Here is a 55,692-nt window from a genome sequence, read left to right on the forward strand (position 1 = left end):
ATGAAACTAATTAAATATACTTGCATACAATATTGTGAAATAAATAACATAAATGATTTATATAAATGTAAACGTTATCAAAGAGAGAGGTGGAGACAATGAGTAAATTTTTCTTCAATCATAATCCAGCAACATTAGAGGATGGAAGGCTTGTTAAGTATGCTGAAATTATTTATGGAGAAGGTGGCCGTTCTGTATTAGAAAATTTAATGGTGAAGGCATCTATCAGATTACGTGATCGTTATCCGAATAAATCTGACGAACAGATCTCGAACCTCGTAAATCAAGGCATCCATGATATGTTTCAAAAATATGTGAATGAGTAAGAGTAGCTAATGGCTGCTCTTATTTTTTTGTATAAGGATTGTATCTCTAGCTGAAAATAAACGTGTATTCTGAAAGATGTAAAAAGGAGGGGAAAAGATGAGCAATGGAATTGGTCGTTCAAAAGAAAATCTTCCAACTGATGCAAATCATGTGAGCGCAAAGGATCGTGCACATCAGAAACGTATGGCACAGAAAAATCAGCAAGAGCGTAGTGGCGATAGAGAGTAGGATAGGAAATGACTAAAAAGAAAGCTCCTTCTAACACGGAAGGAGCTTCTTTAAGATAAAAAATGATTGGCGGTAACATAAAAGAGGCCACCGTTAATAATTTGAACTGTAATGCGTGGTTCATACTGTTCTTGCAGGGCTTGTTTTTCAATTTCATAGCTTTCAGGAAGTTCATCACTATCTTCGTAAAAACGATTTAAAAGATCTAAATCGTGATTCCAGCGTACTCTCGCTTCTTTCGCCCACGTATGGTCATCTTCTGCAATTATATTTTTTAAAGCGTCCTCTATACGTTGTAAGCCACTTTGAGGCTTAATGATAGGAGAGAGAGTAAAACAAAAGTCAGGTATTTTCGGTGTGAGTTTAATGTTTGTTAATGTTTCATGAAAGTTCGCAATCATTGTTCCAGAGATGAGATGAATACCAATGGAGTGAAGAATGTCTTTTTTTCGATCACATTGGTAGGACACTTTTACATTTACCCCGAGCCAAGGATGGAGGGGGGTATGTGTTGCTCCGTTATGTTTTACTTCCTCATATAAGCGTATGTAAGAGCCTAGTTCTTTTGTCGTCTGGAAAATTTGATGTAGTCGTGGTGAACCGTAGTGAATAAGCTCACCATCATTTTCTTCAGTTTCGGGATTTGTAATAAGGGTGAGGCGCATCGGATTCGGTACGCCTCCTGTTTTTTCAAGATAGTGCCAATAAAAAGGGCGATTCATTAATAATTTATCCATTTCAATTGTTAATTGCACGTCTAGTAGATGAGGAGAACGTCCTAAAATTTCACAGTTATTCGCCTCAAAGAAATTGTATAAGTAATTATGAATTTCATGTTGCTGCATAGCCTTGCACCTCAGCTTCGTTTCGTTTCGCAAAGTCGATAATAGATGTTAAGTTTTCCATCTTAATTCGAATTTCACCTTCGCTTTTTGATTGTGCGAAAATTTCTTGAATATGCGCATCGATGTTTTTCATATTTATTCTTGTCAAAATTTCATCGAGTTCACCGATAACGCGCTCAAATAAGTTGATTTTTTCATATAACAGTTTCAAAATGTGTTCTTCAACAGTATGCTTTGTAGCTAAGTTATAAATATGGACATCATTTTTTTGACCAAGGCGGTGAATACGTCCAATTCTTTGCTCGAGTCTCATTGGATTCCATGGCAAGTCATAATTAATCATATGGCTACAAAACTGTAAGTTAATTCCTTCTCCACCAGCTTCTGTTGCAATTAATACTTGTGCATGGTTTTGGAAAAGTTCTTTCATCCAATCTTTTTTTCCGCGTTTAAATCCGCCGCGAAACGGAACGGAAGAAATGCCGTGCTGCTGTAAAAACCATTGTAAGTACATTTGCGATGCTCGATATTCTGTAAAAATGACGACTTTATCGTCAATTTCTTTTATAAGCTCAAGAGCTTTATTTGCTTTTGAGTTGAAAGGAATATGATTAATTTTGTCCATTAGCACATCAATATGTGGGTCTTTTATATAGTGCTCATTTTCTTTCTGTCGTTTTTCTACATGCTTTTTCAATGAATAGTACACAGCTTCACGGCTACTACATGCCTCGCGTTTTAAAGTTAATGATGAGAAAGCAGATGTGAAGGCATCTTGTCCTCGCCAATTTTCAATTCCATTATACAAAGCTTGCTCTTCCTCATTAAACTCAACAAAAATTGTACGTACATGCCTCTTCGGCCAATCAATTCCGGTATTATGGCGTCTATTTCGAACCATTACTTTGTTAATGAGAGCTTTTAAATCTTCATCGGATTCGGCTGAGCGATTTTTTGAAGCGTAGTATTCTTCAAAGTTGGATTGATTGCCTAAATGTCCTGGTTTTAATAAAGAAACAAGGTTGAAAATTTCATCAATCTTATTTTGAACAGGAGTTGCGGTTAGTAATAAACAAAACTTCTTTTTTAATCGCTGTGCAAATTCATAGTTTTTTGTTTTATTATTTTTAAGTTTATGTGCTTCATCGATAATAATAAGATCGTATTCTAAATTCAAAACGATATCGCGATGTGGTGAACGTTTCGCAGTATCAATTGATGAGACAATCACATCGGCTTGCTCCCACGAGTAGCTTTTCTTTTGGGCTACAGCGGGAATGAAAAACTTTGTATTCAGTTCGTATGCCCATTGTGAGACGAGAGAAGCAGGAACGAGTATGAGTACTTTTTTCACAAGGCCGCGCACCATATATTCTTTTAAAATAAGTCCAGCCTCAATCGTTTTTCCAAGCCCTACTTCATCTGCTAGTATCGCTTTACCATTCATTTGTTCAATAACATTTTGAGCGACCTCTAATTGATGAGGAAGCGGTGTGAAATGGGATAAATGTTTTGGTGCTTGTAGTCCATCGAAAGTAGGAACTAGTAACGATTTTTCTGTTTCATAAGCTAAATGATATAAATCCCAGTTTGTCCAAGGCCCATCTTCGTCAATTCTATTTAAAAAATTGTTTTGCCACGTCCGATCTACGGAAATATCGACATTCATTACGCTCTCCCACCCTTTATAAACTAAAATAATTATTTTTTAATGTATGATGATTTGCCCTGAAAGAAGGCATTATTATCGTTATGAAAGGCTACATGATAGACAATAATAAAGTAGTAAATCTTACAAGTTGTATTAATTAAGTTTTAACATAAAAAATTCTAAATTATTTTTTATGCTAGAATATTGATGAAATATAGCGAATAATGTTAGGATAATGGTGTGAAATGTGTGGAATCTTTCGTATTTTATCCAAGAAAGTGATTTTTTATTTACGCTTTCATAAAAAAATATAATGAGATTCCGTATATCCTATCTTTTCAGAATGAAAATGTTTAGATAAGGGAAACAACTTTTATTGATTTGTCAGAGCATAAGGGGGAGAGAGCATGATTACATTACAACGTACACCGTTATTTGATGTATACGCGAAGTATGGTGGGAAAACAATCGACTTCGGTGGTTGGGAATTACCAGTTCAATTTTCAAGCATTAAAGAAGAACATGAAGCTGTTCGTACAGCGGCAGGTTTGTTCGATGTGTCTCATATGGGAGAAGTTGAAGTAAAAGGTGTAGATAGTTTAGCATTTTTACAACGTGTTGTTACAAATGACGTATCTACCTTAAAGGTAGGAGGCGCACAATATACAGCTATGTGCTACGAAAATGGTGGCACAGTAGATGATTTATTAATCTACAAACGTGGTGAAGAAGACTATTTATTAGTAATCAATGCATCAAATATCGAGAAAGATTACGAATGGTTAGCAAGTCATGTAATTGGCGATGCGAAAGTAGTCAATGTTTCTAGTGAAGTTGCGCAGCTTGCAATTCAAGGACCAAAAGCAGAAGGCATTTTACAAAAAGTTGTGTCAGAAGATTTGAAAGAGATTAAGTTCTTTAAATTTAAAAACGATATTCTTGTAGATGGAATTCCAGCACTTGTATCTCGTACAGGTTACACAGGTGAAGATGGATTTGAAATTTACTGTAAGAGTGAAGATGCTGCAAAACTTTGGGAGAAACTTCTTGAAGTTGGAGCAGAAGAGGGCTTAAAGGCATGTGGTTTAGGTGCTCGTGATACACTTCGCTTTGAAGCAACACTTCCGTTATACGGACAAGAATTATCAAAAGATATTACACCGATTGAAGCAGGAATTGGCTTTGCGGTAAAACCAAACAAAGAAGCAGACTTCTTTGGAAAAGAAACGTTAAAAGAGCAAAAAGAAAACGGTGCATCTCGTAAATTAGTCGGCATCGAAGTAATCGAACGCGGTATTCCTCGTACGCATTATCCTGTATTTGTAGGAGAAGAAAAAATCGGGGAAGTAACGAGTGGTACACAATCTCCAACGTTAAAGAAAAGCATTGGTTTAGCACTAATTGATGTAAAATACGCAGCAGTTGATACAGAAGTAGAAATTGAAATTCGTAATAAACGCGTCAAAGCAGTAGTTGTTCCAACACCATTTTATAAACGTTCAAAGTAACGGGGAGAGGGGTAGATTTCATGTTGCATCGTTATCTTCCAATGACAGAAGAAGACAAAAAAGAAATGTTACAAACGATCGGCGTTCAAACGATCGACGAATTATTCGCTGATATTCCAGAGAGTGTTCGTTTTAAAGGGGATTTAAAAATTAAAGAAGCAAAATCTGAGCCAGAACTTTTAAAAGAGTTATCTCAAATGGCTAGCAAAAATGCGAACTTAAAAGAATACGCTTCTTTCTTAGGAGCTGGTGTATACGATCATTACGCTCCAGTAATTGTTGATCATGTTATTTCTCGTTCAGAATTCTATACAGCTTACACGCCATACCAACCAGAAATTTCACAAGGGGAATTACAAGCAATTTTTGAATTCCAAACGATGATTTGTGAATTAACAGGAATGGATGTAGCAAACTCTTCTATGTATGACGGAGGTACGGCTTTAGCTGAAGCGGCAATGCTAGCAGCTGGTCATACTCGCAAAAAGAAAATTCTTGTATCTAGTGCAGTGCACCCAGAATCAAGAGCAGTACTTGAAACATATGCAAAAGGTCAAAATCTAGAAGTTGTTGAAATTAATCATAAAGATGGTGTAACAGATTTAGATGTATTACAAAGTGAAGTAGACGATACAGTTGCTTGTGTAATCGTTCAATATCCAAACTTCTTCGGACAAGTTGAAAAGTTAGCTGATATCGAAAAAATCGTTCATCAACAAAAATCATTATTCATCGTTTCTTCAAATCCATTATCATTAGGCGCATTAACACCACCAGGGAAATTTGGTGCTGATATTGTAATCGGTGATGCACAACCATTCGGTATTCCAACGCAGTTTGGTGGACCACACTGTGGTTACTTTGCAACAACGAAAGCATTTATGCGTAAAATTCCAGGACGTCTTGTAGGACAAACTGTAGATTCAGAAGGTAAACGTGGGTTTGTATTAACGTTACAAGCACGTGAACAGCATATTCGTCGTGATAAAGCGACATCTAACATTTGTTCAAACCAAGCGTTAAACGCATTAGCAGCTTCTGTTGCAATGACGGCACTTGGAAAACAAGGTGTGAAAGAAATGGCACGTCAAAACATTTCTAAAGCACAATATGCAAAACGCCAATTCGAAGCGAAAGGCTTCGCTGTAACATTTGCTGGCCCATTCTTCAATGAGTTCGTTGTAGATTGCAAACGTCCAGTAAAAGAAGTAAATGATGCATTACTACAAAAGAATATTATCGGTGGTTATGACCTAGGCCGTGATTATAAAGAGCATGAAAATCATATGCTTGTAGCAGTAACTGAGCTTCGTACAAAAGAGGAAATTGACACACTTGTAAACGAAATGGGGGCTATCCAATGAAGAACCAAGACCAAGCACTTATCTTTGAAGTGAGTAAAGAAGGACGCGTAGGATATAGCTTACCCAAAATGGATGTAGAAGAAGTGAAACTAGAAGATGTGTTTGAGAGCGATTATATTCGAGTAGAAGATGCAGAGCTACCAGAAGTATCTGAACTTGACATTATGCGCCACTATACAGCACTTTCAAACCGTAACCACGGCGTAGATTCTGGTTTCTATCCACTTGGATCTTGTACGATGAAATATAATCCGAAAATTAATGAGAGTGTAGCTCGTTTCCCTGGATTTGCAAATATTCATCCCCTTCAAGATGAAAAGACAGTACAAGGTGCAATGGAATTAATGTACGACTTGCAAGAGCATCTAATTGAAATTACAGGTATGGATACTGTTACATTACAACCAGCAGCTGGTGCACACGGAGAATGGACAGGTTTAATGTTAATCCGTGCATACCATGAAGCAAATGGTGACTTTAACCGTACGAAAGTAATTGTTCCTGACTCTGCTCACGGAACGAATCCAGCGTCTGCAACAGTAGCTGGTTTTGAAACAATTACAGTAAAATCAAATGAACATGGCCTTGTTGATTTAGAAGACTTAAAACGTGTTGTAAACGAAGAAACAGCAGCACTTATGTTAACAAATCCGAATACGTTAGGCTTATTCGAAGAAAATATTTTAGAAATGGCAGAAATCGTCCATAATGCAGGCGGTAAATTATACTATGATGGTGCAAACTTAAATGCAGTATTAAGCCAAGCACGCCCAGGAGATATGGGATTTGACGTTGTGCATTTAAACCTTCATAAAACATTTACAGGTCCTCACGGTGGCGGTGGCCCAGGTTCTGGTCCAGTAGGTGTGAAAGCTGATTTAATTCCGTACTTACCAAAACCAATTTTAGAGAAAACGGAAAATGGCTATCACTTTAACTATGATCGTCCAGAAGCAATTGGGCGTGTGAAACCATTCTATGGTAACTTCGGAATTAACGTTCGTGCATACACATATATTCGTTCTATGGGTCCAGATGGACTACGTGCAGTAACTGAGTATGCTGTATTAAATGCGAACTACATGATGAGAAGATTAGCACCATTTTATGATCTTCCATTCGATAGACATTGTAAGCATGAATTTGTATTATCAGGTCGTCGTCAAAAGAAACTTGGTGTACGTACATTAGATATTGCAAAACGTCTGCTTGATTTCGGTTACCATCCACCAACAATTTACTTCCCATTAAATGTGGAAGAATGTATTATGATTGAGCCAACAGAAACAGAATCAAAAGAAACATTAGACGGTTTCATTGATAAGATGATTCAAATTGCTAAAGAAGTAGAAGAAAATCCAGAAGTTGTACAAGAAGCACCGCATACTACAGTCATTAAACGTTTAGACGAAACGCTGGCTGCACGTAAACCTGTTTTACGTTATGAAAAGCTAGCTCCTGTACAAGTTTGATTGGAATAAAAAAGAACTCGCTGTATGCGGGTTCTTTTTTTGTTTGGAGAATGTATGCAGAAATAGTGAAAAAAATGTTAAAAATTTATATTTTTTGTTTCATATTGCTGTAAAGAAGCAGTTTCATAGGTGATTTTGTTGAAAAAGTCGGTTTGATAAAAGTATTTATTTTTGTTAGAATTTTATTGAAATTAAGAAGATGTGATGAGGCGAAAATTACTCATTTTTATGTATATGTGAAAAAACGAACAAGTTTGGGGGGGTGAAAGTGTGGGATATCGGTGTTATAGAATGGTATACCATTTAGAAAATGGAGAAACAATTAAAGATATAAAAGAATTTTGTTATCGAGATCAAGGGAAAGTACTAGAAAGAGTAGCACATCGTGTAATGGATAATAGAGAAGTAACGGCGATTGATAAACAAGGAACAATCATTTCAATAGCATGTGAGGACATTGTAAAGGTGGAACTTGATTACATAACAGAAAGTTAACCTTGAGTCATATCCAATTATTCGATAAAATATACTGTTGAATGGTGAAGTGAGAAGAGAGGAGTTTATTATGGGTAGTACAAGACACTTTTATATGTTTATCTTAGCGTTTGTTCTTGTTGTAGCTTTAACGATTTATTTAATTGTCGATAGCAGCTGGTACAACACAGTTCATCCGGCATTCCTTCTGTTTATGTATATAGGAATTGCGGTAGTTAGTTTCGGAATGAGAGACGAGATGTTAGATCGCTTTGAAAAGTGATACATATACGAAAGACCAACAGGAAAATGTTGGTCTTTTTTTCTTGCCAAAAATAGGATGCTGTGTATATACTGTGTATATAAGGTATACACAGTATATACACACTGGAGGAGAACATGAATATTATTATTTCGAATTCTTCCCAAGACCCTATTTATGTGCAAATAAGGAAACAATTAAGCCAGCTTATTTTAAATGGTGGTTTAAAGGGTGGAGACCAATTACCGTCTATTCGTAGTTTAGCAAAGGAATTACAAATTAGTGTAATTACAACGAAGCGTGCGTACGAGGAGCTCGAAAAAGAAGGATATATAGAAACTGTCGCTGGGAAGGGGACTTATGTTTCACGTAAAAATAATGAACTATTAAAAGAACAGCGGCTACGTCTATTGGAAAGTAAAGCTGAAGAAATTGTAAATGAAAGTAAAGTATTACAGCTTTCACTTCAAGATTTACAGCAGATGATTGCGTGTTTATATAAGGGGGAATGAGAAAGGTGTTAGAGCTAAAAAATGTTTGTAAAAGTTATCAAGATTTCGCAGTGAAAAATGTAAGTTTTACTTTGCCACGCGGATATATTATGGGATTTATCGGACCGAATGGAGCAGGGAAAAGTACGACGATCAAAATGATTATGAATCTAATTAGAAAAGATAGCGGCGATATAAAAATTTTTGGCAAAGACAATAAGAAAGCCGAAAAGGAAATAAAACAAAACATCGGTTTTGTATATGATGAAAATCATTATTATGAAGATTTAACGTGTGAGCAAATGAAGCGTATTATTGCTCCGTTATATAAAAAGTGGGACGAAAATCAGTATCAATCGTATATGCAGAGATTGCAAGTTCCAAAGTATAAAAAAATTAAAGAGCTATCAAAAGGGATGAAAATGAAGTTTGCGATTGCCATCGCGCTCTCACATCATGCGGAATTTATTATTATGGATGAACCGACAGCAGGATTAGATCCAGTTGTACGGAGTGAATTGCTTGATATGTTGCAAGAAATTGTAATGGAAGATGAAGTATCTGTATTATTCTCAACGCACATTACAACAGATTTAGAACGTATTGCAGATTATATTACGTTCATCAATGATGGAGAAATTATATTTACTGGTGAAAAAGACGACTTAATGGAGGGCTACGTAATCGTAAAGGGAAGTAATGATTTATTAGATCGAGAAGGGAAAGAGCTATTTGTTGGATTACGAAAAAATAAGTTTGGTTTCGAAGGTTTAGCGAAGGATAAACAAGCAATTATAGATTGGTTTGGAAATGAGGTTGTATTAGAAAAACCTAAATTAGACGATATCATCGTATACACTGCGAAAGGGAGAGGTGCCTATGCGTCAGCTCATATATAAAGATTTATTCTTTTTTCGGGTAACTTGGTTAGTGAATCTTGTTATGCCCCTTTTGTTCTTTATGTTAGAGCCGAGTGGTGAATTGTTATTCCCGATGAGTTGTCTATTTATAACCCTTTCCTCGGTTATGGCGTTAATCGTAATGGATGAAAGGAATAAAAGTGACATTATTATAAATAGTTTACCGGTAAGCAAAAAGGATATCATTATTGCTAGATATATTTCCTGTGCAATATTCATAGTAGGTGGCTTACTCTCTACTATGCTAGTTGTTTTTCTTATAAGAGGCATCGCTGTTATTGGTGATATTGGTGCATACCATCCTAATTTGTATATTGAAATTTCATGGTATGAAGTAGTAAGTGGAGCTGTTTACGCCTTGTTTTTTGTTGTGACATTCTTTCCTAGTTATTATGGTACAAAATCAAAGGCAGTAAGAAGTATAGTATCAGCAGCATCAATGGGGATTGGTGTACTTCTTTGGATATTTATTAGTGGCGGTCTGAACGAAACAGCACCATCATTTATTAATTGGATTATGAATCCATTACATTTTGGTGTATTTATAGTTGGATTCATTACATTAGTTAGTATTTATATCGCTTCTATGCTTCTTACAATTAAAATTTATGGAGTGCGTGATTTGTAGGGGGGAATTGCATGCAACAGTTAATTTTGAAAGAGTTTTTCTTACAAAGAAAAATGTTCCTTATCTATTTGATCTTACCAATATACGGAGCATTCCAAAACTCTATAGAACCATTTCAAATGGCGTATGTTTGTTTTGCTATATGTCTTTTGATGATTTCAATCTCTTTATCAAATGAAGAGAAAAATAGTACGGAAAAAATATTAGTAAGTCTACCTTTTACTAGAAAAGATATTGTCGTTGCGAAATACATATCGACACTATGTTTTATGGTATTCAGCTTAATCATTACATTCGTTTTCTTTGTACTACCTGTATTTGTATTAAAAGAAAATATAAATATTCCTTGGTATGCAGCATTTATAGCTATTTTCTTTTCTGTTCTGTATGCTGTTATGATCCTTCCCATAAAATATAGTGAGGATAAGCGAACGGTTACTATGCTTGGATTAGTTATGCTTTTTCCTATAATAGGTTTGTTAGGATTTATGTGCAATATATTTACTGATGAAAGGCTTATGTTAATGTTTTTTCGATCTTCAGATGTGCTATTAGTTATAAGTATTTTAAGTATAGGCGCGTGTGTAAGTTATTTAGCTTCAATGTTTTTGGCGATTGTAAGTTTTAAAAAGAAAGAGCTTTAATGCTTGTGGCTTGTCTTATATAAAAACTAATAAGTGATGTTAAGGGATGAGTTTAGGGAGGTGTAACAAATGATCAAGCAACTAATTTTAAAAGATTTCATCGTTCAATGGAAATTTTTAATTTGGTACATACTGTATCCGGTTTTCTTTTATATGGCCTTAACAGATACGGAAAATTTATTCATAATTATGTCAGTAATTATTACAGTTGGGGCAACCGTAAAAACATTTGAAGCGGATAGTAAAAATGAGAGTGAAGTAATAGTTAATAGTTTGCCAATATTAAGAAAACAAATTGTGTTTGCGAAATATATAGTAGCAATTATTATTCTTTTCATAAGCGTAGCGATTGGTTGTTTCACGATGGGAATGAAGAATGGGGCGAATGTATTTGAATTTATTGAAACGACATTGATTGCTAGTATTAGCTTTATTTTATTATATTTAAGCCTTGTCTTACCGATATCGTTTTGGCTAGGGTATAAAAAATCGGTTTTTATTACGCTTTTTATACTAATAACACCGATTGCTATTGTAGAGACATTCTTTCAAATCAACATGGAACAGATTCAACTATATAACAGCTTGTTGTTTGTTAGTTCAATTTTCATGTTAATAGTATCTGTCTTCGTTTCAGTGAAATTGTATGAGAAGAGAGAATTTTAAAAGGTGCCCTATAAAAGGCACCTTCTTCAATAACGACAATATGAAAGTAAGAGTTTGTAAACAGAGAGGCTATTCGGTACATCTTTCGGAGTATGTAATATAAAGCTGAAAACGATAACGAGAATGAGAAAAAGGAAAAATAAAAATAGGATTTGCTTATGTATAGAATTTAGCATATTATTCACTCCTTTTTTAGGTAGTATGTCCAAAAGAAAGGAGCGTATGAAAAATTTTAGGAGGGAGAAGGATGAATAAAAGAAAATGGTTATATAGAATAGGGCTACTTTTATTTTCAGTCGGTCTCATAGTAGCAAATTTTTATTCGGGTATACCACCGCTATTTCCTAGTTTGCATAAAGGAATTGGAATGAGTGTAGTCGTAGTTGGCTTGTTTTTTCTTATCATATCAAATTTCTATAGAAAATCTAAATAGACGTAAAAAAGGACAGTTACTCTTTTTCAGAGTAACTGTCCTTTTTATATACTTTCTTCCATAGCTTGGCGATACTCCATATAATTACGATCATAATGGAAGCGATAATTGACCAAGCGATAGATGCAATTTCAAGTGCCATGTTAGGAAGGAACGTAAGAATGGATAATACCTTATGAAACAACCATTCTATTATATGAAAACTTACTTGCAATAGAATGACGATCCCGAGTATGATCCATGTTAAGATTTGTTTTCCTTTTTCTTTCCACATAGCATTCACCTCACGTTAGCTTAATAGTTTTAAGCCAACAGCGCCGCATAGAATACAGCTTAAGAAGGCAAGACGACGCCAATCCGCTGATTCACGGAAAATAAGAATGCCTAGAAGTGCACTTCCGGCAGTTCCGATCCCAGTCCAAATCGCGTAAGCAGTCCCCATTGGTAATGTGTTCATTGCAAGGGATAAGAAGAAGAAGCTTACGCCGAAGTTTGCGATTAAGATAACTTTTGGTGCCCAGCCTTTCTTTTCAGTGGCTACTTTCATAAAGAGTACACCAATAATTTCACAAATGCCAGCTAGAATTAAAAATACCCAAGCCATTTTATGCGGCCTCCTTCGCTTCTTTTTCTTCTGTTACACGCTTTAAACCAATTACGCCGAAGAAGATTAAACCGATTAATAAAATTTTTGCGATAGAGAAAGGTTCTCCGAAGATGAAAATCTCTGTAAGAACGATTCCGCCAGCGCCAATTCCTGTAAAGACTGCGTATACAGTACCGACAGGTAAATCTTTATAAGCTCTAAATAGTAATACGAAGCTAATTGCAATTAATAAAGCAACACCAGCCCACTCAAGTGGTGCCTCCGCATGTTTTAGTCCAATTACCCAAAAGATTTCAATAATACCAGCTAAGATTACATAAATCCATGCCATATGTCATTTCTCCTTCCTACCAGTCGTTAGGTAAAGGGCTTAAAAACGACGCATTGCAAAGGAGCAATCCGTCAGTTTGAAAGACCTCGCCAAAATACTTTCCAAGAAGCGTTTAAACGTGTCTCAAAACGATTTAAACCTGCGTATAGTAGTTCAACCATAAGACCATCTAGTAAGCATAGATAAGCTTCTAAGGCGTCTTTTACTTCAATGTTATGCAGTTCCCCTTGGTCATTTGCTCTTTTAAATACAGGGTATAAAAGTTTTCCAACGTTTTCGATGTGTGTATTCGCCTTATCAATAATTTGTTCGCGAAATGCATCAGGCGGAAAATACGAAGTTCGTAACCAAAACATGGATTCTTCACTTTCACCAAATCGTTTTGCATATCCTTGTAGCAGACTTACGAGAAGTTCTTCTGTAGATGACGTTGAAAACTTTTCAATATCGTCCGTGAAGCTCTGTACATCTTTTTGAAGAGCGGATTCCAAGCATATAAAATATAGCTCTTCTTTTCCTTTAAAGTGTGCGTAAATCGATGGTTTTTTAATACCGACTTCTTGAGCAATATTTGCTAATGAAGTTCCTTCGTAGCCGTAGCGTGCGAAATGAGAAAGTGCTACAGCTTTAATGCGGTTTGCTGTCATTTTCATCCCCTACCTACCGTTCGTTAGGTTTATTATATGAAATGAACAATACAAAGTCAATAGGTGAAGAGCTGAAAAAGAGCGCTATAGTGAACGCTCTTTTTAAATTGTTTTTCGCTCGATTAAATGGAATGGAAGTTCCTCTGAGTTCCCGGTTATTTGCTCGTCTTGCATCTGTTTATGAAATAAGGTAAAGGCACGTGATCCCATTGTGAGACCTGGATGCTCAATAGTTGAAATTTCTAATGCCTTTGAAATTTCATGGTTATCGAATCCTAAAATAGCGAGATCTTCAGGGACGCGAATGCCATGTTTTCGTGCTTCTGTTAATAAGCCAGCAGCTACTTGATCATTTGCTGTGAAAATAGCAGTTGGACGATTTTCCATATTTAAAATACGATGGAGTATTTGCGCCCCGTCCTGCATCGTATAGCATTGATGAAAAATCCAATCAGTGTTCACTATCTTTCCTTCGCTACAAAGCGTATCAGCGAAAGCTTTCTCACGCTCGATTGAATTTACACTTGTTTTTCTTGCTAAACAAATCCCGATTTTTTCATGACCTTTATTGAGTAAATATGAAATGCCTAGCCGGAATCCTTCGTAATGATCCACGTAGACAGACGATATGAGAGGATGATTCATTTTTTCACATGAAATAATGGGGGCAAATTTTGCGAACGGTTCAATTTGTTCCCAGGAACTCGTTCGAGAGCAAATAATCATCCCATCGAATTGTTTCATTTTCATCATTTCAAGAACACGAATTTCTTCAATGCTATCGTAATTTGTTTGACATAAATTAATGTGGTATCCAGCTGCTAACGCTTCGTTTCCGATTCCTTCAATAATGGTACTGAAGTAAGGAACATTAATGAAAGGGAGCATAACCCCGATTGTGTATGTTTTTCCTTTTATTAAATGGATAGCATTTATATTTTTTGCATAGCTCAGTTCTTCAACTGCATCTAAAACACGTTTCCGCTTTTCTTCTTTTACGTAAGGGTGATTATTAAGGACGCGAGAAACGGTTGATATAGATACACCAGCAGTTTTTGCAATTTGTTTTATGTTGGCCATATGTATCACCTCTTTCCTTTATTATAAGGGGAAAATAATAAGAAAGAAAAAATCTTGACCTGAAAAGCTTTTCACAATCTATGTTATAAATAAGGCTTCTTTTTATTCGCGTAACCTTTTTATTTGGGCGTTAGAATAGAGAGGTCTTTCTGTTATGTTTAAAAACAGTTTTGTCAAAATGTGTGAGAATAACGAGGAAAGTTTTCAAAGGTGGAATGTGACATTCAGGCGAATATGAACAACATATAAACGCTTCGTTCGTTAAGAGAGCGGTATGAAAGGGCGGAAACAAATTGAAAAAAAGCATCATTTGTTTCGTGTTTTCTAGTGTCTTACTTAGCTCGTGTTCATTTCAGCAAACGATGCAAGAAGAAAAAACATTTGTGGAAACAACAGGAGGAGCTAAGGATCGTGTTATGGATCCGATTCCGCTAAAGGAGCTTCCGAAATATTTTTCAGCGAAATTTAAAGTTCCAACGTTTTTACCTTATGACATTACAAATGATGTGAAAGGAGAGGTAAGAACAATCGGAAAGCAGAATGCTGTCGTAACGATTAAATATAAGCAACAAGAGAAAGGAAGGCACGATTATATAGAATTAACAGTGGCTAACTTTCCTTACAGTTTTCCATACCTCGTAGAAGAAAATCGATTTCAAGAACAAATGAAATTGAATAATGGAGCATCAGCTTATTTTAAAAATAAGGATGACTTCGAGCGAGGGGAGGAGTTTGCTACACTCCTATGGAAAGAGAAGGGGATTGAATATCAGCTATTGTATCGTAATGTAGAAGAGAATGATGAAGATGTGATTAAGCAAAATTTATTATACATTGCGAATAATATGGAATGAAAAAACTAGCTGTATTATGCAGCTAGTTTTTTGTATGTTATTTCTTTTTAATTTTGCCTGTCCAAGATTTAAATCCACCTTTTAATTGGTAGAAATCTTTGTAACCTTGTTTTTTTAAGTATTGAGCTGCACGACCTGTACGGAATCCGCTTTGGCAGTATAAGTAAACAGGTTGATCTTGGCGAAGTTCTTTATGACGAAGGCGAATTTGTGATAACGGAATGTTACGTGCACCTAAAATGTGCCCTGCGTTATATTCGTCTGCTTCGCGAATATCGATAAGCTGTGCTTTACGGTAGCCAGCGCGAAATTCTTCTTCTGTAAGAGTTCTAATTAATTTTTTCTGATAGAAATACATCCATACAGTGTAACCGATGAACGCTACGATTACGGCTAATAAAATAATCCAACTTGTTGACACGGTTCTATCGCTCCCTTTTTTCTTATCCTACTTTCAATATTATAATGCCCATATGTATTTATGCAACAGAATCATTTGTATATACGAAGAAATTTCGTATTCTTTCACAAATATTGTCGAATTTGGTAGACTAGAGAATGTGAAAAATAATTGGTTATATGAGGTGTAGGATGGGAAAAGAAAAATGGTGCTATATTAACTCTGGTCAATGTTCACCGGCATTTAATATGGCGTTAGATGAATGTTTATTAAATTGGCAAAGTGAAAAGAAAATGCCACCAACAATTCGTTTTTATGAATGGGAAGTACCAACATTAACAGTCGGGTATTTCCAGCGTGTTGAAAAAGATATAAATATGGATGTAGTTAACGAAAAGAAATATGGATTCGTTCGTCGTCAAACAGGCGGCAGGGGTGTACTACATGATAAAGAATTAACGTACAGTGTTATTGTGTCTGAAGATCATCCAAATATGCCAAAAACAGTTACAGAAGCGTATCGCGTTATTTCGCAAGGTTTATTAGATGGATTTAAGGCGTTAGGGTTAGAAGCATATTATGCAGTTCCGAAAACAGAAGCAGATCGTGAAAATTTAAAAAATCCACGTTCAGGCGTATGCTTTGATGCACCATCTTGGTATGAAATTGTAGTGGAAGGAAGAAAAATCGCAGGTAGTGCGCAAACACGTCAAAAAGGTGTTATTTTGCAGCATGGATCAATTCCATTGGAAATAGATTTAGATGAACTATACGATTTGTTTTTATTCCCAAATGAACGTGTGAAAGAGCGTATGAAGAGTATGTTCTCGTCTAAAGCGGTAGCAATTAATGAATTGACAGACCGTACATTTACGATCGAACAGCTAATTAAAGCGTTTGAAGTTGGTTTTGAAAAAGGATTGGATATAGAGCTTGTACCATATGAATTAACAGATGAACAGTTGCATGAAGTTCAAACGTTAGCGAAAGAAAAGTATGAAAGTAATGAATGGAACTATAAAAAATAAGAGGTGGCAATTGCCACCTCTTATTTTTTATAGTAAGTTAAGTACTTTTTCTACTTTGATTCCTTTATCTTGTAAAGAACGAAGGCGATTTACAACGTCCATAATTTCTTTGTCGAATGTAACGCTAATGCCTTGGCTTTGAAGTTCTTCTTTTAAGCCTTCAATAGAATCATCTATGTCGATGCCGAGCTCGTAATCTTGACAAACTTCAATTGTCTTTTTCACGAGTTTCACATAATTTTCTTGTAGTTTTGAATTTGTTTCATTCAAAGCAGGTTGCTTCGGTTTTACAGGAGTAACCGGTGCTGTCTCTTGCTTTGTAACAGGAGTCGGTACTTCTTTTTTTACAGGTGCTGGAGTAGTTAGTTCTACGGCCGCTTCTACACTTACTGGCTTCGGTGTCGGTACCGGAGTAGGCTTAGGTGTAGGAGCAGGTGTTTCCACGCGTGTAACAGGTTTTGGAGCAGGTGTAACCGCTTTTGGAGCTTCTACAACTACTTCTTTTTTTGGTGCAACTTCTACAGGTGTTTCTTCTTGCTCAGTCGCTTCTTTATTTTCTTTACTCCACATAACGCGTTCAATTTCTAGAGAAACATTATTTTTGTTCATTGCTGTTAATGTAACTTTACCAACTTCAGCGTTTCCAGTGAAATCAACAATTTTATAAATAACACTCTTGTTCCAATCCACGTTTCCGCTCAAAAATAATTCTTCGTTACATTTCGGCGTTAAGCCCTCGATTTTAATTTCTGCGTTTACACCGTTTTCACTATATACCATAATCAGCGAAGCATTTACATCTTCATCTGCTAACATTAGTTCACGTACCATTTTGCCGGTGCGTACTTGCGTTTTCTTCTTAACTGACATCTAATTTCTCCTCTCAAAAATTCAGTAATAATAAAAAAATCGTATAACGAAAAATAATTGCTCACGAAGATTTATGATACCGATAATAAAAGCATCACGTCAACAATTAACTTTAATTATTTTGCATTTTTCTTATTTTCTTTATGAAATTTTTCAATTTGTAAAATTAGACAGAAGAAAAACAGCCTTTTGAAAGGCTGTTAAAAATTTGATTTTTTGTATAGTAATTTATATAAAGCAAAAAATAGGACAGCAATTAAAGCGTTTTGCCAAAGGGTTAGATGATAAATGAGATAAGATTGCTTTTGGAAATAAATATTTAAGAATACAGCGGAACAAAATGGAGTAGCAAATGCGAATCCAAATAGAATTCTTCTTTTCCAATTTATCTTCTGATCAAAGGAGTAACGCTTTAATAAATATAAAATAAATAATATGCCAAGTATAATTATTGAAACAGACAAAGTAGTTCCAAGGATGCTAAAAGGCGGACTTGATAATGTATTGTTTTTTTCAAAGAGAAACATAAAAAATGAAATAATTGCATTTATGCCAAATTGTATAGCAAGAAGTAAGCTAATAGAAAATCCAATTAAAGAAGTTTTTTGTAACTTTGTTTGGGTTGGTAAAGCTGATATAAGTTCATCGCAATAAGACTGTAAATCATCTCCAAAGATGTCATAAGCATTTTTATTTTCTGCTTGTGCTTCGATAAGATGGTCTAATATTTCTAGTAAAAGCTCCTCCATTTGTTGCTCGGGTACGTTTGATATTCGAAGGTATACTAGCATATCGCCATAAGCAGCTTCGTTTTCGGAAGTTAGAAGCTCACGTTTTTTATTATTCAATTCAATCATGTCTTGTGCATTCATTCCTATCACTCCCCTTGTAATAAGTTGTTCACCGTTGTTGAAACCATTCCCCAGCTTTGTTTAAATTCTTCAAGCTGTTCTAATCCTTTATCAGTTACGTGATAATATTTTCTCTTTGGACCGAGTGAGGAGGCTTTTAATGTTCCTTCAATCAATTTTTCTTTTTGCATACGTAACAATAATGGATATATGCTTCCTTCGCTTACGAATGTAAATCCGTGTTTATTTAATTTTGTACTCAGTTCATATCCGTACACATCTTCTTGTGAAATGATGTATAGGATGCAACCTTCGAGTACACCTTTTAACATTTGGCTGTGCATGATTTCACCACCTTTTACTTAGGTAACTTGCGTTGCAAGGTAGCTGTTATCTAAATTATAACATTCAGTAACTTGCAAAACAAGTTACTGAAGTGGAAAACTTTAATGAGTGTTAATTTTTTTACGTTTCCCATACTAACGAGAGGAGGAAAGCATATGAAACCATTTATGCCAAAACTTGTTTACTTTGAACCGAAGGCACTCGAATATCCACTTGGAAAAGAGCTGTATGAGAAGTTTACGAAGATGGGATTAGAAATTCGTGAAACGACATCCCATAATCAAATTAGAAATTTACCAGGTGAAAATGATTTGCAAAAGTATCGTAATGCAAAGGCAACGCTTGTCGTTGGGGTGAGGAAGACATTAAAGTTCGATACGTCAAAACCGTCAGCTGAATATGCAATTCCACTCGCAACAGGGTGTATGGGACATTGTCATTATTGTTATTTGCAAACGACACTTGGGAGTAAACCTTACGTTCGCGTGTATGTGAATCTTGATGAAATATTTGAGAAGGCAAAGCAATATATGGATGAAAGAGCACCTGAAATAACAAGATTTGAAGCGGCTTGTACATCAGATATCGTTGGAATTGATCATTTAACACATGCATTAAAGCGGGCGATTGAATTCATTGGAGAAAGTGAGCATGGACGTTTACGTTTCGTTACGAAATATTCGCACGTTGATCATTTATTAGGTGCAAAACATAATGGGAAAACTCGTTTCCGATTTAGTATTAATTCACGGTATGTGATTAAAAATTTTGAGCCGGGGACATCACCGTTTGAAGAACGAATTGAAGCGGCTCGTAAAGTAGCAGGCGCGGGTTATCCACTTGGGTTTATAGTTGCGCCACTTTATATGCATGAAGGGTGGGAAGAAGGATACCGTGAACTATTTGAGCGACTGTACAATGCGCTAAAAGATTTGTCGATACCGAATTTAACATTTGAATTAATTCAACATCGCTTTACAAAACCGGCAAAAAAGGTCATTCAAGAGCGTTATCCGAATACGAAACTTGAAATGGATGAAGAGAAGCGTAAATATAAATGGGGACGATACGGCATCGGGAAATACGTATATAAGAAAGATGATGCGGAAGTATTGGAAGAAACGATTAGAGGATATATTCATCACTTTTTTCCGAACGCAGAAATTCAATATTTTACGTGAAAGGAACTTGTATTTGAAAGCAGGTTCTTTTCTCTTTTGCAGATTTAGGCTTGTTTCCAACTTGTCACGTTATTCTTTCTGGTGTATCATTTTATTGATTGCTTCGTACGGAATGAGCAAAATGAAATTGGATGGAGGAAACCGATGCCTACCCCTAGTATGGAAGATTATATTGAACAAATTTATTTGTTGATTGATGAAAAGGGTTATGCCCGCGTATCTGATATTGCTGAAGCGCTTAGTGTACATCCATCCTCTGTAACAAAAATGGTGCAAAAATTAGACAAAGATGAATATCTAATTTATGAAAAATATAGAGGGCTTGTATTAACATCAAAAGGTAAAAAAATCGGAGAACGTCTCGTATATCGTCATGAATTGTTAGAGCAATTTATGCGTATTATCGGTGTGGATGAAAGCAAGATTTACAATGATGTAGAAGGAATTGAACATCATTTAAGCTGGGAAGCAATTGACCGCATTGGTGATTTAGTGCAATACTTTGAACAAGATGAGGTTCGAGTGGAAACACTTCGTAGCGTTCAAAAAGCAAATGAAGAGAAAAGTAATTAAGGGGGAACGTATGTCGTTTCCTTTTTTATTTCAACCGAAAAGGATGGGAGAATTATGAAAGCAATTATTTTTGATTTTGATGGATTAATTGTGGACACAGAAACAATATGGTTTCACTCTTTCAGAGACGCCGTTCGTGAGTATGGTGGGGAGTTACCTTTAGAGGAATTTGCAAAATGTATTGGAACGACAGATGATGTACTATATGCATATTTAAATGAGCAATTAAAAGAGAAATTTAATAAGCATACATTAAAAGAAAAAGTGAAAACTTTACATAAAGAGAAAATGAAAATGCCAGAAGCTCGTGACGGGGTAAAAGAATATTTAGAGGAAGCGAAAGAAATGGGATTGAAAATCGCATTAGCCTCTAGTTCATCTAGAGAATGGATTATTCCTTTTTTGGAAGAGCTACAAATTCGAGATTATTTTGAAGTAATTAAAACGAGAGACGATGTTGAAAAGGTAAAACCGGATCCAGCACTTTATCGAATTGCGATAGAAGATTTGGGGATTGATCCGTCTGAAGCTGTTGTATTTGAAGACTCGTTAAACGGATTGAAAGCAGCGATTGCAGCAGGATTAAAGTGCGTTGTTGTACCTAATGATGTGACAAGAAATTTACAATTTGAAAATCATCACCTTCGAATCGAAAGTATGAAAGATAAAAGTTTGAAAGAAGTGCTTCAAAGTATAAAAAAAGACCGTATTTCCTAAAAGGAAGCACGGTCTTTCTTCTTGTTTTTCTTACCTTCAATGACAGTCAAATGAGATTGTTTTCTTTTTCGTTTCAAAGTCGAAGAATTCCCTTTTTTACTCTTGTCATTAGAAGTATTTGACTTAAAGAAAGAATTGCTTAGGGGTGCTACATTTTGTTTCCCATGCTTGCGGTTCGATTGTTTTGCAGCGCGCTTATATGAGCTTTGCGAATTTGCAGAACCGCTAGAATTTGTAAACATTTTGTAGAGTAAATAAAAGATACCAACGACAGCCAACATAATACCAATGTTTTTCAACACACCCATTGGATTTGTAATTACAGATGAAACAAGGCCGAGTATTGCTAATCCGATAATAAGCACAAATATAGCGAAAGTAAACGAACGACCGTTCATAAGGGACACCTCCTAAAAACATATATTAAAATTAGTATATTAACGATGAGGAAAGGAGTTGAACACCATTTTTAAATAATTATTGTTTGTTTTCTAAACGTAATAATTCTTCAAAAGATGCGATAGCTACTTCCACTTGATCATCTGTCGGTTCTTTCGTTGTTAATAGTTGCAGCCATAATCCAGGATATCCAAGTACGCGTAATACAGGAACATCTCGTAATCGATTCGTAAATTGTAATACTTCAAACGAAATGCCGAGAACGACTGGAATTAATAAAATTCGGTTTACTACCCTTGCCCAAAGTGGATCTGTAGGGACGAGGAAATAAACAAACATTCCAATAATGACTGTAAATATAATAAAGCTACTACCACATCTATAATGGAGGCGGGTTTGCTTTTGAACGTTTTCTACAGTCATAGGAAGATTATTCTCATAAGCATTGATTACTTTATGCTCCGCACCATGATACTGAAATACCCGTTTAATCAGTGGGGTTAAAGAAATAAAGTATATATAGCTCAATAATAACATGAGCTTAATGACACTTTCGACAATGATTTGCCCAGTGTGAGATGGGAAAATCGGTCTTGTTAATTCAGCTAATAGTGCAGGAACTGCTGTGAAAATGACTTTACCGAATATGAAAGATAAAACGCCAACTGCTGCAACTCCTAATACCATCGTTAATTTTGATTGTTCTTCTTTTTTATTTGCAATTTGTTCATCTTCTTCTGGGTGGACATCAAATCGTTCGGAAGCGAAGTTTAAATGCTTTGCTCCATTCGCACTTGCATCCACAATAGCGGCAATACCTCGTATAAATGGAATTTTTTTTAGGATAGATAATGCTTTATTACGAACGCGTGGTAATCGATAAAATTCAATCGATTTATCTTTACGACGAACCGCTGTAACAGTATATTCTCTACCGCCAAACATAACTCCTTCTATGACCGCTTGCCCGCCATATATTTGTTTTGACTCTTCTGCCATGTTAACACCAACCTGTATTTGTTTCTCTCTTATGTAGAAAAAGAGGCAATTGTCATACTGGGTTCTGCCGTTTTGAAATAAGACAATCACCGAGTTTCCTTTATTTTATCGACAAATACAAGTAGATGACAAGGGAAAATGTTACGAGAGTCGGACATTTCTTATTCTTTTTATAGACAAATTTCGCAGGATTTAAACATGCTTCAAAATAGTTTCGGGCATACTATGGAGCGGAGGTGTTGATGTGAGTCAAGAACAATTAGGAACAAGGAATTTTGTGCAAATCGGTTTGTTTGGCGGAATCTTTTGGGGAGGGATATGGTATTTCCTTCATATTTTTTCGTTCACGGAAGCGGGACCAAATTATTTGCTTTTACCATTTGCGTTTGGGAGTTGGAAAGAAGGGGTATGGGGCAATGTGTCAGGAATTGTTTGTATGGGACTTCTTTCAATTTTAATTGCCTTTTTATATAAAGCGTTTTTGGCGAAGTTTGAGGGGGTCATTCCAGGGGTTATTTATGGGCTATTTTGGTGGGCGTTACTGTTTTTCGGAATGGGTTTAATGGCACCTGTTATAAAAAGTGCGTTTCATTTGCCAAAAGAGACGGTTGTGACGACAATATGTATTTTTATATTGTACGGTGTGTTTATTGCATACTCCGTTTCCTACGCAGTAAATAGCAATAAAGACGAGCAAGAAGGGAAAGAGAAGACGAACTATTCAAATAAGTAGCTCCTATGTTAAAATATTGTATAGATATTTAATATTAAGGAGTTTTAAGAATATGAAAAAGTTACTCCTCGTAAACGGTCCTAACCTAAATCGCCTCGGTGTTCGTGAGGTAAATGTATATGGGAAGGGTACGTTAGCGACACTTGAAACAGATATGAAGCAAGAAGCAGAAAACATGGGAGTGGAGTTAGAATGTTTCCAATCGAATCATGAAGGTGCTATTATCGATCGTCTTCATGAGGCTGAAGATATATATGAAGGGATCATTCTAAATCCTGGAGCATTTACGCATTATAGCTATGCGATTCGAGATGCAATTGCGAGCATTTCGATTCCTGTTATTGAAGTACATATTTCTAACATTCATCAGCGTGAATCGTTCCGTCACGAATCTGTGACAGCGGCTGTTTGCGCAGGGCAAATTGTTGGATTTGGTTTTTATGGCTATAAGTTAGCGCTATTTGCATTAATGGAGAAATTGAGGGAGGCATAAAGTAATGGAGAAAATTGAAAGATTACGAAGTGCATTTGATGAGGCTGGTATTGATGGTATATTGTTAACAAATGAACATAGCCGTAGATATATGGCGAGTTTCACTGGAACAGCTGGTGTTGTACTAATTTCAAAAGAGCGTGCACTATTTATTACTGATTTCCGTTACGTAGAGCAAGCTAGTAAACAAGCGGTTGGATATGAAATCGTGCAGCATGCAGGGTTAATCCTTGATGAAATTGCAAAACAAGTAAAAGAACTTGGAATTCAAAAGTTAGGATTTGAGCAAGATACTCTTACATATAGCTCTTACGTAACGCATAATGAAGCGATTGAAGCTGAATTCATCCCAACTTCTGGGCTTGTAGAAAAGTTACGCTTGATAAAGACTGATTCAGAGATTAAGATATTAAAGGAAGCTGCACAGATTGCAGATGCTGCCTTTGAGCATATTCTATCATTCATTCGCCCGGGAGTATCTGAAATTGAAGTGTCAAATGAACTTGAATTTTTCATGAGAAAACAAGGAGCAACATCGTCTTCGTTTGATATTATCGTTGCGTCAGGTCTTCGTTCGGCATTACCGCACGGCGTGGCATCTGAAAAAGTGATAGAAACAGGAGATTTCGTTACATTAGACTTCGGCGCTTATTACAAAGGATATTGCTCTGATATTACTCGTACGATCGCAGTCGGTGAACCATCTGATAAATTGAAAGAAATTTATAATATCGTTTTAGAAGCACAATTACGTGGTGTAAACGGTATTAAAGCTGGTTTAACAGGTCGCGAGGCTGATGCGTTAACGCGTGATTACATAACGGAAAAAGGATATGGTGAGTACTTCGGACACTCTACTGGTCATGGAATCGGTCTTGAAATCCATGAAGCACCAGGTTTAGCGTTCCGTTCTGATACAGTACTTGAACCAGGTATGGCTGTAACAGTAGAACCAGGTATTTATATTCCGGGTATTGGCGGCGTACGTATTGAAGATGATATTATTGTAACGAGTGAAGGTAATGAAGTAATTACGAAATCACCAAAAGAACTTATTATTTTGTAATACACAGGAGGATTTTTTTACATGATTTCAGTAAACGATTTTCGTACAGGTTTAACAATTTCAGTGGATAATGCCCTTTGGCAAGTACTTGATTTCCAACACGTAAAGCCAGGTAAAGGTGCTGCTTTCGTTCGTTCGAAACTACGTAACATTCGCACAGGATCTGTTCAAGAGAAAACATTCCGTGCAGGTGAGAAAGTAGAAAAAGCACATATCGAAAACCGTCGTATGCAATACTTATACGCGAGCGGTGAGGCTCACGTATTTATGGATAACGGAACTTATGAGCAAATCGAACTTGGTGAAAACCAAATCGAGCGCGAGCTTAAATTCCTAAAAGAAAACATGGAAGTAGCAATTATGACATACCAAGACGAAGTACTTGGTGTTGAACTTCCGAACACAGTTGAATTAAAAGTGTCAGAAACAGAGCCTGGTATTAAAGGTGACACAGCTTCTAACGTAACAAAACCAGCTACATTAGAAACTGGTCTTGTTGTACAAGTACCAATCTTCATTAACGAAGGCGAAATGCTTATCATCAACACTGGTGAAGGTAAATACGTTTCTCGTGCATAGTAAAAAAGCACTCGTGATTATCACGAGTGCTTTTTTTATAGGAAATAGGGCAGATAATAAATAGCGGTGATAACAAAACTAACTAAAACAAGTGAAAGAGTACCCATAATATATGGAGTCAAAACAATTTGAAAGGGTTTTATTTCACCAGTCTCAACACCAGTTAATGTTTTACTTACTGCGTGATCCATAATGTTGTTTCTATGGTTACTCATAATAATTAACCATGTAATGGCAAATATGGCTAAACTGCCAAGGAAAAAGCTATCCATAAATGACCAACCGACCAATTTTGAAAAAAGATAAATAAGGGCTAATTCTACTAAAATTGTTAAACTAATTTTCAATACCTTCATATTTTTCCTCCTCACTTTGTAATTTCAACCAATTTAAAAATTTTTTACGTGATACGACATGCAGTGAGCAAGGGGACTTTACTTCTTTCTCTAGTGCAGCGTGTTCTTCTGGAAACTTGTTTTCCACATGCAATGAAATGTACGGTAGTTTTTCTTGTGCTTTTAACGAGCGAATATTATTCGTTTTAGCACCAGCGAATACGTATGTAAGTTGTAAGTCTAAAAAAGCGATTTTAAAAATTTCTTTTTTAGCAGCCTCGTTATAGCCTTTTCCCCAGTAAGGATGGCCAAGCCAACTGCCAATGTGAGATTGCTTTTTCTCGTAATTAATATGTTTAAGTGTGGTGAGGCCGATTATTTCATTTTCTTCATTTAGGACCACTCTGGATAAAGATTTCTTTTGGTGCTCTTCTTCTATCGCAAAAAGAAGAAACGCTTTCGTGTCTTCGATTTTTTCTACCTGTATTCCTAATGCATTTTTTACATGTGGATCACTTGATAGCTCGAAAATCACATTTGCATATCGTAAATCTAGTGGTAACAAACGAACGTGCTGCATCGTCAAAACCCCTTTCTCATTAAATGTACCATAAAATACCATAAAATAATACGAATATTCAGATTGAAGGAGGGTGATAGAGAAAAATTATGTTTTTACTTCTGAAATAGACAACCCCTGCATATGGTTGTACAAATATATTCTTTTTTAGAATACGAAATTAGTAACCGTTACGGGAGAAGGTGGGAGAATGAAACAGTGGCTAGCGGCAATGGAAACATCCGTGCTTGTAATGGGGTTACTTCGGTTGTTTTCAGGTAGCGCGGAAATATTCGCCGCTTTGCTTATGCTTTACGTGAATGATGCGAAGAAAGCATTGTTTATAAATGGTATGTTGGCGTTTGTTGGACCGACCGTATTAATTGTAACAATGACAATTGGCATAGCGAGTGTAGCAAGTGAGATTTCGTTCTTAAAACTCTTTTTTTTAGCACTTGGAATTAGCTGCATTTTTATCGCGTTGTTGAAATAGTAAGTCGAGTATAGTGGGGAGAAGCATATGAAAGAAGTATTAGAAGTTTTACCGAAAACGATGAAACGGTTAGTGGAAGGTTGTAAGCAATATGATACTTTAGAGGAAATTCGTGTTCGAATTGGAAGACCGCTAGAGTGTATTGCGCATGGAGAGGTATTTTTTTATGACTATATTGCTACAGCAGAAGATGCTATTTACTTATTGAATAAGTTAAGTCAATTCTCCATTTATACGATGGAAGAGGAATTAAAACGTGGGTATGTGACACTCCGAGGGGGACATAGAATTGGTCTAGCTGGAAAAGTCATTACAGAAAAAAGTGCAGTGAAAATGATCCGGGATGTCTCTTCATTTAATATTCGTATTGCCCGTCAAAAAATAGGAATTGCAGAGCCGCTTTTGCCATATTTGTATGAATCACGATGGTTAAACACGATGGTAATTGGACCACCACAAACAGGAAAAACAACACTTTTAAGAGATGTGGCACGCTGCATGAGTCAAGGTGTAAGTGCTTCACAAATTCCTTCTTGTAAGGTGGGGATTGTTGATGAACGTTCAGAAATTGCCGGTTGTGTGAAAGGAATCCCGCAATATGACTTTGGCACACGAGTAGATGTATTAGATGCTTGTCCAAAAGCTGAAGGCATGATGATGATGATTCGTTCTATGAGCCCTGATATTTTAATTGTTGATGAAATTGGCCGTAAAGAAGATAGTGAAGCAATTATGGAGGCGGTACATGCAGGGGTTCAGCTTTTCATAAGTGCACATGGATTTTCCTATGAAGATGTTGTGAAGCGGCCATCACTAAAAGCGGTGCTGGAACTTGGCGTGTTTGATAGGTTTGTGGAATTGTCAAAAGCGAGAGGTCCAGGAACGGTTATGCAAGTGAAAGATAGAGATGGAAAACCAGTACTACCTCATAAAAAGGCGCAAGGCGTATGGTGAAAATATTTGGTGCGGTATTAATAGTTGCAGTTAGCACCTTTTTCGGATTTTCATACGCTAAAAGGTATAGTGAGAGACCGCGGCAACTTAGGTTATTAAAGGCGGCATTGCAATCATTAGAAGCAGAAATTATGTATGGACACACACCTTTATCTGAAGCTGCTGAGCGATTAGTGAAACAAATGCCGAAGCCGCTAAATTGGATATTTCAAAGTTTCGCCAGAAGACTACAAAGCGGGGAACAAACAGTAAGAGAAGCGTGGATAGATAGCTTGAAAGAGAACTGGAAGTTAACAGCATTTCAACAAACTGAGTATGAAATCTTGCAGCAATTTGGTGAAACGCTCGGACAACATGATCGCGACTCTCAACAAAAGCATATTCGCTTATGTATCACACATTTGGAGAGAGAAGAAGGAGAAGCGAAAGCATTACAACTGCAATATGAAAAAATGATTAAGAGTTTAGGGGTACTAGCAGGGCTACTTATCGTAATTTTACTGCTATAGGAGGGAGAAAGGCGATGTCCATTGATGTTGGATTAATATTTCAAATCGCCGGAATCGGCATTGTTTTAGCTTTTATTCATACCGTACTAAAAGAATTAAAGCGTGAGGATATTGCAAATTGGGTTATCCTTGTCGGTTTTGTCGTTATTTTATTTCATGTTGCATTTCTAATTAATACGCTGTTCGACAAGATTAAAAGTGTCTTTCTCTTCCAGTAAAGGAGGCGGTTCGAATCGAAATTATACAAATTGTCGGATTAGGCCTCGTTGCTACATTTTTAGCAGCAGTTTTAAATCAGCATAAATCTAGTATTACATCGCTATTTATTGTGTTCGTAGGTAGTGTGATGTTTCTTCTTTTAATCGATCAAATTCATTCTATTTTACAAATGATTGAGAGAGTAGCAAGTGAAGCGAAAGTTAGCAATGTATATGTAGAAACGTTGCTGAAAATTATAGGAATTGCTTATATCGCTGAATTTGGAGCACAAATTACAAAAGATGCTGGTCAAGGTGCCATTGCTTCGAAGATTGAATTAGCTGGGAAAATATTAATTCTCGTTATGGCAATTCCTATTTTGACGGTTGTAATTGAAACTATTCTCGGATTTTTACCGACAGGATAAGGGGGAGTATATGTTGAGGAAGTTTGGAGCTAAGCTGTTATTCGCTTGCTTCCTTTTCTTTTCTTTACCGGTTGTTGTACAAGCTTCTCCTGTAGAAACAAACGTCGTTGATCAACAATTGGATAAGCTCGGAATTGAAGATGTGCAGCAATTTTGGGACGGGCTTGTTACAAAATATGGAGGCTATTTGCCAGAGAGTCAAAAAGGAAGCTTTATGGAGTTTGTAAAGGGAGAAAAAGAATTTTCCATAAAAGAGTGGATGATAGGGTTATTAAAATATTTATTTCACGAGCTTGTTGCAAATGGAAAGTTACTTGGCACGCTCATTATGCTCACAATATTTAGTGCATTGTTGCAATCACTGCAATCTGCCTTTTCAAAAAGTAGCGTAAGTAAAATTGCTGATGCAGTTGTATATATGGTACTTATTATTTTCGCTTTAAATAGCTTTTATGTCGTTATGACATATGCAAGAGAAACGATACAAACAATGGTAGATTTCATATTAGCACTATTACCAATTTTACTTGCACTCATAGCAACTGGAGGCGGTGTTGTATCTGTATCGTTTTTTCATCCGATTATTATTTTCTTAATGAATACGAGTGGGCTTCTTATGAATTATATTGTTCTGCCACTTCTATTACTTGCAACGATCTTAAGTATTGTAAGTACGATGAGTGATCAATATAAAGTTACGAAATTGTCCAAGCTCTTGCAGAACGTAAGCGTTGGGATTATCGGTATCTTCCTAACGATTTTTTTAGGGGTATTATCTGTACAGGGGACAGCGACAGCCGTTGCCGACGGTATAGCTGTGAAAACTGCTAAATTTGTAACAGGGAACTTTATTCCTGTAGTGGGAAGGATGTTTACAGAGGCGGCGGATACTGTTATTAGTGCATCCGGATTATTAAAAAACACAGTCGGAATTATTGGGCTCGTCATTTTATGTTTAATTGTCGCGTTTCCAGCGATTCAAATTTTTTGTATCGCATTTATTTATAAATTCGCAGCAGCAGTATTGCAACCAGTGGGCAGCGGAGCAATTATTCAATGTCTAGATATCATTGGACGAAGCATTATTTACGTATTTGCTTGCTTAGCTATCGTATCATTTATGTTCTTTTTAAGTATCACAATTATTATTGCTGCCGGAAATATTACACTTATGATGCGGTAGGAGGTGAAGAGTATGCAATTTGTTACAGAGTGGGTTCGAAATATTATTGTTTTTTTACTCTTAGCGACAATGCTTCATCTTATTCTTCCCAATTCGAATTTGCAAAAATACGTTAAATTCGTTGTAAGTCTATTATTAGTTGTATTAATTTTGACCCCTCTTTTTAAACTATTGCAAACAGATGTAAATGAAGTAATTGCAAATCTTAATGATGAAAAGTACGTAGCAGGAGGATCTGTAAAAAATTCAATAGATTCGAAGAAAAAAGAAATACAAGCTCTAACACGTGCATATAGTTTAGAAGAGATGGCTACCAAAATGAAAAAAGAAGTAGGAAAAGAGTTCGAGAAAAAATATGGTATGACAGTCTCTGAAATACAAATAGTCGCAGCGGAAAGTGCAGAAGAAGTAAAGTCAGCAAAAGATATTCAATCTGTTGTTGTGACGTTGAAAGAAAAAGAACGTAGTAAAAATGATGCAATCGAAACGGTAAAGCCAATTGAAATTAACATGAAAGAGCCTCCAAAAAAGGTAGAAGAAACGAATGTAGAAATGAAAGATTTCTTTTCAAGCAGGTGGCAACTAGAGGATAAACAAGTCCAAGTTCAAATGGAAGGGAGGACAGGTAGAGTAAATGGACAATAAAGATAAAAATTCGAAGTTCTCATTTTTTCGAAACTTATTAAATGGAGATGAAAAAGAAAGTAATGAGAAGGGAAAAAAGGTAACACCTAAGTTTTTACTTGTCCTACTCATACTTGGAATTTTGCTTATGTTTGCTAGTAATTTCTTTTCAAGTAAAAAAGAGGAAGTACCTGTATTTAAAGAACAAAAAACTCAAAATCAAGAAAAAGACGTACCAACTTTCGGGCAGAAAAATAACGATAGTATGTCAAATGTAGAAAAATATGAAAAAGCGTATGAGCAAGAATTGAAAGCAGCTTTAGAAGAAATAGCTGGAGTAAAAGATGTAACGATTAAAGTAAATTTAGATTCATCTGAAGAAAAAATATTAGAAAAAAATACGGTGAAACGTTCACAAACAACAGGTGAAACAGATAAAACAGGTGGTAAGAGGGAAGTAGAGGACGAGTCTCTTGATGAAAAGACTGTCATTATACGTGAAGGTGATAAGGAAACTCCCGTTGTTTTACGAACAGAGAAACCGAAAGTACGAGGTGTTCTTGTCGTAGCAAAGGGAGTGGATAATATACAAGTTAAAGCAATGGTAAAAGAAGCTGTGATACGGCTGCTAGATGTACCAGCCCATCGCGTTTCAGTTTCACCGAAAAATTGATAGGGAGGAAATAAAGTGTTGAAAAAACAAACGGTTTGGCTATTAACGATGTTAAGTTTAGTTGTTGTACTATCTGTGTATTACGTAACAACTCCAGACAAAATGAACACAGCAGCGCCAACAACAGGTGAAAAGATTGGACAAGAAAAACAAGGTACTGATAAAGCAGTAACAAACGAAACACCAAATAAAGAAACAACAAAAGAAGCTCCAAATAAAGAAAATTCAAGCAAGGAAACAACAAATAAAGAAACTGACAAAAAAGAGAACACAAAAAAAGAGACAAGTAAAAAAGACGCGAACGTAACAGTTCAATCAAGTGATGAAAATTTCACAGCTTTACGTATGCAAATGGAAGATCAGCGCAGTGAAGAAAAAGCAAAATTACAAGAAGTGATGAGTTCAGTAAAATCTTCAGCAACAGAAAAGAATAAAGCAAAAGAAAATTTTGATGCAATCACTACAATGGAAACGAAGCAAGAATTATTGGAGACAGTGATTAAGTCTCAAGGTGGATATAAAGATGCTCTTGTAAGAGCGGATGGAACTGACATTAGAGTAACTGTGAAAGCGGCAAAACATTCACAAAAAGAAGCGAATAAAATTATACAGCTTGTAAGAAGTGAAGGCGGATCAAAAAATGTAGGTGTGAAATTTGATCCACCGACAAAATAAGCGAAACTTTAATCCGTGGGGATTCCCCGCGGATTATTAGTTTTTACCAATCAAATTGTTTGCAAATAGTAACATAGAGTACTTCAAATTAATTAGATAAAAATATTAATAGAAAAAAGCTATCATTTTCGATAGCTTTTTTCTATTTCATCTGTGTAGTTTTGTTTACTATGTTCAACTCGGAATGGTGAAATACGTTGTGAGTAAAAGATTAACGGTTCGTGGCAATGATGATTACTTTTTCCGGATTTGACGTGGATGAAGAGAACGAATGCCCAGACCGTTACGGCAGGTAAGAAGAGAATGAGCCATATCATATGTCCACACCTCGATACAATATATTTTCTACACTTTGAACATACTATTCTTATATGAAGGAACAATGAACGGTGTGTAAACAAAAAAATAATATTTGGTAAAAATATGTTATTGACCATAGATGAGGTGAAGAGTGGAAAGGGAAGTCGGTGTTTACTGTGTAGTATTTTGAGAAAGTAAGGAATGTTTTTTAGGAAGTGGTCTTGCCAATTTTGTGTGAAACTTGGTATTATTACTAGGTAATAATTTTTTGGTGGAATAATATTTTTACAGGAGTTTCGATTTATTATAAAGAAAAATAAATTGGAATGTTTAAAAAATTTATCGTAAGATAGGAATAGTAAATATTTCTATTAGCAAATGAAGTGAAATTTCTAATAGAGTACATCGTATTTTTACAGTCAATCTAGTTTTAGTAATGAGCATCTGTAAAAACGAGACAAACAAGAGTATGGGAGTGGATTTTACATGTTTAAAATTCAAGAAGTTCGTGAATTAATTAAATTAATTGATAGCTCTAATATTGATGAATTTGAATACAAAAAAGACGGTACAACAATCAAAATGAAAAAGCGTGGTAATGAAGTTGTTGCTGTGCAAGCACCTGCAGCAAAACAAGCTATGCAATCAGTAGCGCCTATTGAAGTTGAAACAACAGTAGCAGCAGCACAAGTAGAAGTACCAAAACAAGAAGAGAAGAAAGCTGTTCAAAATGAAAACCTACATAAAATTACATCACCAATGGTAGGTACATTTTATGCTTCATCTTCACCTGATACACCTGCATATGTAAATGTTGGGGATAGAGTATCGAAAGATTCTATCGTATGTATTGTGGAGGCTATGAAGTTATTTAACGAAATTGACGCTGATGTAGAGGGCGAAATTGTTGAGATTCTTGTTAATAACGGACAGCTTGTTGAGTATGGACAACCGCTATTTCTTGTAAAAGCGTAATAAGGGAGTCTTTGTGATGATAAAAAAAGTATTAATAGCCAATCGTGGGGAAATTGCTGTACGAATTATTCGTGCTTGTAAAGAAATGGATATTGAAACAGTTGCAATTTATTCAGAAGCAGATAAAGAGTCACTTCACGTACAGATTGCAGATGAGGCGTATTGTGTAGGACCGACGGTTTCAAAAGAAAGCTATTTAAATTTGACGAACATTATTAGCGTTGCGAAGTTAACGGGTTGCGATGCAATTCATCCGGGATACGGATTTTTAGCAGAGAATGCAGACTTTGCAGAGTTATGCCGTGAATGTAACTTAATTTTTATCGGTCCAAGTCCAGAAGCTATTTCAAAGATGGGCACAAAAGACGTTGCTCGTGATACAATGAAAGAAGCAGGGGTTCCGATTGTACCAGGTTCACAAGGGATTATTAAAAATACCGAAGAAGCGATCAAGCTTGCAAATCAAATTGGATATCCAGTTATTATTAAAGCGACTGCAGGTGGCGGCGGAAAAGGTATTCGTGTTGCGCGCCATGAAGAAGAGCTTGTAAAAGGAATTCAAATTACACAGCAAGAAGCTAGTACCGCTTTTGGGAACCCTGGTGTATACTTAGAAAAGTACGTTGAAGATTTCCGCCATGTAGAGATTCAAATAATGGCAGATACACATGGAAATGCCATTCATTTAGGAGAGCGTGATTGTACAATTCAGCGCCGTTTGCAAAAACTATTAGAAGAAAGTCCATCACCTGCGCTTGATGAAAATATTCGCAAGCAGATGGGTGAAGCGGCAGTTAAAGCGGCGGTAGCGGTTGATTATACAGGTGCTGGTACGGTTGAGTTTATTTATGAATATAAAACGAAAAGCTTTTATTTCATGGAGATGAATACGAGAATTCAAGTTGAGCATCCAGTTACTGAAATGGTAACAGGGATTGACTTAATTAAAGAACAAATTCTTGTTGCTTCTGGAGAAAAGTTATCGTTACAGCAAGAAGAAGTACAATTTAATGGTTGGGCAATTGAATGTCGAATTAATGCGGAAAACCCTGCCAAAAAATTTATGCCATCTCCAGGTAAAGTAGAAATGTACTTACCACCAGGCGGATTTGGTATTCGCGTCGATTCAGCTGTATATCCGGGATATTCAATCCCACCTTTCTATGATTCGATGGTTGCTAAATTAATTGTTCACGGGAAAACACGTGAAGAGGCAATTGCAAAAATGAAGCGAGCGCTTAGTGAATTTGTCATTGAAGGCGTACATACAACAATCCCGTTCCATTTGCAATTGTTAGATCATCCTGATTTTGTAAAAGGTGAGTTTAATACGAAATTTTTGGAAGAGCATGAACTTGTGACGCAGTGATACATTAAAGGAGGTTTTTTTCATGGCTGAACATATGTTAGATATGGGTCAAGATACAACTCTTGGTAAAGTAGAAATTGCACCAGAAGTAATTGAAGTTATTGCAGGTATTGCAGCTGCTGAAGTAGAGGGTGTAGCGGCAATGCGCGGTAATTTTGCTACAGATGTTGTTGAGAAGTTAGGTAAGAAAAATCATGGTAAAGGTGTAAAGGTTGAATTAGCAAACGAAGATATTATCGTTGACCTTTATGTTGTAATGTATTTTGGCGTAGCAATTCCAGTTGTTGCACAAAAGATTCAAGACAATATTCGCCAAGCACTCTTTACAATGACAGGACTTGAGCCAAAAGAAGTGAATGTTCACATCGTTGGCGTAACATTCGAAACACAAAAAACAGAAATCGAACCAGTGTAAGAATGAAAAAGGTGCCTAGTAACATAGGCATCTTTTTTATCGTTTTATTTCTTCGCAAATTAAAACCCTCTAATTATTATACTATTTCAAAAAATGAGAAATAAACAAGAAGATGTTGCGTTTTTCCAAAAAACGTACATTGTGATAAGATATGGAACTTGAAGTTAATCTTTTTATTATTTTTCAGCCTTGTAACCCGTGTGTGAAACGATAAATTGTGTTATTATCATTGTATTATAAGGTTGGAAAATCAATGAAAACTGTAAGAGTAAGTGAATTGACGGCTTATAAATTATAATAATATAACAAAGCATAAGGAAAGACTTGAAGCATAAAGGAGAGTTACAATGAAACGTAGGACGGCTAGAGAAAGAGCTATGCAAGCATTATATCAAATGGATATTACAGGTGAATTAGAACCGAAAGTAGCGGTGGAAAACACGCTAGATGAAGGTGAAGAAACAAATGAGTTTCTAGAATCACTTGTAGTAGGTTTTGTAGAAAATAAAGAAGCAATTGATGAAGCAATTCGTCAAAACTTAAAAAAGTGGAAGCTTGAGCGTATTAGTATTGTTGATCGCAGTATTTTACGTGTAGCTGTGTATGAAATGAAATACATGGAAGAAATTCCACACAACGTAACAATTAACGAGGCAATTGAGATTGCTAAAACATTTGGGGATGAGGAATCTCGTCGTTTTATTAACGGCGTTTTATCTAATATAAAAGATACACTGTAATTTCTTTAAGGGGGAATCTTAAAATGGTAGCAGTAATCATCAAAGGAAATGAAGTTGCGGAGAAAAAACGAGCACAATTAAAAGACGAAGTTGTGAAGTTGAAAGAGCAAGGGATTGTACCAGGATTAGCAGTTATTTTAGTTGGAGAAGATCCAGCATCTCGTTCTTACGTAAAAGGAAAAGAAAAGGGCTGTGAACAAGTAGGAATCTATTCAGAGCTAATTGAACTTCCTGAAACGATTACTGAGGAACGTTTGCTTGCTGAAATTGATCGCTTAAATGGAGATGACCGCATTAATGGCATATTAGTGCAATTACCTTTACCAAAACATATTGAAGAAAAAGCTATCATTGAAAGAATTTCACCAGAAAAGGATGTAGATGGATTTCACCCAATCAGCGTGGGACGTATGATGACGGGACAAGATACATTTCTTCCATGTACACCGCATGGTATTGTAGAATTAGTAAAAGAAACGAATCTTGATATTTCTGGAAAACATGTCGTAGTAATTGGAAGAAGTAATATCGTCGGCAAACCAGTGGGACAATTGTTCTTAAATGAAAATGCAACTGTCACATACTGTCATTCTAAGACGCAAAATATGAAAGAGTTATCGAAGTTAGCTGATATTTTAATCGTAGCAGTTGGACGACCTAAAATGGTAACAGCTGATTATATTAAAGAAGGAGCGGTTGTAATTGACGTTGGTGTGAACCGTTTAGAAACAGGCAAGCTTTGTGGTGATGTGGACTTTGACAACGTGCTAGATGTTGCGGGTTACATTACACCTGTGCCAAAGGGTGTTGGTCCGATGACGATTACAATGCTTCTTCATAATACCGTTGAATCTGCCAAGCGTGCAGGTGTCGTTTGTAAATAATTTGAGTCGGCTATGAGGAGAGAGAAATGGAGAAACAATATTTAACCGTTACAGCATTAACACGCTATATAAAAACAAAAATAGAATATGATCCGCATTTGCAGTCTGTTTGGTTAAAAGGTGAAATTTCCAATTTTAAAAATCATAGCCGTGGCCACATGTATTTTACATTGAAAGATGAAAATGCCAGAATCGCAGCGGTTATGTTTGCGGGTCATAATCGTAATATTAAATTCAGACCTGAGAATGGGATGAAGGTACTTGTAAAAGGGAAAATCTCTGTTTATGAGGCGAGTGGTTCTTATCAAATTTATATTCAAGACATGCAACCTGACGGAATCGGAAATTTGCATTTAGCTTACGAACAATTAAAAGTTCGTTTAGAGGAAGAAGGATTGTTTTCTCAAGTTTATAAAAAAACAATCCCTCCTTACGCTAAAACAATAGGTGTGATTACTTCGCCGACAGGAGCAGCGATTCGTGATATTATAACAACCATCAAACGTCGTTATCCAATTGGTAATGTTATTGTATTTCCAGTACTTGTACAAGGGGAGTCAGCAGCTCCCTCAATTGTACAAGCAATTCGTACAGCGAATGAAATGGGAGATATAGATGTATTAATTGTTGGACGTGGTGGAGGTTCTATTGAAGAATTGTGGGCTTTCAATGAGGAAGTGGTTGCAAGAGCAATCTTTAAAAGTCAAATCCCTATTATTTCGGCAGTAGGCCATGAAACAGATTTTACAATCGCAGATTTTGTTGCAGATTTACGTGCGCCAACACCGACTGCAGCAGCTGAACTGGCAGCACCGAACATTATGGAGTTACAAGAAAAGGTATTGCAAAGAACTCTGAGATTGCAAAGAGCGATGAGAGAGTTGGTACATAAAAAAGAAGAAAAACTACAAGTATTGCAAAAATCTTATGCGTTCCGATATCCAAGACAAGTATATGAACAAAAAGAAGAGCAATTAGATAGAGCATTAGAACAGCTCGTTTTAGCGAAAGAGCGCTATATTGATAAAAAAGTGAATCAGTTAAAACAGCTTTCATTTTATTTAGAGAAGCACCACCCATCTCAAAAAATTATACAAACGAAGGTAGCGATTGAAACGTTACAAAAGCAATTGCAACGTGAAATGCAAACGTTACTTCAAACGAAAGAATTTGCCTTTGTAAGAGCTGCTCAAAAACTTGAAGCATTAAGTCCGCTTAAAGTCATGATGAGAGGGTACGGGCTTGTATATGATGAAGAGAAACAAGTGTTAAAAAGCGTGAAAGACGTCAGCCTTGGAGATGCTGTTTCAGTTCAATTACAAGATGGAATACTAGATTGTAGCGTATCAGGCATAGAGGAGCGTGAATTGAATAATGGAAAATAAATTAAGCTTTGAAGAGGCAATTTCGCAACTTGAGCATCTCGTTTCTAAGCTAGAGCAAGGTGACGTACCGTTAGAAGAAGCAATTTCTTACTTTAAAGAAGGTATGGAATTATCTAAGTTTTGTGATGAGAAGCTTAAGAATGTACAAGAACAGATGGCAGTTATTCTTGGGGAAGATGGAGAGCTTGAACCGTTTACTGCTTTAGGAGATGAAGCATAGTGACTATCGCTTTTGATACTTTTTTGAAAGAAAGTAAAACTTTCGTAGAAGAGAAACTTGTAAGCTATGCAAATGAATTACAATGTCCAAATGTACTTCGTGAAGCGATGGCATATTCTTTGGAAGCGGGTGGGAAACGTCTTCGCCCGTTACTTTTATTTGCAACATTACAAGCGTTTGGGAAAGAAAGAAATCTTGGAGTAGGAGCAGCTTGTGCTCTTGAAATGATTCATACATACTCGTTAATTCATGATGATTTACCTTGTATGGATGATGATGATTTAAGAAGAGGAAAGCCCACAAACCATAAAGTATTTGGTGAAGCGATGGCAGTTTTAGCGGGAGACGGTTTGTTGACGTACGCTTTTCAAGTCATTATGGCATATGATCAAAAAGAAATCTCTGCTGAAAAAAAAGTAAGACTTGTACTCGAACTTGCAAAAGCAGCGGGACCAGAAGGAATGGTTGGCGGGCAAGTGGCAGATATGGAAGCGGAAGGAAAACGACTTACAATTGATGAGTTGGAGTACATCCATAAACATAAAACAGGGAAATTGCTAGAGTATGCAGTACTTGCAGGAGCAATACTTTCTGATGCTACAGAAGAGCAGGAAGAACAATTACTTGTGTTTGCGAAAAATATCGGCCTAGCTTTTCAAATTCGAGATGATATTTTAGATGTAGAAGGAAACGAAGAGGAAATCGGAAAACCGATTGGTAGTGACGTTTCCAATGAAAAGAGCACATATACGACGTTATTTACTGTAGATAGAGCAAAGGCTATTTTAGAAGAAACAATTGCAAAAGCAAAAGACGCTATTAGCTCCTTGCAATTACAAGATGAATATTTATTATCTATTTGTGATGTGATCGCAAAACGTAATAACTAATATAACAGCGTTTTCATTTGTTGAGTCATTCATCATTTTATGATATAAATGTAGGAAAAGGTTTTTCTTTTCTTGTTATTGGCAAAAATATATGTAGATTACATTGCCGTTATCACTTCGTGTTAGCGGCTATTTTTTTCATCGCCTAAAGAAATATGGTTTATAATAGGAATAGGGTACAATAGATTGGTTAATAGCAGGACAAGATGAAAAATGGAATTTCTTGTTTTGTGTAAATGTTTCTTATAATATTTGACATGTTGACAGATTATGAAATGAAAGTGAGTGATCCATGTGGATCTAACGCAAATTCAAAACCCTAGTTTTTTGAAAGATATGTCTATCGGTGAACTAGAGGGATTGAGTGAGGATATTCGTAAATTTTTAATTGAAGAGCTCTCTCAAACAGGTGGACATATTGCACCTAATTTAGGTGTAGTAGAACTCACAATTGCTCTGCATAAATTATTTGATAGTCCGAAAGATAAATTTTTATGGGATGTAGGACATCAATCCTATGTACATAAAATTTTAACAGGACGTGCGAAAGAATTCGGTACATTAAGACAATATCAAGGCTTATGTGGTTTCCCAAAACGCTGCGAGAGTGAGCATGATGTATGGGAAACTGGTCATAGCTCGACATCGTTATCCGCTGCAATGGGAATGGCTCTAGCACGTGATTTAAAGAAAACGGAAGAATACGTTATACCAATCATTGGCGATGGTGCATTAACAGGCGGAATGGCTTTAGAGGCATTGAACCATATTGGACATGAAAAAACAGACATGATTGTTATTTTGAATGACAATGAAATGTCAATTGCACCAAACGTTGGTGCGCTTCATAATGTACTTGGCCGTTTACGTACCGCAGGGAAATATCACTGGGTAAAAGACGAACTGGAATATATATTAAAGAAAATTCCAGCAGTCGGCGGGAAAGTGGCTGCGACAGCAGAGAAAATAAAAGATAGCCTTAAATATTTACTAGTATCAGGTGTCTTTTTTGAAGAGTTGGGCTTTACATATTTAGGACCAGTCGATGGGCATGATTATGAAAAGTTATTCGAAACGTTACAATATGCAAAGAAAACAAAAGGCCCAGTACTTGTTCATGTGATTACGAAAAAAGGAAAAGGTTACAAGCCAGCTGAAAGTGACGTTATTGGAACTTGGCATGGAACAGGACCGTATAAAATTGAATCAGGTGACTTCGTTAAACCGAAAGAAATTGCACCAGCATGGAGTGCTGTCGTTAGTGACACAGTGCTTAAGCTAGCGAGAGAAGATGAGCGTATCGTTGCAATTACTCCTGCAATGCCTGTTGGATCGAAACTTGAGAAATTCCAAAAAGAATTCCCCAATCGTATGATTGATGTAGGTATTGCAGAGCAGCATGCTACAACAATGGCAGCGGGTATGGCGACGCAAGGGATGAAGCCATTCTTAGCAATTTATTCAACATTTTTACAAAGAGCGTACGACCAAGTTGTTCATGATATATGCCGCCAAAATTTAAATGTTTTCATTGGAATAGATCGCTCAGGATTAGTTGGTGCGGATGGTGAAACACATCAAGGTGTATTTGACATCTCATTTTTACGTCACTTACCGAATATGGTGCTGATGATGCCGAAAGATGAAAATGAAGGGCAACATTTAGTATATACGGCGATGCAATATGAAGATGGACCAATCGCATTACGTTATGCGCGTGGTAATGGACTTGGCGTTCATATGGATGAAGAATTAAAGGCGATTCCAATCGGTACTTGGGAAACGTTAAAAGAAGGTACACAAGCAGCTATTTTAACATTTGGTACAACAATACCAATGGCAATGGAAGCAGCTGAGCGCCTTGAAAAAGCTGGAGTGTCAGTGAAAGTAGTGAATGCTCGCTTTATTAAACCAATGGATGAAGCATATTTACATGATCTCTTAGGAAAGAATATACCGATTTTAACGATTGAAGAATCTTGTTTAATCGGTGGTTTCGGAACAGGAGTAGTTGAATTTGCGTCTGAGAACGGATACCATAGTGCATTAATTGAACGAATGGGTATTCCGGATCGTTTCATAGAGCACGGTAGTGTAACAAAATTATTAGAAGAAATTGGTTTAACGACAGATGCAGTTGTAGACCGTATTCATACAATGATTCCATCAAAACAAAAAAGGGCGTAACAAATGAGTGTAAAAAAAGAAAGAGTAGACGTACTATTAGTAGAGCGAGGACTTATAGAAACACGTGAGAAAGCAAAGCGCGCTATTATGGCTGGACTCGTATATGCGAATGAGATGAGACTTGATAAGCCAGGAGAGAAAATCCCGCAAGATACAGAAATTACGGTGAAGGGACAAGTTATGCCGTATGTAAGCCGTGGTGGTTATAAACTTGAAAAGGCATTAGAGACATTCCATCTTGATTTACAAGATAAAGTTATGATAGATATTGGTTCATCAACTGGTGGCTTTACAGATTGTGCGCTTCAAAATGGAGCGAAATTATCTTATGCATTAGATGTAGGATATAATCAATTGGCGTGGAAATTGCGTCAAGATGAGCGTGTTGTCGTAATGGAACGCACGAATTTCCGTTACGTAACACCAGCAGACTTAGAACACGGTTTACCGCAATTTGCTAGTATCGATGTTTCATTTATATCATTAAAGCTTATACTGCCAGTTTTAAAAACAATGCTGATGTCTAATGGAGATGTAGCGGCGTTAATTAAACCGCAGTTTGAAGCTGGAAGAGAGCAAGTTGGGAAAAAGGGCATCGTTCGTGATAGAAAAGTACATGAGGCTGTCGTAGAAATGATTGTCGATTTTGCTTTGAAAGAAGGCTATGATGTGGAAGGTTTAACATTCTCACCGATTACGGGTGGGGATGGTAATATTGAATTTTTAGTTCATCTAAAATGGCATGGTGAACGTGAGAATGGCGAAAATCATTCGCCAATTTCTATTGAGCAAGTTGTCACAGAAGCGCATGACGTTCTAAAACAAAAAGGAAAAGGGGAATAACATATGTTGTTCCTCTTTTTGTTGTAATTGTATAATGATTGTAAAAACAATAGTGTACAAGTTGCGAATTATAAGTTAACATAAATAAGTGAAGTATACCAATGTTTAAACTATGGTAAGAGATAGTGTGAGGTGCAAATGTATGAATAAAGGTCAGCGCCATATTAAAATCAGGGAAATTATTGCGAACAAAGAAATTGAAACACAAGATGAATTAGTTGATATTTTACGTAATGAGGGATTTAATGTAACGCAAGCAACAGTATCGCGCGATATTAAAGAACTGCACTTAGTGAAGGTGCCGTTACAGGATGGTCGCTATAAATATAGCCTGCCAGCAGATCAACGATTTAATCCGTTACAAAAATTAAAACGAAATCTAGTGGATTCATTTGTAAAATTAGACACGGCAGGACATATGCTTGTGCTAAAAACATTGCCTGGTAACGCTCATTCACTTGGAGCACTTATTGATCATTTAGAGTGGGATGAGATCATCGGAACCATCTGTGGTGATGATACTTGCTTAATTATTTGCCGTACACCTGAGGATACAGGTGTTGTCTCTGATCGTTTCTTAAATATGTTGTAACAAAGAAATCTTGTTTGCTTTCCTCTATAAAGTGGAAAGCAAACAAGATATTTTTATTGGTTTAAAATATGAATTTTCAATTGCAATATAATATTTTTTTTGAATAAAGTTAGAAAATAGGTGGATTGACCCGTAAAACAAATGTTTGGTACAATGGAGCGGGTTAGAAGAGTATATACATACAAACATATAGTATGACTATTTGAATGAAGAACTGAGAAAAGCCCTTAGCAGGGGATTAGTTTATAACGAGGTGAATGGAGCATTGTTATCGGAATTATCGATTAGAAACTTTGCTATTATTGAAGCATTAAATATTTCTTTTCAAAAAGGATTAACGGTTTTAAGTGGTGAAACAGGCGCCGGAAAATCGATTATTATTGATGCGATTAGTTTGCTTGTTGGCGGCCGTGGTTCAGCGGAATTTGTTCGATATGGAACAGAAAAAGCTGAGATAGAGGGGCTATTTTATGTAGAAGATGATAAGCATCCATGTATTGAAAAGGCAGAAGAATTAGATATAGAAATAGAAGACGGCATGATTATCTTGAAGCGTGACATCGCTGCAAACGGAAAGAGTGTATGTCGTGTAAATGGGAAACTTGTTACGCTTAGCATATTAAAAGAGATTGGAAAAACGCTTGTTGATATTCATGGACAACATGAAACACAAGATTTAATGAATGAAGAACGACATCTGTTTATGCTGGATCACTTTGATGGAGAACGTATTGTTAAACAGTTAGATATATATCAAACTGTATACGCTGACTACGAGAAGTTAAAAAAACAGCTGAAATCTCTAAGTGAGAATGAACAGCAAATGGCTCATCGTTTAGATTTAATTCAATTTCAACATGAAGAAATTCGTAAGGCAGATTTAAAGATGGATGAAGAAAATGAACTAACTGAAGAGCGATTACAAATCTCGAATTTTGAAAAAATCTATAAAGCATTAGGTGACGCATATCGTTCATTAAGTGCTGACGGACAAGGGTTAGATCATATAAGAAATGCAATGGGACAAATGGAGAGTATTACGCACTTAGATGAAGCATATCAAGAAAATCATGATTCAATTGCAAATAGTTATTACTTATTAGAAGAAGTTGCATACCAGCTTAGAGAAAAGTTAGATATGATGGAATATGATCCAAACCGTCTAGATGAGATTGAAACACGTTTAAACGAAATCCGTATGCTAAAGAGAAAGTATGGAAATACTGTAGAAGAGATTTTAGCGTATGCTGATAAAATTGAACAAGAAATTTTTACGATTGAAAATAAAGATGTGCATATTGAAACGACGAAGAAGCAACTAAGGGAATTAGAAGATGTAATTTTAAAAGAAGCAACGTTGTTAAGCAATATGCGCCATGAGCTTGCAGATCGTCTTACAAGCGCGATTCATCAAGAACTAAAAGAATTATATATGGAAAAAACGAAATTTGAAGTGAGAATTAAGAAGAGGGAAGGCAGCGCAGAAGAACCTCTTGTGGAGGGAATGTCGGTGAAACTTACGGCAGATGGCTACGATCATGTGGAGTTCTATATTTCAACGAACCCAGGTGAACCGTTAAAACCACTTTCAAAGGTCGCTTCTGGCGGAGAGTTATCTCGTATTATTTTAGCTTTAAAAAGTATTTTTTCTAAGCATCAAGGTGTTGCATCTGTTATTTTTGATGAAGTGGATACGGGTGTTAGTGGTCGAGTTGCACAGGCTATTGCTGAAAAAATTTATCGTGTATCAGTAAACTCGCAAGTACTTTGTATTACGCACTTACCTCAAGTAGCTTCAATGGCGGACTCACATTTATTTATTCGAAAACAAGTGGCGAATGATCGGACGATAACATCTGTTGCTGTGCTGAGTACGGATGATAAAGTAACAGAAATTGCTCGAATGATTTCGGGTGTGGAAATTACAGATTTAACGACAGAACATGCGAAAGAGTTACTTACGCAGGCACATCATTTTAAACAGACAGCAGAGGCTATCCAGTAATGGATAGCTTTTTTTCTCAAATGATGATTTCTTAATTCTTCCGGTTATAAATAAAGCACTGCAAGGAGAGATTAAAAAGTGAAGCCAAAAGGCTGAATGTGGGGTAGGAGCGAGGAGAGTGAATCAATTGAAATTAGAAAAATTTCGAAAATTAATAGGTCTTTGTCTCCTTGTTTCTTTAGTTTTTATTGGATGTTTTAAACCGCTTCGAACGTTTATTTCATCTCCAAAGCAACTCGTTGTATTTGAAGGACAACAATCAGAAATAGCGTCATTACCAGTTTTTGAAGCTTCATCTACGAATCGTAATGTATTTACAGTAAGTTCAAATAGACAAGAACAAGGGCTGATGGTAAATTCTCACCAAAATGGTGAAGCTGATATGGTGTTCCAAATCGCTGGTTTTCCAGTGAAAAAAGTAAATGTGAAAGTATTAAAAGATTTTAAAGTAATTCCAGGTGGGCAATCGATTGGTGTAAAGTTGAACACAAAAGGAGTACTTGTTGTAGGCCATCATTTAATTCAAACTGAAAAGGGTAAAATATCTCCGGGTGAAACAGCTGGTGTGCAAATAGGGGATATGATTACTGAAATTAATGGTAAAACAATTGAAAGGATGAGCGATGTAGCACCATTTATTCATAGTAGTGGAGAAACGGGTGAACCGCTTAACCTTGTTTTATTAAGAGATGGGAAATATATTCGTACGAAGTTAACACCACAAAAAGACAGCGGGGAATCGTCTTATCGAATTGGTTTATATATTCGTGATTCGGCAGCTGGAATCGGAACAATGACATTTGTTCATCCGGATTCTATGAAATATGGGGCACTTGGCCATGTCATTTCTGATAATGATACAAAAAAGCCGATTCAAGTCGAAGATGGGCAAATTATGCGCTCGACAGTTACCTCAATTGAAAGAGGTAGTCATGGGAATCCAGGAGAGAAATTAGCAAGGTTCTCACCAGATCGTGAAGTGATTGGAAATATTACAATAAATAGCCCGTATGGTATTTTTGGGAAATTAAATACAAATATGACAAATGGTATAATGGATAAAGCGATGCCAATCGCATTATCTCATCAAGTAAAAGAAGGACCTGCAAAAATATTAACAGTTATTGATCAAGATAAAGTGGAAGCGTTTGATATTGAAGTTGTTAGTACGGTTCCACAAAAGTTTCCAGCTACAAAGGGTATGGTAATAAAAGTAACTGATAAGCGTTTATTAGCGAAAACAGGTGGTATTGTACAAGGAATGAGCGGAAGCCCAATTGTGCAAAATGGAAAAGTAATTGGTGCCGTTACACATGTATTTGTAAATGATCCAACATCAGGATATGGTGTTCATATTGAATGGATGTTACATGAGGCTGGAATTAATATTTATGATGAAGAAAGAAAAGCGAGCTAATATATATTAGCTCGCTTTTCTTTTGAAAAATTCGTTGAAATTTTGTAAAAGCTCCGCAAGAGCTGTTTTTTGTTGTAAAATATAAGAAAAGGGTTGAACGTTTCGTTGTAATTCTATGATGGAATGTGTTGCGAAAGGAAATAAATGCACGATAAACATATTTTTTTGTGATTTTATCGGAAAGTAACAAACTTTAAAAGGGAATTTTCACACAATTGTCGAACAATTCATGTAGCCTAGAAGGATACACATGTCGGAGAATCGATTCGGTAAGGGAGGAAAAGCTGTGGAGAAAATTAAAGTATGTCTTGTGGATGATAATAAAGAGTTAGTATCAATGCTAGAGAGTTATGTTGCTGCTCAAGATGATATGGAAGTAATCGGAACTGCTTATAATGGTCAAGAGTGTTTGAATTTATTACAAGATAAGCAACCGGATGTACTCGTTTTAGACATTATTATGCCACATTTAGATGGTTTAGCCGTGTTAGAGAAAATGCGACATATTGAAAGGTTAAGACAGCCTAGTGTAATTATGTTAACAGCATTTGGACAAGAAGATGTGACGACAAAGGCAGTTGACTTAGGCGCTTCATATTTCATATTAAAACCATTTGATATGGAGAATTTAACGAGCCACATTCGTCAAGTGAGTGGTAAGGCGAACGCTACTATTAAACGTCCACTGCCGTCTTTCCGATCAGCAACAACAGTGGATGGAAAACCGAAAAACTTAGATGCGAGTATTACGAGTATTATTCACGAAATTGGTGTACCTGCTCATATTAAAGGATATATGTATTTACGAGAAGCAATCTCTATGGTGTATAATGATATCGAATTGTTAGGATCTATTACGAAAGTATTGTATCCAGATATTGCAAAGAAATATAATACAACAGCGAGCCGTGTCGAGCGTGCAATCCGTCACGCAATTGAAGTAGCTTGGAGCCGTGGGAATATTGATTCTATTTCGTCCTTATTTGGTTATACAGTATCCATGTCAAAAGCAAAACCTACGAATTCCGAGTTTATCGCAATGGTTGCGGATAAGCTGAGACTGGAACATAAGGCTAGCTGAGAGTAGTTAAACTACTAATGTATTCAAAATAAATTTTTTATAAAAGATTAATGAGTTTAAAAACTCGTTGGTCTTTTATTTTGTTATTAGGATAAATATGAAGAGGAATTTCATAATAATATGACCGTAAAATATTTAAATACAATTTATTTGGAAGGTAATATATAGTGTGCATTCAAACTTGAATTGAATGCACACTAGGTATCGCAGGGCATACTGTTGGTATAGGATTATAAAAATTGCAGATGACCAGTCTAGTGGTATAAATATAAAATAATCTTTATTCAGCGAATACGGAAAGAATTGACATTGTAATATTGATACCGTATCATGGTTTAGGAAATACCAGAGAAATAGGAGATTGTGAGAATGTCTATAAAGAATATGATAGAAAGATTGTACATTATAATTGGTATGGCAGTATTTTTACCAGTGTTTTCAATGATAATAATCAAATTTTTTATTCCGAAAACAATTTGGATGGAAGGAGAGTTTCCTTATCCAACCGAGTATTATACAATGACGAAAGTATGTTTTGTTATTGTAGCAACACTTATTTTGTTCGCGGTGTTTTTCATGTATTATAAATGGGTCATTAATAAAATGAACCAATCGTATACAAATTTAATGGTTTTCTTAGGTATAATGAGTATATTAATAGTAGAAATCATTATTACTTCTATAGCAATTACTCCTATTGAAGGAGATTATGCTGTCCTTAAAGGTGGGATTGATTCCGTATTTAAAGGGGATAATAAATTTTTAGAGATGGGTCAACTTCGATATTATCCATATAATACGCACATTGTATTATTAGGGGGATATTTTGCGAAATTGTTAGGAAGTGTAGATTTATCAATGAAAGTACTACCGATTGTATTCATTACTGGTAGTATCGTCTTGAATGTATTGATCGTAAAGAAAATTACGAATTTTAAGGTTGCGCATATTTCGATTGTGTTATCTGTGTTGAACATTTTTATATATTGGCAGGCTCCAGTTTTTTATACACATACATTAGTAATATTTTTTATTTCAGCAACATTGTATACATATTTGTGTTTAAAATCAGCGGATACAAAAAGAAAAAAAATTATTATGTGGATTTTACTAGGTTTTTTTGCGGCTTGTACTTATATTGTTAGACCGACAGCGTTGGCAGTTGCGTTAGCGATCTTAATTGAAAATATCTTTAAGTACCGTAAAGGATACTCTATGAAAGTTTTAAGTAGTGTTGTTTTTTGTGCACTTCTTATTGTAAGTTTTAAAGGTATAACGACAAAACTAAATCTTAATACTGATAATGAAGTTGAAAAAATCCCTTATTCACATTGGATTAAGATGGGGATGAATAAAGAAACATATGGGGTTTGGAATCAGTCTGATGTATATTATATCGATGATTTCTCAAGTACAAAAGAAATGGATGAACATAATAAAAAAATTATAGCGCAGCGCTTAAATGAATTTGGTGTAGTAGGTTATGTGAAACATCTAAATGAAAAAATAACTAGAGAATGGGTATCGAGTCAATTTTCAATGTATCGTGTTGGGGAATGGTTCCAGCAGAAGGATGAAACGGTCACAAATTTCGTATCGAACTATAAAGAAACGAAATATAAAATCGTTAACATGTATTCGTATATTTTCAAGTTATTTGTTTATTTAGCTTTTGTAGCGGCTGTTATTCTTTATAAACAGAAAGATGAAGCGGAGTCAGAAGTTATACGAATCTCAATGGTTAGTACATTAGGAGTACTTACTTTCTTGCTACTATGGGAAACGGCACCTCATTACACTTATGAGGCATTTGCATTTATGAATATTCCAGCTTCTTTAGGATTGTATAAATTGTTTACGATTTTTAACAAAGAAAAGAAAAATGTATAATTTGAGTAGCTGAAATGAATGGTAAGAAACCCCTCTTTTATTAAAAGAGGGGTTTTAATCTATAGTTGATTATGAATGATTGAAGGAAAGACGAAGCATGTCAGTTAAAGGAGTATAGTGGGGAAGTCATCCATGATATAATGATTATAATAAAAAGCCCTGCAAAACAGGACCATATTATTCTTTATCTGTATTTTGTTTTTCTAATTCAACTAATTTTTGAATTAGAATGTGTTGTGGCATATGCATGAGCTGTTCGAGTGGAACACCTAACGCTTTTGATAGACGGACTGCAGTATCTGGAGAAATTTGTAATGGTCTCATAGAAGTACCTCCTTTTTCGTATAGTATAGCATAAGATTGGGGGAGTGAGGATGACTCTTATATTTGCACATCGTGGTGCAGCGGGAACATACCCAGAAAATACAATGATTTCATTTGAAGCGGCTGAGTCTTTTAGAGCAGATGGAATTGAACTTGATGTTCAATTAACGAAAGATGGAAAGATTGTCGTCATTCATGATGAAACGGTGAACCGGACAACAAATGGAAAAGGTGCGGTTCGAAATTATGTATATGAGGATTTATGTAAGTTAGATGCGAGTTATAAATTCGGTGACAAAGTAGGTTTTTGCAAAATACCTCTTTTAGAAGAGGTATTAGAATGGCTCGAAAAAACGCAATTGTTACTTAATATTGAACTTAAGAATAATAAAATTCCGTACAGAGGTTTAGAAGAAGAGGTTATAACACTTGTACGTAAGTTTAATTTAGAGGATAGAATTATTTTTTCTTCTTTTAATCATTATAGTATGAAGCGATGCCATATGATGGCTCCTGATATTCAAACAGCAATTTTATATCGCGAAGGGCTACATAGCCCGTGGGCATATGCGAAAAAAATGGGTGCAACAGCAGTACATCCTAATTATCGTTATCTTCAAGATTCTATTGCCGAACTAACGATGGAAAGTGGTGTAGAGGTTCGCCCCTATACAATAAATGAAGAAACACTTATGCGTAAATATTTTGATATGAATATATCGGCGATTATTACTGATTATCCTGAAACAGCAAGAACTTTATTGCCGATAAAAGAATGAGACCTAATATGATGGTCTCATTTTTTATTTATCCTGCTGTTTGCTGTGGGCTAAATGTTTGTTGGAAATGGACAAAACTCTGTGGATTAAAGTTTCACTTAGCAGTAAGGCTCCTACCTCAAAATTCGGTACATACGGGGAAGTTAGGTGGGAGATTAACTGCCAGTAAAAGCCCCATTGGTGAAGGTAAATAATCAGAGGGGATGGACACCCCCCCTCTGATTAAAGTTTCGCTTTATCTTCTAAAGCGAGCTTGTACTTTATTTCGTTTACGATCTCGGTGTAAGACGAAGCCACCAAAAATGTAAAACCCGAGCGCGAAGCAGAGAGCGCCGATGAGAAATTGTAACCATAGTATAGAGATTGGAGGAAACAGGATCCCGAATACAGTATCTCTCATTAACTTAATGCCGAGCACAGCTAATGAAATAGGGATGAGTGCTAATAGTAGAGCGAGGTAACGCTGCATACATACCGCTCCTTTTCAGATTATTTCGTATATTTTAATGATGTTATATGAAAAGGGGGTTTGTCAAGAGGTTGCTGAACGAGTAAGATAAGGGTGTGAAAAAAATTGCAGAGATACTTCGAGAGGAAGTGTACGATATGAAACAAAAGGTGTTAATTGTTGGTGCAGGTGAAGGTGGAAGTACACTGCTGAGTCTGTTACAAAGTTCGAATATATTTCAAATTATAGGGATGATTGATATTAATCCAATAGCGAAAGGGTTACAACTTGCTAAAGGGTATGGGATTCCAATTGGTGACAGTGTGACTCCGTTTCTTTCTATGCATATCGATGTAATGTTTGATATGACAGGTGACGATGATGTACATAAAGTTTTGCTGGAGAAAAAGCATAAAGATACGCTTCTAATACCAGGTGATATTGCGAAAATTGTTACGAGATTAGCACATGAGAAGGAAGGGTTAATTGGAAAGTTAGAGGAGCAAACGCAACAAGGGGAATTAATTTTAAATTCTACTCATGACGGTATGATTGTAATAGACCGAGAGGGAAAGGTGCTCCTCTTTAATAAAAGTGCAGAGCGTGTTATCGGATATAAAAAAGAAGAGGCGATAGGGAAATATATTTTAGAAGTGATTCCGACAAGTAAGTTGCTTCGCATTATACGTACGAAGCAAATAGAAGTGAATCATGAACTGACGCTAGAGAATGAAAAAAAGATTATAACAACGCGTATTCCAATATTAAAAGAGGGAGGAGAGGTACAGGGAGCGTTTGCGATTTTTAAAGATATTACAGAAGTTGTAGATCTAGCGGAAGAAGTCACTGATTTAAAAGAAATTCAAACGTTGCTTGAGGCGATTATCAATTCATCAGAAGAAGCAATTTCAGTCGTAGATGAAAAGGGAAGAGGGTTAGTCATTAACCCTGCTTATACGAAATTAACAGGGTTAACAGAAGAGGATATTATCGGTAAACCAGCTACAACGGATATTGTAGAAGGTGAAAGTATGCATATGAAAGTACTTCGAACGCGTAGAGCGGTACGTGGAATCCATATGAAGATTGGGCAAAAGAAGCGTGATGTAATTGTAAACGTAGCGCCAGTTATTGTTGATGGGATATTAAAAGGAAGCGTTGGTGTTATTCGTGACGTATCAGAAATTCAAAAGTTAACAAATGAATTGAATAGAGCGCGGCAAATTATTCGAACATTAGAAGCGAAATATTCATTTGATGATATTGTCGGAAATTCAGATGAAACAACGGCAGCTATTGAACAGGCGAAACTTGGAGCAAATACACCAGCAACAGTATTACTACGGGGGGAATCCGGGACGGGGAAAGAGTTGTTTGCACATGCGATCCATAATGGGAGTAATCGAAAATATAATAAGTTTGTCCGTGTGAACTGTGCGGCTATTTCTGAAACGTTGTTAGAAAGTGAATTATTCGGTTATGAAGAAGGTGCGTTTTCTGGAGCAAAAAGAGGCGGGAAACGAGGGTTCTTTGAGGAAGCAAATAACGGTAGTATTTTTTTAGATGAAATAGGAGAGTTATCTGCTAATACACAAGCGAAACTCCTCCGAGTGTTGCAAGAAAAAGAAATTGTAAAAGTTGGTGGGACGAAAGCGATACCTATTAATGTCCGGGTAATTGCAGCAACACATGTGAATTTAGAAAAGGCTATTTTAGAAGGAGAATTTAGAGAGGACCTTTATTATCGTTTAAATAAAATCCCGATTCAAATTCCATCTCTTCGTCAGCGAAAAGGAGATATACCGGCAATTGCAGAAAGACTGATACAAAAAATTAATCAAGATTATGGCCGGAATGTAGAGGGGCTCACTGATTCAGCTATTTCATATTTACAATCATATGAATGGCCCGGAAATGTGAGAGAACTTGAAAATATTTTAGGGCGAGCTATTATCTTTATGAATTATAACGAGATAGATATTGATGTGCATCATTTACCGCCCTTACATAAAGAAGAGCAAACAGAGTTAAAACAAAATAATCTATTACCTGAATTAGAAGAAAAGCCACTTGAACATTTAGTGACAGAGTTTGAAGGGAATATTATTCATGAATATTTAGAGAAGTTTGATGGGAATAAAACAAAAACCGCGAAAGCATTAGGAATTTCAGTTCGGAATTTATATTACAAGTTAGAAAAGTACGACTGTGCAAAAAATAGCATGCAATAAATTGCGTACCATGCAATTTATTGCATGGTATATAAAAAGTGACAAAATAAGACAGAATCTTTCGTTATTTTCTAAAACGTTGATTTCACTGCGTTTTGAATGCGTTTTCATTATTGGTAAGACCACTTTTAAAAGTTGGCACGGTATTTGCTTAATAAATAGACGAGGGACGACGGAAAGGGTTGATTACAGAATATGAAGTTAGAACACTTAATTGATCAAGCGGCAGGACAGCCAAAAAAAACTGTGGCTGTAGCAGTAGCTGAAGATCATGAAGTAATTGAAGCTGTAGCCAAAGCAATTAAGTTACAGCTAGCTCAATTTCGTCTATATGGAAATCAAGAAAAAATAATGGGGATGCTACAAGAACATGGTTTGCAATCTTCAGAACATATTGAAGTGATTGCAGCAGCATCAAGTGCTGAGGCTGCAGAACTTTCTGTTAAAGCTGTGAGAAACGGTGAGGCAGATGTGCTTATGAAGGGTAACATCCCAACAGCGAACATTTTGAAGGCTGTGCTAAATAAAGAGTGGGGACTACGTAAAGGTAGCGTACTTTCACATGTAGCAGCGTTTGAAGTTCCGAATTATAACCGTCTTATTTTCGTTACAGATGCAGCGATGAACATCGCACCTGACGTAACACAAAAAGCTGCTATTATACAAAATACTGTAGAAGTTGCCCGGGCAATAGGAATTGAGTTGCCAAAAGTGGCGCCAATCGCAGCAGTAGAAGTTGTGAATCCAGCGATGCAGGCGACAATTGATGCAGCGATGTTAACACAAATGAATCGCCGCGGACAAGTCAAAGATTGTATCGTTGATGGACCACTCGCTTTAGATAATGCAGTATCACAAATCGCAGCAGAGCATAAAGGCATAGTAAGTGATGTAGCAGGTAAGGCAGACATTTTACTCGTCCCAACGATTGAAGCTGGAAATGTGCTATATAAATCACTCGTTTACTTTGCAGATGCAAAAGTAGGAGCAATGATTGCTGGCGCAAAAGCACCGATTGTTTTAACATCTCGTGCTGATTCAGCAGAAACAAAAGTATATTCATTAGCATTGGCAGTTGCGACTGCTTCAAAATAAACCAAAAGGGTAAAACATTAGGGGGAAACGACAATGACATTAGAAATCTTCGAGTACTTAGAAAAATATGATTATGAGCAAGTAGTATTTTGTCAGGATAAAGAATCTGGTTTAAAAGCAATTATTGCAATTCATGATACAACACTTGGGCCAGCTCTTGGTGGAACAAGAATGTGGACATATGATTCTGAAGAAGCGGCGATTGAAGATGCATTGCGTCTTGCAAAAGGGATGACATACAAAAACGCAGCAGCTGGTTTAAACTTAGGTGGTGCAAAAACAGTAATTATCGGTGATCCGCGTAAAGATAAGAGCGAAGCAATGTTCCGTGCGTTAGGACGTTACATTCAAGGATTAAACGGACGTTACATTACAGCTGAAGATGTTGGTACAACTGTAGATGATATGGATATTATCCACGAAGAAACTGACTTTGTAACAGGGATTTCACCATCATTCGGTTCTTCTGGTAACCCATCTCCAGTAACTGCATACGGCGTTTACCGTGGTATGAAAGCAGCTGCAAAAGAAGCTTTCGGTACTGATAATTTAGAAGGAAAAGTAATTGCTGTTCAAGGTGTTGGTAACGTAGCATATCACCTATGCAAACATTTACACGCTGAAGGAGCAAAATTAATCGTTACAGATATTAATAAAGAAGCTGTACAACGTGCGGTAGAAGAATTTGGCGCGACAGCTGTTGAACCAAATGAAATTTACGCTGTTGAATGTGATATTTACGCACCATGTGCATTAGGCGCAACAGTTAATGATGAAACTATTCCACAACTTAAAGCAAAAGTAATCGCAGGTTCTGCAAATAACCAATTAAAAGAAGATCGTCACGGCGACATCATTCATGAAATGGGTATTGTATACGCGCCAGACTATGTTATTAATGCAGGTGGCGTAATTAACGTAGCAGACGAGTTATATGGATATAATAGAGAACGTGCATTAAAACGCGTTGAGTCAATTTATGACACAATTGCAAAAGTAATCGAAATTTCAAAACGTGATGGCATTGCAACTTATGTAGCAGCAGATCGTTTAGCTGAAGAACGTATTGCAAGCTTGAAAAACACTCGTAGCACATACTTACGCAACGGTCACGACATTATTAGCCGTCGCTAATCATTCATATATAACTTTTACAAAAGGTGTGGTTACCTCTTATGAGGTTTCCACCTCCTTTTAAATTTATTAGTGGAGGTAGCAACATTGTCTGTAAATCGAATTCTTGTTATTAATCCGGGTAGTACATCTACAAAAATTGGTGTTTTTGATAATGAAAGACCTGTTCTAGAAGAAACGATTCGTCATGAC

69 protein-coding genes and 1 pseudogene (2 of these 70 only partly in view) are annotated in these 55,692 nt (G+C 36.2%); 51 read left to right on the forward strand and 19 right to left on the reverse strand.

The features are described 5' to 3' along the window. Positions 1–26 (reverse strand): annotated as a pseudogene (locus COI75_RS11250) (GTP pyrophosphokinase); it reaches 93 nt to the left of the window's first position. Between the two features lie 72 nt (positions 27–98). Between COI75_RS11250 and COI75_RS11255 the strand changes: the two are divergent. Then, entirely contained in the window at positions 99–326 is a 228-nt protein-coding gene (locus tag COI75_RS11255; RefSeq protein WP_000032698.1) for a hypothetical protein, read from the forward strand. A 97-nt stretch (positions 327–423) separates the two neighbouring features. Next, positions 424–555, forward strand: coding sequence for a hypothetical protein (locus COI75_RS27280; protein WP_000064663.1), 132 nt, complete (start codon positions 424–426; stop codon positions 553–555). Positions 556–605: 50 nt separating this feature from the next. Here COI75_RS27280 and COI75_RS11265 read toward each other — a convergent pair whose 3' ends face one another. Further along, on the reverse strand, positions 606–1,400 hold the full coding sequence (locus COI75_RS11265) for a YqhG family protein (RefSeq protein ID WP_001183976.1): 795 nt from the start codon (positions 1,398–1,400) through the stop codon (positions 606–608). After that, positions 1,387–3,069, reverse strand: coding sequence for a DEAD/DEAH box helicase (locus COI75_RS11270; RefSeq protein ID WP_001100035.1), 1,683 nt, complete (start codon positions 3,067–3,069; stop codon positions 1,387–1,389). Before COI75_RS11270 ends, COI75_RS11265 begins: the two co-directional genes overlap by 14 nt. Positions 3,070–3,458: 389 nt before the next feature. Here COI75_RS11270 and gcvT point away from each other — a divergent pair, with 389 nt between their 5' ends. The 11 genes from gcvT (at position 3,459) to COI75_RS11335 (ending at position 11,913) form a co-directional block, all read left to right on the forward strand. Continuing rightward, entirely contained in the window at positions 3,459–4,559 is a 1,101-nt protein-coding gene (gcvT, locus tag COI75_RS11275; protein WP_000631761.1) for a glycine cleavage system aminomethyltransferase GcvT, read from the forward strand. A gap of 20 nt (positions 4,560–4,579) precedes the next feature. Next, positions 4,580–5,923 (forward strand): aminomethyl-transferring glycine dehydrogenase subunit 1, encoded by a 1,344-nt coding sequence (gene gcvPA / locus COI75_RS11280; RefSeq protein ID WP_000903220.1) that lies wholly within the window; start codon positions 4,580–4,582, stop codon positions 5,921–5,923. Then, positions 5,920–7,395 carry an aminomethyl-transferring glycine dehydrogenase subunit 2 gene (gene gcvPB, locus COI75_RS11285; RefSeq protein ID WP_000795706.1) on the forward strand — a complete coding sequence of 492 codons (1,476 nt, stop codon included), beginning with the start codon at positions 5,920–5,922 and terminating at the stop codon, positions 7,393–7,395. The genes gcvPA and gcvPB overlap by 4 nt, the downstream gene beginning before the upstream one ends. A gap of 291 nt (positions 7,396–7,686) precedes the next feature. After that, positions 7,687–7,890 carry a DUF3929 family protein gene (locus COI75_RS11295; RefSeq protein ID WP_000262494.1) on the forward strand — a complete coding sequence of 68 codons (204 nt, stop codon included), beginning with the start codon at positions 7,687–7,689 and terminating at the stop codon, positions 7,888–7,890. A gap of 70 nt (positions 7,891–7,960) precedes the next feature. Continuing rightward, on the forward strand, positions 7,961–8,152 hold the full coding sequence (locus COI75_RS11300; protein ID WP_000535933.1) for a hypothetical protein: 192 nt from the start codon (positions 7,961–7,963) through the stop codon (positions 8,150–8,152). 116 nt (positions 8,153–8,268) lie between these two features. Further along, positions 8,269–8,643, forward strand: a complete 375-nt coding sequence (locus COI75_RS11305) for a GntR family transcriptional regulator (RefSeq protein ID WP_001021355.1) — start codon at positions 8,269–8,271, stop codon at positions 8,641–8,643. Positions 8,644–8,648: 5 nt separating this feature from the next. Then, positions 8,649–9,521, forward strand: a complete 873-nt coding sequence (locus COI75_RS11310) for an ABC transporter ATP-binding protein (RefSeq protein WP_000891321.1) — start codon at positions 8,649–8,651, stop codon at positions 9,519–9,521. Beyond that, positions 9,502–10,170, forward strand: a complete 669-nt coding sequence (locus tag COI75_RS11315) for an ABC-2 transporter permease (protein WP_001249439.1) — start codon at positions 9,502–9,504, stop codon at positions 10,168–10,170. Before COI75_RS11310 ends, COI75_RS11315 begins: the two co-directional genes overlap by 20 nt. Before the next feature lie 11 nt (positions 10,171–10,181). After that, positions 10,182–10,814: an ABC-2 transporter permease gene (locus tag COI75_RS11320; protein ID WP_001186586.1), complete on the forward strand. Its 633-nt coding sequence runs from the start codon at positions 10,182–10,184 to the stop codon at positions 10,812–10,814. Between the two features lie 69 nt (positions 10,815–10,883). Next, positions 10,884–11,480: an ABC-2 transporter permease gene (locus COI75_RS11325; protein ID WP_000595350.1), complete on the forward strand. Its 597-nt coding sequence runs from the start codon at positions 10,884–10,886 to the stop codon at positions 11,478–11,480. A gap of 247 nt (positions 11,481–11,727) precedes the next feature. Next, a complete protein-coding gene (locus tag COI75_RS11335) occupies positions 11,728–11,913 on the forward strand; it encodes a hypothetical protein (protein ID WP_001042438.1) in 186 nt (61 codons plus the stop codon). A 16-nt stretch (positions 11,914–11,929) separates the two neighbouring features. On the opposite strand, the gene COI75_RS11340 is transcribed toward COI75_RS11335, so the two are convergent. The 5 genes from COI75_RS11340 to COI75_RS11360 all read right to left on the reverse strand — a co-directional run bounded on the left by COI75_RS11340 (position 11,930) and on the right by COI75_RS11360 (position 14,578). Then, positions 11,930–12,187, reverse strand: coding sequence for a DUF3975 family protein (locus tag COI75_RS11340; RefSeq protein ID WP_000265374.1), 258 nt, complete (start codon positions 12,185–12,187; stop codon positions 11,930–11,932). 15 nt (positions 12,188–12,202) lie between these two features. After that, positions 12,203–12,517, reverse strand: a complete 315-nt coding sequence (locus tag COI75_RS11345) for a DMT family transporter (RefSeq protein WP_000312623.1) — start codon at positions 12,515–12,517, stop codon at positions 12,203–12,205. Between the two features lies 1 nt (position 12,518). Beyond that, on the reverse strand, positions 12,519–12,851 hold the full coding sequence (locus COI75_RS11350; RefSeq protein WP_000312345.1) for a DMT family transporter: 333 nt from the start codon (positions 12,849–12,851) through the stop codon (positions 12,519–12,521). 71 nt (positions 12,852–12,922) lie between these two features. Then, positions 12,923–13,504 carry a TetR/AcrR family transcriptional regulator gene (locus COI75_RS11355; protein WP_002095303.1) on the reverse strand — a complete coding sequence of 194 codons (582 nt, stop codon included), beginning with the start codon at positions 13,502–13,504 and terminating at the stop codon, positions 12,923–12,925. Between the two features lie 96 nt (positions 13,505–13,600). Further along, positions 13,601–14,578, reverse strand: a complete 978-nt coding sequence (locus COI75_RS11360; protein WP_001273993.1) for a LacI family DNA-binding transcriptional regulator — start codon at positions 14,576–14,578, stop codon at positions 13,601–13,603. Between the two features lie 317 nt (positions 14,579–14,895). Here COI75_RS11360 and COI75_RS11365 point away from each other — a divergent pair, with 317 nt between their 5' ends. Then, positions 14,896–15,432 carry a hypothetical protein gene (locus tag COI75_RS11365; protein ID WP_033657127.1) on the forward strand — a complete coding sequence of 179 codons (537 nt, stop codon included), beginning with the start codon at positions 14,896–14,898 and terminating at the stop codon, positions 15,430–15,432. Between the two features lie 37 nt (positions 15,433–15,469). Here the strand turns inward: COI75_RS11365 and COI75_RS11370 are convergent, their stop codons facing one another. Beyond that, on the reverse strand, positions 15,470–15,853 hold the full coding sequence (locus COI75_RS11370; protein WP_000108093.1) for a rhodanese-like domain-containing protein: 384 nt from the start codon (positions 15,851–15,853) through the stop codon (positions 15,470–15,472). A gap of 170 nt (positions 15,854–16,023) precedes the next feature. Between COI75_RS11370 and COI75_RS11375 the strand changes: the two genes are divergently transcribed. Continuing rightward, positions 16,024–16,860, forward strand: coding sequence for a lipoate--protein ligase family protein (locus COI75_RS11375; RefSeq protein ID WP_000514077.1), 837 nt, complete (start codon positions 16,024–16,026; stop codon positions 16,858–16,860). Between the two features lie 27 nt (positions 16,861–16,887). On the opposite strand, the gene COI75_RS11380 is transcribed toward COI75_RS11375, so the two are convergent. The 3 genes from COI75_RS11380 to COI75_RS11390 form a co-directional block, all read right to left on the reverse strand. Next, positions 16,888–17,730, reverse strand: a complete 843-nt coding sequence (locus tag COI75_RS11380) for a hypothetical protein (RefSeq protein WP_000111923.1) — start codon at positions 17,728–17,730, stop codon at positions 16,888–16,890. A gap of 200 nt (positions 17,731–17,930) precedes the next feature. Further along, positions 17,931–18,602 (reverse strand): DUF1129 family protein, encoded by a 672-nt coding sequence (locus COI75_RS11385; RefSeq protein ID WP_000993583.1) that lies wholly within the window; start codon positions 18,600–18,602, stop codon positions 17,931–17,933. 5 nt (positions 18,603–18,607) lie between these two features. After that, positions 18,608–18,925, reverse strand: coding sequence for a PadR family transcriptional regulator (locus COI75_RS11390; protein ID WP_000556076.1), 318 nt, complete (start codon positions 18,923–18,925; stop codon positions 18,608–18,610). A gap of 156 nt (positions 18,926–19,081) precedes the next feature. On the opposite strand from COI75_RS11390, the gene splB reads away from it, so the two are divergent. From splB to COI75_RS11405, 3 genes are all read left to right on the forward strand, one after another. Then, positions 19,082–20,107 (forward strand): spore photoproduct lyase, encoded by a 1,026-nt coding sequence (gene splB / locus COI75_RS11395; RefSeq protein ID WP_000802103.1) that lies wholly within the window; start codon positions 19,082–19,084, stop codon positions 20,105–20,107. A 144-nt stretch (positions 20,108–20,251) separates the two neighbouring features. Then, positions 20,252–20,680 (forward strand): transcriptional regulator MntR, encoded by a 429-nt coding sequence (gene mntR / locus COI75_RS11400; RefSeq protein ID WP_001143078.1) that lies wholly within the window; start codon positions 20,252–20,254, stop codon positions 20,678–20,680. A gap of 54 nt (positions 20,681–20,734) precedes the next feature. Continuing rightward, entirely contained in the window at positions 20,735–21,397 is a 663-nt protein-coding gene (locus COI75_RS11405; RefSeq protein ID WP_000643923.1) for an HAD family hydrolase, read from the forward strand. Here COI75_RS11405 and COI75_RS11410 read toward each other — a convergent pair. Together COI75_RS11410 and COI75_RS11415 are read right to left on the reverse strand one after the other, a co-directional pair. Then, positions 21,394–21,795, reverse strand: coding sequence for an SA1362 family protein (locus COI75_RS11410; protein WP_001014466.1), 402 nt, complete (start codon positions 21,793–21,795; stop codon positions 21,394–21,396). The genes COI75_RS11405 and COI75_RS11410 overlap by 4 nt on opposite strands. Before the next feature lie 79 nt (positions 21,796–21,874). Continuing rightward, positions 21,875–22,795 carry a DUF1385 domain-containing protein gene (locus COI75_RS11415; protein ID WP_000797099.1) on the reverse strand — a complete coding sequence of 307 codons (921 nt, stop codon included), beginning with the start codon at positions 22,793–22,795 and terminating at the stop codon, positions 21,875–21,877. Between the two features lie 244 nt (positions 22,796–23,039). Here COI75_RS11415 and COI75_RS11420 point away from each other — a divergent pair, with 244 nt between their 5' ends. The 4 genes from COI75_RS11420 to efp are packed head-to-tail and all read left to right on the forward strand — an operon-like array spanning position 23,040 to position 25,666. Beyond that, the gene (locus tag COI75_RS11420; RefSeq protein ID WP_000076892.1) at positions 23,040–23,528 is read left to right on the forward strand and encodes a YqhR family membrane protein; all 489 of its coding nucleotides are present in this window, start codon (positions 23,040–23,042) and stop codon (positions 23,526–23,528) included. A gap of 52 nt (positions 23,529–23,580) precedes the next feature. Continuing rightward, positions 23,581–24,021 (forward strand): type II 3-dehydroquinate dehydratase, encoded by a 441-nt coding sequence (gene aroQ, locus COI75_RS11425; RefSeq protein WP_000735145.1) that lies wholly within the window; start codon positions 23,581–23,583, stop codon positions 24,019–24,021. A 4-nt stretch (positions 24,022–24,025) separates the two neighbouring features. Next, entirely contained in the window at positions 24,026–25,087 is a 1,062-nt protein-coding gene (pepQ, locus tag COI75_RS11430) for a Xaa-Pro dipeptidase (protein WP_000411053.1), read from the forward strand. A 21-nt stretch (positions 25,088–25,108) separates the two neighbouring features. After that, positions 25,109–25,666, forward strand: coding sequence for an elongation factor P (gene efp, locus COI75_RS11435; RefSeq protein ID WP_000626514.1), 558 nt, complete (start codon positions 25,109–25,111; stop codon positions 25,664–25,666). 35 nt (positions 25,667–25,701) lie between these two features. Here the strand turns inward: efp and COI75_RS11440 are convergent, their stop codons facing one another. Together COI75_RS11440 and COI75_RS11445 are read right to left on the reverse strand one after the other, a co-directional pair. After that, the gene (locus COI75_RS11440; RefSeq protein WP_000866175.1) at positions 25,702–26,022 is read right to left on the reverse strand and encodes a hypothetical protein; all 321 of its coding nucleotides are present in this window, start codon (positions 26,020–26,022) and stop codon (positions 25,702–25,704) included. Further along, complete coding sequence (locus COI75_RS11445; RefSeq protein ID WP_098448356.1) at positions 26,003–26,581, reverse strand: GNAT family N-acetyltransferase; 579 nt, start codon at positions 26,579–26,581, stop codon at positions 26,003–26,005. Before COI75_RS11445 ends, COI75_RS11440 begins: the two co-directional genes overlap by 20 nt. 190 nt (positions 26,582–26,771) lie before the next feature. Between COI75_RS11445 and COI75_RS11450 the strand changes: the two genes are divergently transcribed. Genes COI75_RS11450 through COI75_RS11490 form a run of 9 tightly spaced genes read left to right on the forward strand, consistent with a single transcriptional unit; the run spans position 26,772 to position 32,296 of the window. Further along, positions 26,772–27,053, forward strand: a complete 282-nt coding sequence (locus tag COI75_RS11450) for a YqhV family protein (RefSeq protein ID WP_098448357.1) — start codon at positions 26,772–26,774, stop codon at positions 27,051–27,053. A 27-nt stretch (positions 27,054–27,080) separates the two neighbouring features. Continuing rightward, on the forward strand, positions 27,081–28,007 hold the full coding sequence (gene spoIIIAA, locus COI75_RS11455) for a stage III sporulation protein AA (protein WP_000665901.1): 927 nt from the start codon (positions 27,081–27,083) through the stop codon (positions 28,005–28,007). Next, entirely contained in the window at positions 28,001–28,516 is a 516-nt protein-coding gene (gene spoIIIAB, locus COI75_RS11460) for a stage III sporulation protein SpoIIIAB (RefSeq protein WP_000238695.1), read from the forward strand. The genes spoIIIAA and spoIIIAB overlap by 7 nt, the downstream gene beginning before the upstream one ends. Positions 28,517–28,530: 14 nt before the next feature. Further along, entirely contained in the window at positions 28,531–28,734 is a 204-nt protein-coding gene (spoIIIAC, locus tag COI75_RS11465) for a stage III sporulation protein AC (RefSeq protein ID WP_000020914.1), read from the forward strand. 23 nt (positions 28,735–28,757) lie between these two features. Further along, the gene (gene spoIIIAD, locus COI75_RS11470; protein WP_079998460.1) at positions 28,758–29,141 is read left to right on the forward strand and encodes a stage III sporulation protein AD; all 384 of its coding nucleotides are present in this window, start codon (positions 28,758–28,760) and stop codon (positions 29,139–29,141) included. A 10-nt stretch (positions 29,142–29,151) separates the two neighbouring features. Next, positions 29,152–30,324, forward strand: a complete 1,173-nt coding sequence (gene spoIIIAE / locus COI75_RS11475; RefSeq protein ID WP_000944635.1) for a stage III sporulation protein AE — start codon at positions 29,152–29,154, stop codon at positions 30,322–30,324. 12 nt (positions 30,325–30,336) lie between these two features. Next, entirely contained in the window at positions 30,337–30,969 is a 633-nt protein-coding gene (gene spoIIIAF / locus COI75_RS11480) for a stage III sporulation protein AF (protein WP_001161059.1), read from the forward strand. Continuing rightward, positions 30,959–31,621, forward strand: coding sequence for a stage III sporulation protein AG (spoIIIAG, locus tag COI75_RS11485; protein ID WP_000368871.1), 663 nt, complete (start codon positions 30,959–30,961; stop codon positions 31,619–31,621). The genes spoIIIAF and spoIIIAG overlap by 11 nt, the downstream gene beginning before the upstream one ends. A gap of 15 nt (positions 31,622–31,636) precedes the next feature. Then, the gene (locus tag COI75_RS11490; RefSeq protein ID WP_000914700.1) at positions 31,637–32,296 is read left to right on the forward strand and encodes a SpoIIIAH-like family protein; all 660 of its coding nucleotides are present in this window, start codon (positions 31,637–31,639) and stop codon (positions 32,294–32,296) included. 122 nt (positions 32,297–32,418) lie between these two features. Here the strand turns inward: COI75_RS11490 and COI75_RS11495 are convergent, their stop codons facing one another. Next, positions 32,419–32,613 carry a hypothetical protein gene (locus COI75_RS11495; RefSeq protein WP_002095309.1) on the reverse strand — a complete coding sequence of 65 codons (195 nt, stop codon included), beginning with the start codon at positions 32,611–32,613 and terminating at the stop codon, positions 32,419–32,421. 469 nt (positions 32,614–33,082) lie between these two features. On the opposite strand from COI75_RS11495, the gene accB reads away from it, so the two are divergent. The 15 genes from accB (at position 33,083) to COI75_RS11575 (ending at position 49,489) form a co-directional block, all read left to right on the forward strand. Next, complete coding sequence (gene accB, locus COI75_RS11500) at positions 33,083–33,571, forward strand: acetyl-CoA carboxylase biotin carboxyl carrier protein (protein WP_000472867.1); 489 nt, start codon at positions 33,083–33,085, stop codon at positions 33,569–33,571. Positions 33,572–33,587: 16 nt separating this feature from the next. Next, positions 33,588–34,940 (forward strand): acetyl-CoA carboxylase biotin carboxylase subunit, encoded by a 1,353-nt coding sequence (accC, locus tag COI75_RS11505; RefSeq protein ID WP_000592884.1) that lies wholly within the window; start codon positions 33,588–33,590, stop codon positions 34,938–34,940. 22 nt (positions 34,941–34,962) lie between these two features. After that, positions 34,963–35,355, forward strand: a complete 393-nt coding sequence (locus tag COI75_RS11510) for an Asp23/Gls24 family envelope stress response protein (RefSeq protein WP_000807630.1) — start codon at positions 34,963–34,965, stop codon at positions 35,353–35,355. 347 nt (positions 35,356–35,702) lie between these two features. Next, positions 35,703–36,095: a N utilization substance protein NusB gene (nusB, locus tag COI75_RS11515; RefSeq protein WP_000830247.1), complete on the forward strand. Its 393-nt coding sequence runs from the start codon at positions 35,703–35,705 to the stop codon at positions 36,093–36,095. Between the two features lie 23 nt (positions 36,096–36,118). After that, positions 36,119–36,979 (forward strand): bifunctional methylenetetrahydrofolate dehydrogenase/methenyltetrahydrofolate cyclohydrolase FolD, encoded by an 861-nt coding sequence (gene folD, locus COI75_RS11520; protein WP_000226717.1) that lies wholly within the window; start codon positions 36,119–36,121, stop codon positions 36,977–36,979. Positions 36,980–37,005: 26 nt separating this feature from the next. After that, positions 37,006–38,364 carry an exodeoxyribonuclease VII large subunit gene (gene xseA, locus COI75_RS11525; RefSeq protein WP_000415262.1) on the forward strand — a complete coding sequence of 453 codons (1,359 nt, stop codon included), beginning with the start codon at positions 37,006–37,008 and terminating at the stop codon, positions 38,362–38,364. Next, entirely contained in the window at positions 38,354–38,584 is a 231-nt protein-coding gene (gene xseB / locus COI75_RS11530; protein WP_000428421.1) for an exodeoxyribonuclease VII small subunit, read from the forward strand. Before xseA ends, xseB begins: the two co-directional genes overlap by 11 nt. Then, a complete protein-coding gene (gene ispA, locus COI75_RS11535; RefSeq protein WP_000150367.1) occupies positions 38,584–39,474 on the forward strand; it encodes a (2E,6E)-farnesyl diphosphate synthase in 891 nt (296 codons plus the stop codon). The genes xseB and ispA overlap by 1 nt, the downstream gene beginning before the upstream one ends. Positions 39,475–39,768: 294 nt before the next feature. Next, entirely contained in the window at positions 39,769–41,661 is a 1,893-nt protein-coding gene (dxs, locus tag COI75_RS11540) for a 1-deoxy-D-xylulose-5-phosphate synthase (RefSeq protein WP_000366436.1), read from the forward strand. 3 nt (positions 41,662–41,664) lie between these two features. Beyond that, positions 41,665–42,504, forward strand: a complete 840-nt coding sequence (locus COI75_RS11545; RefSeq protein WP_000111870.1) for a TlyA family RNA methyltransferase — start codon at positions 41,665–41,667, stop codon at positions 42,502–42,504. A gap of 142 nt (positions 42,505–42,646) precedes the next feature. Continuing rightward, positions 42,647–43,096, forward strand: a complete 450-nt coding sequence (argR, locus tag COI75_RS11550) for an arginine repressor ArgR (protein ID WP_001032582.1) — start codon at positions 42,647–42,649, stop codon at positions 43,094–43,096. 265 nt (positions 43,097–43,361) lie between these two features. Beyond that, positions 43,362–45,101, forward strand: a complete 1,740-nt coding sequence (recN, locus tag COI75_RS11555) for a DNA repair protein RecN (RefSeq protein WP_000947739.1) — start codon at positions 43,362–43,364, stop codon at positions 45,099–45,101. A 118-nt stretch (positions 45,102–45,219) separates the two neighbouring features. After that, positions 45,220–46,518: a SpoIVB peptidase gene (spoIVB, locus tag COI75_RS11560; RefSeq protein ID WP_001072608.1), complete on the forward strand. Its 1,299-nt coding sequence runs from the start codon at positions 45,220–45,222 to the stop codon at positions 46,516–46,518. 286 nt (positions 46,519–46,804) lie between these two features. Further along, positions 46,805–47,599: a sporulation transcription factor Spo0A gene (spo0A, locus tag COI75_RS11570; RefSeq protein ID WP_033657128.1), complete on the forward strand. Its 795-nt coding sequence runs from the start codon at positions 46,805–46,807 to the stop codon at positions 47,597–47,599. Positions 47,600–47,968: 369 nt separating this feature from the next. Then, positions 47,969–49,489: a glycosyltransferase family 39 protein gene (locus COI75_RS11575; RefSeq protein ID WP_000023649.1), complete on the forward strand. Its 1,521-nt coding sequence runs from the start codon at positions 47,969–47,971 to the stop codon at positions 49,487–49,489. Positions 49,490–49,666: 177 nt separating this feature from the next. Here the strand turns inward: COI75_RS11575 and COI75_RS11580 are convergent, their stop codons facing one another. Continuing rightward, positions 49,667–49,813 (reverse strand): YycC family protein, encoded by a 147-nt coding sequence (locus COI75_RS11580; protein WP_001247672.1) that lies wholly within the window; start codon positions 49,811–49,813, stop codon positions 49,667–49,669. A gap of 50 nt (positions 49,814–49,863) precedes the next feature. Between COI75_RS11580 and COI75_RS11585 the strand changes: the two genes are divergently transcribed. Continuing rightward, the gene (locus COI75_RS11585; protein ID WP_000172568.1) at positions 49,864–50,592 is read left to right on the forward strand and encodes a glycerophosphodiester phosphodiesterase; all 729 of its coding nucleotides are present in this window, start codon (positions 49,864–49,866) and stop codon (positions 50,590–50,592) included. Positions 50,593–50,827: 235 nt separating this feature from the next. Here COI75_RS11585 and COI75_RS11595 read toward each other — a convergent pair whose 3' ends face one another. Next, on the reverse strand, positions 50,828–51,061 hold the full coding sequence (locus tag COI75_RS11595; RefSeq protein WP_001190190.1) for a DUF2627 domain-containing protein: 234 nt from the start codon (positions 51,059–51,061) through the stop codon (positions 50,828–50,830). A 137-nt stretch (positions 51,062–51,198) separates the two neighbouring features. On the opposite strand from COI75_RS11595, the gene COI75_RS11600 reads away from it, so the two are divergent. The 4 genes from COI75_RS11600 to buk all read left to right on the forward strand — a co-directional run. After that, positions 51,199–53,271, forward strand: coding sequence for a sigma-54 interaction domain-containing protein (locus COI75_RS11600; RefSeq protein ID WP_000811014.1), 2,073 nt, complete (start codon positions 51,199–51,201; stop codon positions 53,269–53,271). Positions 53,272–53,466: 195 nt separating this feature from the next. After that, positions 53,467–54,366: a phosphate butyryltransferase gene (gene yqiS / locus COI75_RS11610; RefSeq protein ID WP_000763060.1), complete on the forward strand. Its 900-nt coding sequence runs from the start codon at positions 53,467–53,469 to the stop codon at positions 54,364–54,366. A gap of 33 nt (positions 54,367–54,399) precedes the next feature. Next, positions 54,400–55,500, forward strand: a complete 1,101-nt coding sequence (locus COI75_RS11615) for a leucine dehydrogenase (RefSeq protein WP_000171361.1) — start codon at positions 54,400–54,402, stop codon at positions 55,498–55,500. Between the two features lie 87 nt (positions 55,501–55,587). Continuing rightward, positions 55,588–55,692, forward strand: partial view of a butyrate kinase gene (buk, locus tag COI75_RS11620; RefSeq protein ID WP_000115777.1) — the 5' end (the start) only. It continues 999 nt past the right edge of the window; only the first 105 of its 1,104 coding nucleotides appear in the window; its start codon is at positions 55,588–55,590; the stop codon falls past the right edge of the window.

The sequence above is a fragment of the Bacillus cereus genome (assembly GCF_002564555.1).
GTDB lineage: Bacteria > Bacillota > Bacilli > Bacillales > Bacillaceae_G > Bacillus_A > Bacillus_A cereus_K.

Excerpts from the sequence above, each read along its gene's own strand:
- mntR (WP_001143078.1), top strand. The coding sequence starts at position 20,252 with ATGCCTACCCCTAGTATGGAAGATTATATTGAACAAATTTATTTGTTG.
- spoIIIAC (WP_000020914.1), top strand. The coding sequence starts at position 28,531 with ATGTCCATTGATGTTGGATTAATATTTCAAATCGCCGGAATCGGCATT.
- COI75_RS11575 (WP_000023649.1), top strand. The coding sequence starts at position 47,969 with ATGTCTATAAAGAATATGATAGAAAGATTGTACATTATAATTGGTATG.
- COI75_RS11270 (WP_001100035.1), bottom strand. The coding sequence starts at position 3,069 with ATGAATGTCGATATTTCCGTAGATCGGACGTGGCAAAACAATTTTTTA.
- COI75_RS11510 (WP_000807630.1), top strand. The coding sequence starts at position 34,963 with ATGGCTGAACATATGTTAGATATGGGTCAAGATACAACTCTTGGTAAA.
- COI75_RS11360 (WP_001273993.1), bottom strand. The coding sequence starts at position 14,578 with ATGGCCAACATAAAACAAATTGCAAAAACTGCTGGTGTATCTATATCA.
- COI75_RS11350 (WP_000312345.1), bottom strand. The coding sequence starts at position 12,851 with ATGGCATGGATTTATGTAATCTTAGCTGGTATTATTGAAATCTTTTGG.
- COI75_RS11390 (WP_000556076.1), bottom strand. The coding sequence starts at position 18,925 with ATGCACAGCCAAATGTTAAAAGGTGTACTCGAAGGTTGCATCCTATAC.
- spoIIIAA (WP_000665901.1), top strand. The coding sequence starts at position 27,081 with ATGAAAGAAGTATTAGAAGTTTTACCGAAAACGATGAAACGGTTAGTG.
- folD (WP_000226717.1), top strand. The coding sequence starts at position 36,119 with ATGGTAGCAGTAATCATCAAAGGAAATGAAGTTGCGGAGAAAAAACGA.
- COI75_RS11335 (WP_001042438.1), top strand. The coding sequence starts at position 11,728 with ATGAATAAAAGAAAATGGTTATATAGAATAGGGCTACTTTTATTTTCA.
- COI75_RS11410 (WP_001014466.1), bottom strand. The coding sequence starts at position 21,795 with ATGAACGGTCGTTCGTTTACTTTCGCTATATTTGTGCTTATTATCGGA.
- efp (WP_000626514.1), top strand. The coding sequence starts at position 25,109 with ATGATTTCAGTAAACGATTTTCGTACAGGTTTAACAATTTCAGTGGAT.
- COI75_RS11325 (WP_000595350.1), top strand. The coding sequence starts at position 10,884 with ATGATCAAGCAACTAATTTTAAAAGATTTCATCGTTCAATGGAAATTT.
- COI75_RS11380 (WP_000111923.1), bottom strand. The coding sequence starts at position 17,730 with ATGTCAGTTAAGAAGAAAACGCAAGTACGCACCGGCAAAATGGTACGT.
- COI75_RS11615 (WP_000171361.1), top strand. The coding sequence starts at position 54,400 with ATGACATTAGAAATCTTCGAGTACTTAGAAAAATATGATTATGAGCAA.
- spoIIIAB (WP_000238695.1), top strand. The coding sequence starts at position 28,001 with ATGGTGAAAATATTTGGTGCGGTATTAATAGTTGCAGTTAGCACCTTT.
- accB (WP_000472867.1), top strand. The coding sequence starts at position 33,083 with ATGTTTAAAATTCAAGAAGTTCGTGAATTAATTAAATTAATTGATAGC.
- COI75_RS11300 (WP_000535933.1), top strand. The coding sequence starts at position 7,961 with ATGGGTAGTACAAGACACTTTTATATGTTTATCTTAGCGTTTGTTCTT.
- spoIIIAF (WP_001161059.1), top strand. The coding sequence starts at position 30,337 with ATGCAATTTGTTACAGAGTGGGTTCGAAATATTATTGTTTTTTTACTC.
- COI75_RS11255 (WP_000032698.1), top strand. The coding sequence starts at position 99 with ATGAGTAAATTTTTCTTCAATCATAATCCAGCAACATTAGAGGATGGA.
- COI75_RS11545 (WP_000111870.1), top strand. The coding sequence starts at position 41,665 with ATGAGTGTAAAAAAAGAAAGAGTAGACGTACTATTAGTAGAGCGAGGA.
- COI75_RS11585 (WP_000172568.1), top strand. The coding sequence starts at position 49,864 with ATGACTCTTATATTTGCACATCGTGGTGCAGCGGGAACATACCCAGAA.
- COI75_RS11340 (WP_000265374.1), bottom strand. The coding sequence starts at position 12,187 with ATGTGGAAAGAAAAAGGAAAACAAATCTTAACATGGATCATACTCGGG.
- COI75_RS11375 (WP_000514077.1), top strand. The coding sequence starts at position 16,024 with ATGGGAAAAGAAAAATGGTGCTATATTAACTCTGGTCAATGTTCACCG.
- COI75_RS11405 (WP_000643923.1), top strand. The coding sequence starts at position 20,735 with ATGAAAGCAATTATTTTTGATTTTGATGGATTAATTGTGGACACAGAA.
- pepQ (WP_000411053.1), top strand. The coding sequence starts at position 24,026 with ATGGAGAAAATTGAAAGATTACGAAGTGCATTTGATGAGGCTGGTATT.
- xseB (WP_000428421.1), top strand. The coding sequence starts at position 38,354 with ATGGAAAATAAATTAAGCTTTGAAGAGGCAATTTCGCAACTTGAGCAT.
- COI75_RS11445 (WP_098448356.1), bottom strand. The coding sequence starts at position 26,581 with ATGCAGCACGTTCGTTTGTTACCACTAGATTTACGATATGCAAATGTG.
- spoIIIAG (WP_000368871.1), top strand. The coding sequence starts at position 30,959 with ATGGACAATAAAGATAAAAATTCGAAGTTCTCATTTTTTCGAAACTTA.
- COI75_RS11595 (WP_001190190.1), bottom strand. The coding sequence starts at position 51,061 with ATGCAGCGTTACCTCGCTCTACTATTAGCACTCATCCCTATTTCATTA.
- COI75_RS11315 (WP_001249439.1), top strand. The coding sequence starts at position 9,502 with ATGCGTCAGCTCATATATAAAGATTTATTCTTTTTTCGGGTAACTTGG.
- splB (WP_000802103.1), top strand. The coding sequence starts at position 19,082 with ATGAAACCATTTATGCCAAAACTTGTTTACTTTGAACCGAAGGCACTC.
- COI75_RS11440 (WP_000866175.1), bottom strand. The coding sequence starts at position 26,022 with ATGAAGGTATTGAAAATTAGTTTAACAATTTTAGTAGAATTAGCCCTT.
- COI75_RS11385 (WP_000993583.1), bottom strand. The coding sequence starts at position 18,602 with ATGAATGCACAAGACATGATTGAATTGAATAATAAAAAACGTGAGCTT.
- COI75_RS11600 (WP_000811014.1), top strand. The coding sequence starts at position 51,199 with ATGAAACAAAAGGTGTTAATTGTTGGTGCAGGTGAAGGTGGAAGTACA.
- COI75_RS11415 (WP_000797099.1), bottom strand. The coding sequence starts at position 22,795 with ATGGCAGAAGAGTCAAAACAAATATATGGCGGGCAAGCGGTCATAGAA.
- gcvPA (WP_000903220.1), top strand. The coding sequence starts at position 4,580 with ATGTTGCATCGTTATCTTCCAATGACAGAAGAAGACAAAAAAGAAATG.
- COI75_RS27280 (WP_000064663.1), top strand. The coding sequence starts at position 424 with ATGAGCAATGGAATTGGTCGTTCAAAAGAAAATCTTCCAACTGATGCA.
- COI75_RS11495 (WP_002095309.1), bottom strand. The coding sequence starts at position 32,613 with ATGATATGGCTCATTCTCTTCTTACCTGCCGTAACGGTCTGGGCATTC.
- COI75_RS11355 (WP_002095303.1), bottom strand. The coding sequence starts at position 13,504 with ATGAAAATGACAGCAAACCGCATTAAAGCTGTAGCACTTTCTCATTTC.
- COI75_RS11345 (WP_000312623.1), bottom strand. The coding sequence starts at position 12,517 with ATGGCTTGGGTATTTTTAATTCTAGCTGGCATTTGTGAAATTATTGGT.
- yqiS (WP_000763060.1), top strand. The coding sequence starts at position 53,467 with ATGAAGTTAGAACACTTAATTGATCAAGCGGCAGGACAGCCAAAAAAA.
- COI75_RS11450 (WP_098448357.1), top strand. The coding sequence starts at position 26,772 with ATGAAACAGTGGCTAGCGGCAATGGAAACATCCGTGCTTGTAATGGGG.
- COI75_RS11295 (WP_000262494.1), top strand. The coding sequence starts at position 7,687 with ATGGTATACCATTTAGAAAATGGAGAAACAATTAAAGATATAAAAGAA.
- gcvPB (WP_000795706.1), top strand. The coding sequence starts at position 5,920 with ATGAAGAACCAAGACCAAGCACTTATCTTTGAAGTGAGTAAAGAAGGA.
- nusB (WP_000830247.1), top strand. The coding sequence starts at position 35,703 with ATGAAACGTAGGACGGCTAGAGAAAGAGCTATGCAAGCATTATATCAA.
- accC (WP_000592884.1), top strand. The coding sequence starts at position 33,588 with ATGATAAAAAAAGTATTAATAGCCAATCGTGGGGAAATTGCTGTACGA.
- COI75_RS11580 (WP_001247672.1), bottom strand. The coding sequence starts at position 49,813 with ATGAGACCATTACAAATTTCTCCAGATACTGCAGTCCGTCTATCAAAA.
- argR (WP_001032582.1), top strand. The coding sequence starts at position 42,647 with ATGAATAAAGGTCAGCGCCATATTAAAATCAGGGAAATTATTGCGAAC.
- COI75_RS11305 (WP_001021355.1), top strand. The coding sequence starts at position 8,269 with ATGAATATTATTATTTCGAATTCTTCCCAAGACCCTATTTATGTGCAA.
- aroQ (WP_000735145.1), top strand. The coding sequence starts at position 23,581 with ATGAAAAAGTTACTCCTCGTAAACGGTCCTAACCTAAATCGCCTCGGT.
- COI75_RS11320 (WP_001186586.1), top strand. The coding sequence starts at position 10,182 with ATGCAACAGTTAATTTTGAAAGAGTTTTTCTTACAAAGAAAAATGTTC.
- COI75_RS11265 (WP_001183976.1), bottom strand. The coding sequence starts at position 1,400 with ATGCAGCAACATGAAATTCATAATTACTTATACAATTTCTTTGAGGCG.
- gcvT (WP_000631761.1), top strand. The coding sequence starts at position 3,459 with ATGATTACATTACAACGTACACCGTTATTTGATGTATACGCGAAGTAT.
- xseA (WP_000415262.1), top strand. The coding sequence starts at position 37,006 with ATGGAGAAACAATATTTAACCGTTACAGCATTAACACGCTATATAAAA.
- spoIIIAE (WP_000944635.1), top strand. The coding sequence starts at position 29,152 with ATGTTGAGGAAGTTTGGAGCTAAGCTGTTATTCGCTTGCTTCCTTTTC.